Origin of the sequence: Cephaloticoccus capnophilus, from assembly GCF_001580045.1 — a bacterium.
GTDB lineage: Bacteria > Verrucomicrobiota > Verrucomicrobiia > Opitutales > Opitutaceae > Cephaloticoccus > Cephaloticoccus capnophilus.
This window is the reverse complement of record NZ_LSZP01000027.1, coordinates 1-41,305: the sequence shown is the minus strand read 5'-3', so window position 1 is coordinate 41,305 and position 41,305 is coordinate 1. Positions and strand designations below refer to the sequence as shown.

The window sequence follows — 41,305 nt, the reverse complement described above, 5'->3', positions numbered from 1 at the left end:
CGATGCCGAGCGAGAAACCAAACGGCTAGAACGCGAAGCAAAGAAACAAGAGCAAGCAGCCCGCCGCGCCGAGCGTGAGGCAAAACGACAAGAACGCGCCGCACAGAAAGCCGAAAGAGAAAGTAAAAAGAAGTAAGCCAGCCGGTCGGCCCCCCAACTTCCTCCCCCTATCGAGGGAAACCCCGATGCAATCAAACCCGTGTGGCCCCTATACCGCACGGGTTTTTTAGTCCCGCATCACGCCTTCGCCTCCAGGCCTGCAAACAGCCCGCCCAACTATGAAACGATGCGGAAATGCCGTACTAAAAAAAACGGCACTGGAGCTAGGATTTGTTTTTCTCGTTGGGGACTTTCCCTGGCGGCAGGCAAAGGTATTCACCAAAGGCATGATCCGCTATTGATTCTGCCGAAGCCGCAGAGGCAGGAGTGAGCGTGTAGCCCAACTCACGAAGTAGAGCCCCGCCTTGATCGCGCTCGCGAAGGTCATGTACTGCAAAAACGATTACCGGAAGGTGATGCGCTAAGGTCTCGCGCATGCCGCAAAGGGCTGAAAACCCGTGCCCCTCGACGTCGATTTTTATCAAATCAGGTGCCGCGACACGCCCCGCTGCGACCCAATCGTCAAGACGCACTGTTTGGATAGGGACACTAGGCACATGGTCGAGCGTCTCGTCAGGGTAAGGAAGGTGAGAGGTGCTGCTCCCGAGGCGGCCATATTGGTAGATGCGTGCCTCGGTATTCTGGTCGGAGGCGGCGACCGGATGGATGTGCATTTGCGATAGCCGGTTGAGCCGCCGATGCCAGCGCAGCCGAGATTGAGAAACCGGATCAGGCTCGAGTGCTTCTATTCGGGCCCCTGCCTGCGTTGCGCACAGAAATTGCGTCCAGCTCGACCAGTTTCGCACACTTAACAGTTGATCGCCCGAAGGCATCCCGCACAGTCCGCAGCGGCCAGGTGCCATGCATGGGCATAGCGCGTGAACCCCGCCAGGACCGGAAGGTAGCAACGGCAACGACGCTGTCCCAGTGCCGTGGAGTGCCTGGCCATTTTTTTACGCCCGCATTGGCGCGGGGAGGCTAGCTTGCGTGCTGCATTTTGCCGGCGACGCAGCCGCAGCCTGGTTTGTTTTGTGAGTGCGAGTGCCACAGGCACCACCGTTTTTGTTTTGCGCTTGGGCGGCGGGCACTTGGGCTAGGAGCTCATGTCGAGTAGCTCTTACCAAGTGATTGCGCGCAAGTGGCGTCCCCAGACTTTTGACGATGTGGTGGGGCAAGACCATGTGGTGCGTACGCTGCGTAATGCCATCGCCCGGAACCGGATCGCGCACGCCTACTTGCTCGTCGGACCGCGCGGCACGGGCAAAACCTCGACCGCCCGTATCTTTGCCAAAGCCCTTAACTGCACTGGCGGCCCCCTCGCCGACTTCGACGTAAATGACCCGGTCGTCCGCGCGATAACCGATGGCTCTTCGCTCGACGTCATCGAAATCGACGGTGCCTCCAACAACTCTGTCGACCAAATCCGCGACCTGCGCGACGACGTCCGCTACGCGCCCAGCCAGGGCAAGTATAAGGTCTACATCATCGACGAGGTGCACATGCTGTCGAACCAGGCATTTAACGCGCTGCTCAAGACTCTCGAAGAACCGCCCGAGCATGTGAAATTCGTCTTCGCGACGACCGATGTGCAGAAGGTTCTGCCGACCATCCTCTCGCGCTGCCAACGCTTCGACCTAAAGCCGATTCCGGCCGAGCTGATCATCGCGCGGCTCCAAAAAATCGCCGACGACGAGCAGATTCGGATCACGCCCGAGGCACTCGCCTGTATCGCGCGGATGGCCGATGGCGGGTTGCGCGACGCGCAATCCATCCTCGATCAAATGATTTCGTTTTGCGGCAGCGAGATTGCCGAAGCGGATGTGCTCGATGTTTACGGGCTCGTCTCTGCCGAGAAAGTGGCCGCGCTGGCTGCCGCGCTCGCTGCGGGCGACCACCGTCAACTCATCGCGCTTGTCGATGAGTGCGACGCTACGGGTCGCGACCTCGTTCGCCTGCTCAGTGACCTGCAAGTGCAGTTGCGCAAAGCGTTGCTCGACGCGATTGCGCAGGGCGGCACGACGCGGCTGCTGGGCAACGTGCCGATGACCACCGAGCAGGTGACGCGGCTCCTCGACGCGCTGCGCGAGGGCGAGGGCGGCGTGAAACTCGGGCTTTCCGAAAAAATCAATTTCGAGGTCGCCTTGCTCAAGGCGGTCGAGGCGAGCCGCGCCCGCGCGATAGACTCGCTGATAAAGGAATTGAGTGCGCTCGCAGAAGAGTCTTCGGCTCATTCACCTGGCGCGGCCTCGTCGGGCCGCGTCGATTCCATGAGTGGTCGCGAGGAGGCTGAAAAAAAAAAGACTTAGTTGAGCGGCTCGAGGCGCGGCTGGCCGCTGCGCTTAGTCCTGAGGGACTTACACAACGCACAGCGCCACTTGCCGCAGTTTCATGGGTTGAGCCGGGCGAAAAAAATGAGGAGCGAACTGCGTCAGTTTTGCCGGTAAACGAGCCGACTCGCCCAAGCGGAATTTCCGCGCTGGCGACGACGAGCGGTGCACGAGTGCGGGCGGCGACTAGTGGCGCAGCGCAGTCGGACGCCGTGCGAGACGAGTTTGCGGCTGCGGACGCTCGCGCGATAGTACGGGCGAATGACCGCCTCCAAGGCATCGCACCGGAGGCTTACGGCGACGACGATGGCGCACCCATCGGGCCGAGCGAGGAGGAGGAAGCCGCCTTCCTTGCCGAAGACTCTTCGAGTCACTTTTCTGGCGGGACCTCGGAGTCTTCGACTCGTTCTTTGGGCACGCGCTTGTCGGCGCGTGTCGAGGCAGAGGTTATTTCCGGCCCCTTGCCGAGTTTGGATGAATTACGCGAGCGGATTTCCCCAGAAATCTTGGGGCTGATGGATGAGCTTTTCCGCGCTAAGCTTACGCGCGTCGTGCGAGTGAGTGAGCGAGACTTAAAGAAGTGAAAGCTTCTCACTGAGTCGGCGCGCGGTTCTCTTGCCCTCCTCTTCTGGCTCTCGCGGCTCGTCCTCCGTTCTTAGCGCTCGCTTCGTTTCCGGCGCAAACCGCTGCCCACTGCTGCAGGGCTGCCCTGCTATTGCCCGCGACTCTGGTTAATGAGAATCTGCGTTATCTTCTCATTTAGCCGGTCGAACCTATCGTTCGTCTCCGCGCTTAGCTTGTCGATTTTCGCGTGAACGTCCTTTATCTCTGTGCGCAAATCGGTCGCCACCCGCTCGATCTTGGCGTCCAAAGTGTCTATTCGTCCGTTCAAAGTGCCTAGGCCCCGCTCAATCTTGGTGTCCAAAGAGTCTATGCGCCCGCTCAAGTGAGTGAAGGCTCCAAATGCCATCGTGAACAGTGCAATGCCCACGCCAAGCACTGCCAGCGTGTTGCCATCAATGCTGATTTTTTGCACCCTCTCGCGCGAGGGGTTTGCCGCCACGGGCTCCGCTCGCGCCTGAGTCTCTACGTGCTCTGGTGTGGTTGCGGTTGCCATGATGAGCGTAAGTTTGTCCTACGTGTTCGTCCTCTCAAGGTTAATGTGGCGAGCCTTCCGCAGTCGTTATCGCCAAGGCTTTTCGCACTTTTGCCGCCGCCGCCCTGCCCAGAGCCCGAGCCCCATAGCTCCAGGGGCTGGGACTCAGTGATCGCAATCCGGCGTCTCAATGACGATGGCGGTGAGGTTGTCGCGGCCAGAGCGGTCGAGGGCTTCGGCGATTAAGTGTTCTGCAACGGGCTTGTTTTCGCCGCCTATTGGGCCGCGTGCGAATTCGTCGAGGTGGTGATCCCAGAGCCCGTCGGTGAGTCCGTCGGAGCAGATGAGGAAGCGGTCGCCGGGCTCGGTGACGACTGCGCCGGCTTGCGGCTCGATGTGTTGGCGGCCTGCACCGAGCACTTGGTTGAGCATGTGCCGCATCGGGTGTTGGCGTGCTTCGCGTTCGTTGATTTTTCCTGCGCGGCGCAACCAGCCGGGGTGGGTGTGGTCGTGCGAGAGTTGGCGCAGCGGGCCGCGCAGCGGTAGGTGGTAGATGCGGCTGTCGCCGATGTGGCAGAAGAAGACCTTGTGCGGGGTCACCCAGCAGAGGCTGAGCGTCGCGCCCATGTCGCGGCACTCTTCGTAGCTGCGGCCAAGCTGGATGAGCTCGGCGTGGATGGCGTGGAAGACTTCCACTAAAACTTCGGTGCGGTCGAGCGCGACGCCGCTGGCAGCGAGCTTAAAGCTTCGCGGGAGCCAGTGGGAGAGTTTGTCGATGGCGATGCGGCTGGCGAACTCGCCGGCTTGTGCGCCGCCCATGCCGTCACTCACGGCAAAAACGAAGTCGAGGGTGTCGGTCGGGGCTTCGCCAGTTTTGCCGAGGTAGTGCAGTTCGTGCCCGTCGAAACACAGGCCGATGAAGGCGTCTTCGTTATTCGTGCGGACTTTGCCGCGATGGGTGAGGGCCGACCAGCGAAGGCGGTCGCACGGTGACGTAGTTGCCGCCCCTTTTATCGCTGTGGGCTTCTCTTTGGCGGCTTCGTCGGCGTTCGTTTCGCTAGGCGTCATAGGGCGCGAGTGGAGGTTTCGTGAGCACTCGCCGCTTCGTCGAGGAGCGTGGCGAGTTCGAAGTCGATTAGACAAAATCGGCCATCGGTGATGCGGTAGGTGACGTTGCGCGGGTAGGGGTCGTCGTGGCGCACGCCATAGGTTTCGAGTTCGGCGAAGAGGGTTTTGAGTTTCTCGTCGCTGATGTGCTCGACGCGGCGGCCGCAGTTGGTCGTCACAATTTTTAGGGCGGCTTCGTCTGCGCTGATGAGGCGCGGGACGAAGTCGCAGCGGCGCGCTTCGAGGTGGCGAAGGATGCGGCATTCGTTGGCGAAGCGCTCGGGGGCGTCGCTGCCGCGAAAGGTCTTGTGCACGGTGCCGTCGAAGCCGATGCGCACGAGTGCACGGTTGGTGTCTTTGCGGTCTTCAGGCATGGAGTCGGGGGGCGCGCAGACTCTTTTTATCGGGCGTGCGCCTGTTGGCGCACGTCGCTGAGAGGCGGTTGAGAGTTGGCGAGGGGAAGCGGCGGCATAGGGCTTATCGTTCTGTGGCGGCGATGGGCGGCGGGCTAATAACAGGGCATCCCAAAACAAGTTCTTAATTTTACAACTCGCATTGGGGCCGGGGGGCTGTCGATTCTGCGGACGGAGTTTTTCAAAAAAGCTCCCCACAAATTCGCTACCCGAAGTTCGTTCACGCTCTTCCGCCACACATGCCTAAATACAAACTCGAGTATATCTGGTTAGACGGCTACTCGCCGTTGGCCAACCTGCGCAGCAAGACCCAAATCAAGGAGTTCGCGGCTTTCCCGACACTCGCCGATTTGCCCCAGTGGAATTTTGACGGGAGCTCGACCAAGCAGGCAGAGGGTTCGAGCGCGGATTGTTTGCTGAAGCCGGTGGGCGTCTACCCCGACTCGACGCGCAAGAACGGCGTGCTCGTGATGTGCGAAGTGCTACTGCCCGACGGCTCGCCGCATCCGTCGAATACGCGGGCGACCATCCCCGACGACGAGGGGGCCTGGTTTGGCTTTGAGCAGGAGTTTTTCTTTTACAAAGACGGTGCGCCGCTCGGCTTCCCGCCCGGCGGTTATCCGGCCCCGCAAGGGCTCTACTACACGGGCGTCGGCTTTGAGAGCATCGGTGCGCTGGCGCGCGACCTCGTCGAGCAGCACATGGATATCTGCCTCGACGCCGGGCTAAACTACGAGGGCACGAATGCCGAAGTGGCGAAAGGCCAGTGGGAGTTTCAAATTTTTGGCAAAGGCTCGAAGAAGGCCGCCGACGAGATTTGGGTCGCGCGTTACCTGCTCACGCGGCTTACCGAGCGTTACGGCATCGACATTGAGTGGGAGTGTAAGCCGATTCGCGGACGCTTCGGCACGCCGCTCGACTGGAACGGCTCGGGCATGCACGCCAACTTCTCGACCAAGCACATGCGCGAAGTCGGCGGTAAGGATTATTTCGAGAAGCTCATGGGCGCCTTCAGCAAGTACATGGACGAGCACATCGCCGTTTACGGGCCTGATAACCATATGCGGCTCACAGGGCTGCACGAGACGCAGTCCATCGACAAATTCACCTATGGCGTGGCTGACCGCGGTTCGTCGATTCGCATCCCGCACGTCTTTGTGAACAATGGCTATCGCGGCTACCTCGAAGATCGCCGCCCGAACTCTGCCGCTGACCCGTATCTCGTCGCCGGCCGCATCCTAAAAACCGTGCAGAGCGTGCCGACTGCTTAGCGCGTAATCGCTGGTCGCTTTTTTTCCGCTACGCGCGGGGCGGTGGCCAGTGGCCACTGCCATATCGTTTTTGTGTGGTCGCGTAGCGACCACACAAAAACGAAAGAGGAAGAAGTCATGCCCCACTTGGTAATCCCACGTGGGAAACCCTATGTCGCACAAGTCCGAGGAAATCTTACTGGAGCGTTATCGTGCGGCGCAAAGCACTGTACGATATCGCTCCAGTGAATGCCACCTGCGAGCCGCCGGAGCCCCCGCGCGCAGCGGAAAAAGCCCGCTGCGCTTGGCTCAGCGGGCTTTCGGGCTCAGCTCACTTGAGCAGCATTTCTTTTACAGATTTCCCGGCGGGGATCATGGGTAGGACGTGCTCCGTGTAGGGGACGATAACGTCGAGCAGGTAGGGGCCGTCGTGGTCGAGCATCTCTTGGATGGCCTCGCGCAGTTCGCTTTTTTTGAGGACGCGGCGGGCTTTCACGCCGTAGCCTTCGGCGATTTTTGCAAAGTCGGGGTAGAGTGCGTCGGGGTTGTCGGGGCTGCCGACGTTGGACCTGTCGCCGAGGACGGTATTGCCGCGCACGCTGCCATAAAAACGGTCTTCCCACTGGACGACCATGCCGAGGTGCTGGTTGTTGAGGATCATGGCCTTGGCGGCGATCTTCTCGATTTTGGCGGTCGCGAGCTCTTGGATGTTCATCGCGAAGGAGCCGTCGCCGTCGATGTCGATCACTTGCTTGTCGGGGCAAGCGACCTTGGCCCCGAGGGCGGCAGGGTAGCCGAAGCCCATCGCGCCGAGACCGAGTGAGCTGATGTAGCGGCGCGGTTTGTCGAAGCGGTAAAACTGGGCGGCCCACATTTGGTGCTGGCCGACGCCGGTCGTAATAATCGCGTCGCCACCGGTCAGCTCGTAGAGCACCTCGATCGCTTCTTGCGGCTGGATATGTTTGCCGGGCGTGTAGGTGAAGGGATGCTCGGCTTTCCACTTGGACACTTGGGCGTGCCAAGCGGCGGTGTCGGGCGCGGTGAACTTGGCGGCAGCAGCGAGCGCGTTCATCCGGCGCAGCGCGTGCTTGATTTCGCTTACGATGGCGAGGCGCACGGATTTGTTTTTGCCGAGTTCAGAGTCGTCGATGTCGATGTGAACGATCTTGGCCTTGGGCGCAAAGGTGTCGGTGTTGCCGGTGACACGGTCGTCGAAGCGTGCGCCGAGGCACAGCAGCAGGTCGCACTCATCGACCGCCCAGTTTCCGTAGGCCGCGCCGTGCATGCCAAACCAGTGCATGGAGAGCGGGTGGGTTTCGGGGAAGGCACCGACGCCCATGAGTGTGGTGGCGACCATGATGTTAGTCGTCTCGGCAAAGGTCTTTAGCTCTTCGGAGGCGTCGGCGGAGATGATGCCGCCGCCCGCGTAAATCATGGGTCGCTCGGCGGAGGCGATGAGCGCGAGGACTTGTTTGAGCTGGTCGTCAGTCGCCTCGTGCGTGCCGCCGACGTAGGGGTTGTTGAACTGGACACTTTGCGGGTAAACGGGCCGGAAGCGTGCCTGTTGCACATCCTTGGGGATGTCGATAACGACGGGGCCGGGCCGCCCGCTGCGCGCGAGGTGGAAGGCTTCCTTAAACACGCGGGGCAGCTCGTGCACGTCCGTGATGAGGTAGGAGTGCTTTACGATGGGCAGTGTCATCCCGTAAAAATCGGTCTCCTGGAACGCCATCTTGCCGATGTATTTGCTGTAAACTTGGCCCGTAATGGCGACCAGCGGGATGGAATCCATGAACGCGTCGGCGATGGCCGAGACGAGGTTGGTCGCGCCCGGGCCGCTCGTGGCCATGCACACGCCGACGCGCCCGCTAGCGCGCGCGTAAGCCTCGGCGGCGAAGGCGCCGCCTTGTTCGTGGCGGGGAAGGATGACGCGGATTTTGTCAGTGCGCGCGAGGGCTTGGTGCAGCTCTTGGGAGGCACCGCCCGGGTAGGGGAAAATCGTGTCCACGCCCTCGCGCACCAAACATTCGACGACGGCTTCGGCCCCCTTCATTTCGGGGCCGCGTTCGGCGTGAGTGGAGGCGATGGGGGAGCTGGTGTTATTCATAGCAAGCGGGAGAAAAATGCGGGCGAGCAAAGTAAGTCGTAGCGCGCCCCGCAAGGTCTTAGCGGAGGGCCCTTTTCTTTTGCGGCGGTACTTGCGGGGCCGCGTTGGGCGGCTCCAGCATTCTCGCCAACACACACACATGCTAAAACTTTTGTTCATCGGAGACATCGTGGGGCGGCCCGGGCGCGACATCGTCAACGCGCAGCTCGCTGCGCTGCGCCAGCGCCACGCACTCGATTTCGTCGTGGCCAATGCGGAGAACTCAGCGGCGGGCGCGGGCATCACGGGCAAGATCGCGCAATCGCTGCTCGGCGCGGGCGTCGATGCGATCACGCTCGGCGACCACGTCTGGGATCAACGCGAGTGGGCGAGCGAGATAGGGCAGCTCGATCGCGTGTGCCGCCCTGCGAATCTTCCTGCGAGCTGCCCCGGCTGGGATCACCTCGTTATCGAAGCGCGCGGGTTTCGGCTCGGTCTGTTTACTGTGCTCGGGCGGCATTTTCTCGGGATGAAGGCCGAGTGCCCGTTTCTCTGCGCGGACCGAATGATTGAAAAACTGCGTGGGCAAGTGGATGCGATTCTCGTCGAAGTGCACGCGGAAGCGACTTCGGAGAAGCAGGCGCTCGGTTGGTATCTCGACGGGCGCGTGACGGCCGTCCTCGGCACGCACACGCATGTGCCGACTGCCGATGCGCGTGTGTTGCCCAAGGGCACCGCCTTTATGTGCGACGTGGGGATGACCGGTCCGTATGCCTCGGTGTTGGGGCGCGAGATCGAGCCGGTCGTGGGCAAGTTTTTAGATGGCATGCCGCGCCGCTTTGGCGTGGCGACAGACGACGTGCGGCTCTCTGCCGCGCTCGTGGAGATCTCCGCCCGCAATACCCACGCTCAAAAAATCGAACTGCTAACGGTGCACGCGTAACGCGGTGGGCACTCCCAATCACCGTAGTTCAAAAAAGCCCTCTCCCTCTCTCATCTGGTCGGGCTGGTGAGATTCGAACTCACGACCTCTTGCACCCCATGCAAGCGCGCTACCAGGCTACGCTACAGCCCGAACAAGATGAGAGAAGCGCAGGACAAAGGCGGCTGCAGCTCGCGCACGCAAGTGCTTTTTATTTTAAGCACCACGCATCGGATACTCCCGCGCTCATTTCCTCACGCGTGGGAAGCAGGCCGCACGCACACCGCGCGAGTGGGGTTTCGCGTGCTACAGCACTTGGAGTTTTTTGCGGTAGAAGGAGACGACCTCGGCTGGGTCGTCGGTGAAGAGCACGTAGTCCGCCATCCATGACGGGGCGCGGCCATCTGTGATCATTTTCTCAATTTGGGCGCGTAGGTCGCCCCAAAAGCCGGCGTTGAAAAACACGTAGGGCACGCGGGGGCGGATACCGAGTTTGAGGTTGCACAGCTCGATGCCGATTTCTTCGAGCGTGCCGACGCCGCCGACATTGAAGATGCAGAAGTCCGCCGCCTCGAACCACTTTTGCCTAAAGTGCCGCGAGGTTTCTTGGAAGGTGTTGAAGAAATCCACGCCGAGTTCGGGCGGTTGGGCCTCGAGTTCGAGGAAGCAGGCACCGGTCATCGCCCCTTTTTCGCGCGCTTGCTCAGTGGCGAGTCGCATGACGCCGCCACCCCCGCCGGTCAGCACACCGAGGTTGCCGCCGAGGAAGCCGGTGAGCGCGTCGACGAGTGCGGAGATGCGGTCGGTGTCGCGTTGGTCGAGCCCGACTGCGGAGCCGTAAAACGCGAGGATGGTGCTTTCCTGAAACTGGCGGGCGCGCTCTTCGCGCACGAAGAAGCCGTGGTCGCGTTTGTAGGTGTGCAGGTAGATGTCGCGCGTGACTTCGTCATACCAGTAGACCTTGATGCCGAGGCCGTGGAAGGTATCGAGTCGGGCGTGTGCGTTACTCGATAGGAAGTAGCCGTGGGTGCGCGAGGCGCGGCGAAAGATGAGCCGCTTGAGCTTTATGTCGCCGAGTCGAGTGATGAGCTCCATGTGCTCCAAGAGGTCGGGGAAGGTGTCCACGACGAGCGTATCCGCATCGGGTGCGGCGGTGGGCGCGTCGAGGGCTTGGATCATCGTCTTGCTGCCGAGCGGGCAGGCTTCGCCTTCGAGTAATTTGCGCAGCTCGGTGTCGTTTGCGCGGATGAAGAGCGAGCGGTTTTCCATCGTGGCACTTTGGCCACGAACGGTGATGCGGGTCTTAGGCGCGGGGGCGTGGGTCTCGCTGGCGGGGAACTCGTCGAGGCACTTAAAAAGCCCTTGGGTGGTGCTAAGGAGGCGTTGGCGGTGGCGCGCGAGCGTCTTTACCTCCGGATCGGCGTAGGGGGGGGCGCGAAAGACTTCGACCGAGAGCATGGGGTTTACGACGGGTTGCGCCCCGGTGTTGTAGACTTCGAGCATGATGTTCGTGCCGAAGGTTTTGAGCGGGTCGAGGAGGACTGCACTGGTGTGCAGTCCGAAGTTGCCCTCGCCGGTCGTAAGCACGACGTAGTGCTCTTTGAGATACATGGAGCAGCTCGTGAGCAGTCCCGCACGGGGTGGGATCGCGAGTGGCGCGGCATCGCGGCGGACTTGCACTTTGTCGATGAAGCTGCGGCCCGCGTAGCCGCTGACGATGTGCTCGAAGTTGAGCCGTTGGAGGCGCGGGTCGAGCGTGTAGCTGACAGCGTGTGGCGTGAAAAATACGCGCCCGCTGGAGTCGATCGAGGTCGTGCTGGGGAGCTTGATTTGGTTGGCCTTGATGGCCTCCCAAATCTCGGTGCTGGAGAGTTTGGCGGGGGCCGGCGCATAGAATAGGCGGCCAACAGGCGTGCCGAGCCGCAGGAGTTTTGTCCAGTAGGGTGCGTTGGGGAAGCTCGTGTCGTAGAGGAAGGCTTCGGCCTCTAGGGTGATGCGGTTGCCGTCGAGCTGCGGCGCGCCTTTCAAGAGCATCTCGATACCGATGCGCGCGAGCGAGCTGCGCTCACTGAAACGCAACTGGCCCAAGTGCTCTTTGAGAAAGGCGAACTCCTGCGGGTTGCGCGGCCAAAACGCGAGGACGAGGCTTAGCCGATTATCGCCGCCGTTTTTCAGGTGCAAAATTTGCCCGTCTTGACTGGTCCAAAATTGATCGGGATGAGCCATGCTGCCTCTGTCATTCACCTTTCGGATACGACGGGCAAGCACGCTCGCAGGCCGTTTTTTATTAGCGGGCTTCCGCGTGCGTTAACTCTGCTGCGGGGCATCTGGCTCGCGGCTCGCCACTCACGTGTGCTGCGCACGCTCGCCGCTCCCCCGCGCGACCTCGCCTGCGGGCAAAGCGCTCCCCCAAGAGTGACCTGTCTGCCGAAGCGCGGGAAAAAATCCTGCGCGTTCCCTTACGCCTTATCAGTGACTTTCATATTAACGAACGTCCCAGTCCTCAAATAAGGGAAACGCTGAAGAAACGAAACTGCTTTAGTGAGCCCTTAACTCATTTGTAACAAAAGACTAAGTGGTTTCACTAAAACGATTTTGACTGATAGGCATTTCCCCTCATCTTCCGCGTCACTTGTTTGCTAGGTGAAGGCCTCCACCCGTGCTTTCTGACCTGCAATGAGTACCGCCCTCTGCGGCCTTTCCAACTCTGAAACCCTCCCCCAATCCCGAATCCCCACCCCAGAAGATTACGCCCCAAAACTCGTCCAAATCTTAACACTTTTCAGAAATACTAACCCTTCATTTGGGAAAACTCCAAAAAATACAAACGTAAAAAAATAGAGGTTTCCGCCTTTAGTTGCTTAGCTATATTAACAAATTAAAAAAAATGAAACTGAAATTTATCATTTCTGCCCTTGTGGGCCTTGTGGCTTTGATGACTGCACAAGGGCAAAACGTACACATCCCAGATCCGAACTTTAAAGCTTATTTAATTGGAAATCCTGATATTAACACCGACGGCGACACCGAAATTTCGGTAGCCGAGGCACAAGCCTTTACTGGAGCTATTTGGTGTCAAAACAAAGAAATTTCCGACCTTACCGGAATTGAAGCCTTTGTGAATATAACAGAATTGTGGTGTTTTGATAATAAACTAAGCGGTCTGGATCTAGGCAATAATACGGCTTTAATAAAGTTGGGCTGTGGTGGTAATAAACTGAGCAGCCTGGATGTGAGCAACAATACGGCTTTAAAAGTATTGCGTTGCTCTGGTAGTCAGCTACGCAGTTTGGATGTAAGTAATAATACGGGCTTAATAGAATTGATGTGTGGGGAAAATCAACTAGTCAGTTTGGATGTGAGCAATAATACGGCTTTGACAGAATTGTGGTGTTCTGAAAATCAACTAATCGGTTTGGATCTCAGCAATAATAAGAATTTAAAAATATTGTGGTGTGGAGAAAATGACCTGCGCAGTGTGAACCTTAAAAACGGATATAATAGAAATATTGTTAATCTTGATCTAACCAAGAATCCCAATCTTCGTTATATTCAGGTGGACAATGTGGCGTATAGTAACGCGAAGTGGTCAGATAAAAAAGACGCTACAGCTTCTTTTGTTAACTAATTGAGCTACGCCAAGTTTCGACTAAAGATGATTTCGTATAGCTCGAAATCGTCTTATCGAAAAAAATGGCCGTATCGCAGCTGGTTTTTATTGGGCAGGCCGTTGCGAGTCGCACGGCCTGCTCACTGGCGGCCCGTCTGGTAGTAATGAGTGGCTGAGGCTGCGTTCGTGGCTCGCTGAATTGAGTGTGACTGGCGCCTCGCCAGATTTTTTAGGAATGGGCTGGCACAAAGTCGGCCAGTGCGTGTTTAAGAGCCTTTCATTCTCACACTTTTTCTTATGAACCTAAACCCCAGCCTCATTAAAACGAGTGCGCTCGCGCTCGCTGTTTCCGCCTCTGTTTCGCTTTTTGCCCAAGAGGTCAACTTCACCATCCCGAGTGGCGATGCGGCCAACACGGCTGCGCCCGCCGCCCAAGCGGCTCCCGCTGCGCCTACCGAGACGTTTAGTAACGAGGTGCTGGCCGAGTCCTTTGGCTGGTTCATGATGGCGCGGCTCGGCGTCGCGGAGCTCCAGTTTACGCCTGCTGAGGCGGCGGCTTTTACGCGGGGCGTTTCGCTCGCTGTTGCGGGCCAAGACATGGCGCACGACCTCGGGGCCGTTGGGCAGCAGATGGACGAGTTTATCGCCGCTCGCCAAAATGCCGCGCTGGAGCGTGCTAAGCAGCGCAACATCGCTGCGGCTGCCGAGTTCTTCGCTGCGCTAAAAACGCGTCCGGGTATCGTCGAGACTGCGACTGGGCTTTGCTACGAGATCGTCGAGCCGGGCGAGGGGCCGAAGCCAAAGGAGAGCGACAAGGTTAAGATCAACTACACCGGCATGCTGCTTAATGGGCAAGTCTTCGACAGTTCTGAGCAACACGGTGAGCCGCTCACCATCGGTGTAAACGAGGCGATCCCCGGCTGGGCGGAGGGCATCCAGCAGATTAATCAGGGCGGGAAAATCCGGCTCTTTATCCCGGCGAAGCTCGCGTATGGCGATGAGAGCCTGGGCGGGATCCCGCCGGCCTCGGCCCTGATTTTTGAAATCGAGCTGCTGGAGATCGTTGCCGGCAGCTAAAGACGCGTCGGGTCTTTTATTTGGCGAGCGGCTTGTTGGCCGCTCGTCGGTCCCCGCTCGGTGTTTCTCGAATGCTCGTGCGAATTTAGCGCACGGGCATTTTTTATCCTGAGGCGGCGGGCGACTAATTTCTCCCAAAGGTGACACACTTACCGTTGGTCTAGGCTTTCGTAGCTCCAATGCTTCGTTACGAATTTCTCACTCAGCCCAAGGAGCCTGCCGCTATGACAGCCACGATGACACTCACAGAGAAAGGGATCGCTGCGGTGACCACGAACCCAAGCGCGCACCTCGCCGTTTACGGCGAGGTCAAGCGAGGTCATCGTCATATGGAGCCGAAGGCTCCCCTAGCTTGTGGAGGAGAAGCTCCGACCGCAGGGTCGGAGTTCTTCACTGCGCAGTAGTTTTTAAAGGAGGCAAAGACTGTGAATCGCGAAGACGTAAATCTCTACTTGGTCGGGTTCATGGGCACGGGGAAGAGCACCGTGGGGTGGGCGGTCGCACCGCGTATTGGCTTTCGCTGCCTCGATAGCGACCAAGAGATTGAGCGGTTGCAGGGCTGCACGGTGCCGGAGATTTTTGAGCGCGAGGGCGAGGGGGCGTTTCGAGCGATGGAGCGCGAGTTTATCGAGCGCGGGCATCCGGCGACGCGCACGGTCGTTTCATGCGGAGGCGGGCTCGTCGCGCAGCCGGGGATGCTGGACGAATTACTCGGACGCGGGGTGGTGGTGTGTTTGCACGCCTCGCTGGAGACGATTCTGGAGCGGACGAGTCGGCGGCAGAACCGGCCGCTGCTTGAGGCTGAGGATCGCTTTGCCCGAATCCGCGAGCTCTATGCGGCGCGGGAGCCCGTGTACCGCCGTGCGGGCAGTCTGGTGCTAACGGATGGGCGGTCGTTGCCGGATGTCGTCTCGCATGTCATTCGCGTGTGGCGGCGCGAGGCCGCCGAGTTTGCGCGGGGGCGCGTGTGAGTCAGCTTCGTGGGCCGATGACTGAGCTGGCCGCAGCCCCTATCGCGACAGTTGAGCAACAAGAGCGGCTGCGTGCGCGGCTCGGTGAGTTGGGCTTCGACGACGTGCGTTTTGCCGCGTTGCACAAACTGCACGGCAAGCCACTTCGCGAGTGGTTGGAGGCGGGGATGCATGGCGAGATGGCGTGGATGGAGCGCAGCGTCGATAAGCGGCTCGACCCGAGCCAAGTGCTCTCGGGCGCGCGCTCGATTATCATGCTCGGCGTCAACTATTGGCCGGGGCGCGAGTTGCGGCAGCCGGGCCCGCAGTGGGCGCGTTATGCGCTTTGGGAGGATTATCACGACACGATTAAGGCGGCACTCGTCGAGGCGGGCCGCGCGATTGAGGAAGTCTTCGGCGTGGGCGGCGGGGACTACCGTTATTATGTGGATACGGGGCCGGTGATTGAGCGCGGCTGGGCGGCGAAGGCGGGGCTCGGTTTCGTGGGGAAAAACGCGATGCTGATTTCGCGAACGCATGGGAACTGGCTGTTCCTGGCGTCGGTTTTGACGCGAGTCGCGCTGCGCCCTGATCCGCCCGTGCGCAAACAAGCGAGCAACTTTGCCGATGTGGGGCTCTTGTGCGGGAAGTGCACGCGCTGCCTAGATGCGTGTCCGACCGCTGCCTTTGCCGCGCCGGGCGTGGTGGATGCGCGCCGCTGCATTTCCTACCAGACGATTGAGAACAAGGGCATCATCCCGCGCGAACTGCGGGCGGGCATTGGGAGTCGGGTTTACGGCTGCGATACTTGCCTCGAAGTTTGCCCGTGGAATCGCTTCGCCGAGCGAGGGCGGCAACTGCTGCTCGCGGCGCGGCACGACTTGCCGGAGCTGGGGCTGGGCGAGCTTTTGGCAATGACGCCAGAGCGGTTTTCGCAAGTGTTTCGGCGCACACCGATTAAGCGGCTCAAGTTGCGCGGGCTTTTGCGAAACGCGTGCGTCGTGGCGGGAAACCAGTCGCAGGCTGGTCTCTCTGGCGAGCGCCTGCTGGTTGCGCGTCAGGAAAACGAGCGGGTCGTCGCTCATTTACTCCGGCTTGCCCAACACGAGTTAGCGATGATTCGCGTGCATGCGGTGTGGGCGCTGTATCGACTCTTGGGCGTGGAGGCGGCGAGTGCTGCACTGGCCGAAATCCGCTCTGCCGAAACCGACGCGGCCGTTTTAGAAGAATACGCGTGGTGGGCGGCGGCGAGTGCTGCGGGCTGAAGGGGGGAATGGCGCGGGCGCGTCTGTGCTAAGCGCCAAAGGCCGCGTTCATCTTTTCGACAAAGAGCGCTGGGGGGCGGGTGGGGCGGCCTTCTTTGTCGATAAACGCGTGGATGCTTCGCGCTGTCGCCAGCAGTTCGCCTTTTGCGTTCTCTTGAGCGCTGTTGTCGCTCGTGCCGCCGAGCTGCGCGCCTTCGCTGCCCGCACTTGCGGGCCCATCCTCCGCCGCGCTGAGTCGCCGCACTTCGTAGTCGAGCACGAGCCGTAAGATCGGCTTTTCGCGCATCGTCGTAAAAATCGTCACCGTGTCATCGTAGACGGCGGGTCGCAGGTATTTGGCGGAGATTTCGAGAACGGGCAGCCGGTAGCCCATTTCTTCGAGCATGCGGTAGGGCAGCCCGTGCTCGCGCAAGAGTGTCGTGCGCCCGATTTCCAGCCAAGGCAGATAGCTGGCGTGGTAGACGACGCCCATCATGTCGGTCTCGGCATAGCGGACGGTGACTTGCACTTGGGAAGTAAGCATGGGCTTAGGAGAACTGTTGGGAGGAGTCGGGCGAGTCTGCAAAAACGCCAATGAGAGCCGCTGCCGAGTCGCGCCAAGTCTGCCGTCGTGCCCAAGCAGGCCCCGCTGCGCCCAGGCGCGCCCGCAACTCCGCATCCTCAATGAGTCGCGCAAAGGCATCGCGCAGCGCGTCGGGTTTTTCGGGCGAAACGAGTAGTCCGGTGTGCCCATCACTCACTGCCTCGGCGACGCCGCCGATATCGTGTGCGACAATCGGCAGCCCGTGCGCCGAAGCTTCCAGATAGACGAGCCCGAAGCCCTCGATGCTCGTGCCATGCACGACGCTCGTGAGCGCAAAGATATCGGCCTGCGCGTAGATCGCCCCGAGCGCTTCGTCCGGCACATCGCCCAAAAAACGAACTACGAGCCCCGACTCCTCGCGTGTCTCCTTGCAGGGCAAGGGCTGTGCGCCAGCGCCCTTGGTCGCGTGGCTTCGCTCCTGCGTTTCTGCGCTCTCCCGCGCTCGCGGGTGGACCCCTTTGGGAGGGCGACTTCCCGCGTCCGCGTCGCTGCAGCAGGCACTGCCTGCGCGTTCGCGCAATCGTTGTGCGTAGCGTTTTCCGGCTCCCCGTGTTGCCTCACTCCCGACTAGCCAGTACTCAATTCTTTGCTGAAGCTCGGGAGGCAGCGCGGCGAGGGCATTGAGCGTGTGAAGCTGGCCCTTGCGCGGATGAAGCCGCCCGACCGTCAGGACGACTAGCCGGCGCGGACTCTCGCTCTCGCCGCCCTTAGCGCCGCCGGACGCGCCGCCAACGTCGCCGACAAGTGCGCCCGCCTTGCCGGCTCGCCATAAAAACGGGTCTGCGCCCCCGTCGCCTCGGTCGCGCCTACTGTCCGCGACCGCGCCGGGCGTCAGCACGAAGCGTGATCGCGCCTCTGGGAAACGCTCAAAGAGTAAGTCGCGCGTGTAATGGGTGAGTGTGCTCACTCGCGTCGCGCGGGCGATTAACCGGCGCGTGAGCACACGCCGCAGCGGGCAGCGGTGGAGCTTTAGAATCTCCGACCCGTGAAACGTGAGGCACAGCTCACGCGGCCGCAGTGTTTTGAAAAATTGCAGCCACAAAAACGCCAGTATCGGCCCGGGCTCGAGCAGATAAATGCTCGTCTCGCGCAGCCGCGCCCGCTCCGCGAAAAGCGCCCGCACCAGCGCGAATACGCACCTCAAATCGTGGGTGCCGTGCAGCGGTAAGCGCCGCACGCGAAACGGAAAGTCCTTTTCAGCAACCCTAGGCGGCAAACGCTGCGCCCAAACCTCGACTCCGCTCGCTTGTGTGGCCCTTAACTCATTTGAGCGCGCGCCCGTTGTGTCCTTCCGGTCTGGCGAATTTTTGGAAGTTACGACCGCTGTCTTCGGCTCTGCTTTCCCTGAAGCGTTTACCTTTTCGCTGCCTCGCGCATCCGGTGAGTTACGTAGGGCACTGCAAGTGTCGCGACAGCGTGAGTGGCCGCGGACAGCGTCCGCCGCGTCCGCGTCAATGGAGCAGGCACTGGCTGCGATCTCCTCGACAAAGGTCGCGATGCCGCCGCGCTTCGGATAAAACTCGTGCGTAATAAAAAGGTGGCGGCGGGAGAGGGGGCGATTCGACTGCGGCATCGGCGTGTTTGCGGGGGAATTGTGGCGTGGAGCTTAGCGGGAGCAAGCGGCGCAATTTCCTGCGTTCGATTCCTTTAACAGCCCCCAAAAAAAATTCCCAACCCCAACCCCAACCCCAACCCCCTAGGCAGTTCTGGGAAGAAGAACGTATGTGCTACGCGCTACAGCCTATAAAAAATGCGTTTACATACTAATGACCTAGGCACTGGCTGGCAGACGTAATGCCAGATGCCGCGCAATCCACGTCCCAAACTGTTTCCTCAGGTACTCCTGCCGCACCCAAAGATTTGAGTGCGGAGAAAGAGGCGGAGCTGCGCGAATCGCTCAAACGCTGCTCTGCGGCCACGCTCGAGGCCGCCCTTAAGTTTTTAAAAACCGGTGACGTGGAGCAGCTCCCGACGGTCGTTATCGGCGTTATCGAGCGCTTCGTCGACCCCGATCAGCGTGCTAAGCTTCAGGAGAAGGACGACGAGCTGCGGCTGATTGAAGACCTAGGCATCGATTCGCTGACGATGATGGAGATCGTCATCCTCGTCGAAGAGGCCCTCCAGATGACGATTAACAATGACGAGCTGCGCAACCTCCGCACGGTTGGCGACATTAAGGTCTTCATCGACTGTAAGGCGCGCGGGCTTCCCCCGCCCCAGCCCGCGAAGTTCCTGCCCGTTGAGCAAATCGTCGCGCTGATGCCCATCCAGCCGCCTTTCCTTTTCTTGGGCGAGGCCTCCGTAAGCTCCGCAAACGCGAGCGCGAAATACAAAATCACCGGCCAAGAGTTTTTCCTCCAAGGCCATTTTAAGAATAACCCCGTGCTGCCTGCCTCCATCATGCTCGAGGCATTGGGACAGCTTGCGGTTCTCTACTTACTCGAAGGCTACGAGCCGACCGAGGCGGGCAAGGTTGTTAACGCCGATCAAATCTTCTTTACCGGCTGCGAAGGCGTGCGTGTCCACCGCGTGTGCCGTCCGGGCGATGTGCTTTCGCTGTCCATCCGCCCGAAGCGTATGAAGATGCCGCTCGCCACTTTCGAAGGCACGATTCGCGTCGGCCAAGAAAAGGCGGCAATCGCCGAAGAGATTACACTGACCTTTGGGCTCAAGGACGCAGCCACTGCGGTGGTGGCGCCTTCTGCAGCGGATGCGCCCTCGCTCTCTAGCTTGCCTACTGATACGCCGCAGGCATAAGGTCCGCGCAACATGGGCCAGCGAGTTTTCATTACTGGGCTCGGGCTGATTACGAGCATCGGGAACGACGTGCCGGGCGTGATCGCCTCACTGCGGGACTTGCGGCACGGTATACAGCTTTATCCGCCTTTTGAGCCGGAGAGTGTGCCGGTAAAAGTCGCTGCACCTGTCCGTGATTTCGACACTGCGTCCAATGACCCCGAGGACTGGACTTATCCGGCGGCCTACAAAATTCGCCGCGAAGTCATTCGCGGGATGGCGCCTCACGGCGTTTACGCCTGGTGCGCGATGCAGCAAGCGATTGCCGACGCCGCGCTCGCAGAAAGCGACGTCGGCGATAACGCCGACACGGGCCTCTACGCTGCTAGCGGTGGCTCGCCTCAACTCATGGGCCACATGCTGGGGCGCATGCACAAGCTCGGCGTCATGCGCTGCTCACCGCTCGGCATCGTCGCGGCGATTTCAGGCACGCTAAATTTTAATCTCGTCGCGCATTTCAAAATCAAAGGCCCGTCCTGCGGCTTTTCCTCGGCCTGTGCGTCCTCGACTCACGCGCTCGGCTACGCCTACGACGACCTCGTGTTGGGCCGCGCAAAGCGGATGTTTGTCGTCGGCGCGGAGGACGGGAATCTCGACAGCATCCTGCCCTTTGCCGGAATGCGTGCGCTCTCGCTTTCGCGCGATCCGGCGACTGCCTCGCGGCCTTTCGACGCGGCGCGCGACGGCTTCGTGGGCACCGGCGGCGCGGCGGTGCTCGTCCTCGAAACCGAGGCTGAGGTCGAGCGGCGCAAAAGTGCGGGCGCGGCGGTGAGCCTTTACGGCGAAGTCGCGGGCTGGGGCCAAGCGTCCGACGGGCATAACGTCGCTATCTCGCATCCCGAAGGTGAGGGGCTCGCACTCGCGATGCGCCGCGCACTCGCAGCGGCACAGCTTGAGCCAAGCGCTGTCGACTACATCAACGCGCACGCGACTTCGACGCCTATTGGCGACCTGTCGGAAATTCGCGCGATTAAGGCCGTATTTGGTGAAGGGGGCGCTGGCCCGAAAGTAAGTAGCACGAAGGCACTGACCGGCCACGGGCTCTCGCTCGCCGGAGCGATGGAGTCGGCGTTTTGCGCGCTCGCGCTGCGCGAGGGCTTCATCCCCGGCTCCGCTCACATCACCCAACTCGATCCCGAATGCGCCGGGGTCAATATCCCTAGGCAAACACTCGACGAAGCTCCGGCGGTCGCCCTCAACAACAGCAGCGGTTTCGGCGGGGCCAATGTCAGCGTCGTCCTCAAACGTGCATCGAGCTGAGCGGGAGATACGGCAAGCAAGGAACTTTACCCGTTTTCGCGTTTTTAAAGAAACACTGTATTTGCTGTGACCGACTCTGCTTCCCGCTCCAACCGTCGCTGTGCGCGGCGGCATCCGAAGCGGCTCTCCGAAGTTTACCGCACTGCGTTTGTGACCGGTGCGAGCACAGGGCTGGGGGCGGCCTTCGCGCAAATGCTCCTCGACGAGGGCCTGCGCGTTTTCGGGACGGCCAGGGACATTTCGCGGCTAGAGTCATTGACCGCCGCAAACCGGAGCTTCACTCCGGTCGTCCTCGACCTCGCCGATGGCGCGGCGGCGGAGCGGGTGTTTAGCGAAGCGTCGGAGAGCGCCGGAGGCTTCGATATCGTGATTAACAACGCCGGCTACAGCGTGTTTGGGGATTTTGCGCAGACGGATTTCGCATACTGGCAGGCGCAGATCGAAGTCATGCTCGTGAATACTGCGCGGCTTGCGCATGCGGCTCTGAGCACGTGGCAAAAGGCGGGCGACGGCGAGCGGCCCAAAGCGTTAGTGAACGTCTCCTCACTCGCCGCGGAGTTTCCGCTTCCTTTTCAGTCGGGCTACAATGTCGTCAAAGCAGGGCTAAGTGCGCTCAACGAGAGCCTCATCGTTGAGACTGCGGGCACGAGCGTGCGGGTAATCGACCTACGCCCTGGCGATTATCGAACCGACTTTGGGAGCTCGGTGATGCGGCCTAATCACTGCAGTGATGCGGCCTCAACACAGGCGGTTTGGGAGCGCTTTGCGGCGATGATGAGGAGCGGGCCGCCTCCTGCGCATGCGGCGCAGTGCTTGCGCCGTGCATTACTTCGGCGACACAGCGGGACGCTGCGCTGCGGGCGATTCTTCCAAGTGGTGCTTGCCCCTTTCCTCGTGCGTTTCGCCTCGCTCGGCCTCAAACGCCGCGTGCAAGCACTCTACTTTGGCCTCTAGGCGGCGGGCGTATTATAAACCCGACTACACGATACAGACGAGAGCCCACAACCCATGTCGAAACTGCGAATCCTTGTCCTGACCTCGAGCACCGGTGCGGGGCACGATGCGCGCGCGGAGGCTTTTGCCGAGTGGTGCTTCGAGCTCTATCGCCACCAAGTCGATGTGCAGATCGAGCAAATGCTCGAGAAATCGAGCTGGGTGGCGCGCGCGGGCGTCAACCTCTATAACTGGATCCAGAAAAAGTCGCCGTGGATGCACAAGGTCTTCTACGCGGTGGTCGAGGGGCTGAGTTTGCTCAATAGCCGCACGGTGACGCTGGGCCGCCGCTACTACCTCGACGTGTTGCGCGAGTATCGCCCGCACCTCGTCCTCAGTGTGCACGACTGCCTTAACCGCGGTTACTTCCAGCTTGCGCGCGCGGTGCTGGGCCAGGACGCCGTGCGCACGGCGACCTATTGCGGCGAGTTTTCCGGCGGCTGGGGCTACTCGGTTAACTGGATAGAGCCGAGCGCCGACCGGTATTTCTCCAGAACCGAAACGGCTAACGACTACGCGGTAAAAAAAGGGATGCCGCGCGAGCGAACGCGCGTGCGAGGCCGCTTGATGCGTCCGCGCGAGCATCTCGAAGTTTTGGGCGAGGCCGAGCGTCGCCGCTTTCTCACGCAGCAACTTGGGCTGCGCTCGGGGCTTTTTACCGTGTTTCTTGCGACGGGGGGAAATGGCGCGAACAACCACTTCGCGCTCTTGCCCGCGCTGCTGCGTCACGCCGATAAGGTGCAGGTCATCCTCATCTGCGGGCGAAACCGCGAGGCGTATAACGCGCTCATTCACTGGCGCGCTAATCACCCCGAGCTGCGTTGCCACATCGAGGGCTATACGGAAGTCATGCACCTGTTGATGCAGGTGAGCGACTGCATCGTGACGCGCGGCGGGACGACCACTTGCGCGCAGGCCCTCTTCTTTCGTTGCCCGATTATCTTTAATGCCTTTGGGGGAGTCATGCCGCAGGAGGAGTTGACGTGGAAATTTTTCCGTGAAGGCGCGGCCTCACCAAAAATCGAAACTACCGATGAATTCGCTGCGCTGATTGATACGTGGATGGCTGACCGGGCGAGTTACTCCGCAGTGCGCGAGCGCTTCCACGCGCTGCGGCACGACGACGATCCCACCGTGCTGATCGACGAATTGGTGCAGCTCGCCAACGAGGCCGCCCGCAGCACCGACCTCATCCGTCACCAGTGGCCACCGAGCCCGGAGTCGGCGGCGGAGGAGTGATTCGAGCGAATCTGGTAACTCGCCTAACGGATTCCTGCCATTTTTTGAGACGTTTCGATTCCTCAAACTACCCCCTTCTTTAGGGGGGTGGTTTTATGACATTTTGCCCCTAAAATAGACCCCCACCTAGAGGGGGCTGGTTTTGATTAGCTCAAACAGCGTTCGCGCAACGTCAGATTAGTCTGGGTAAAAATCGCGTAAAACCGGGGCGAAACTGCGAGTTTGGGATTGTTAGGCGGGGGCAAAATGGGCGCGCTGTGGGGCTGCCATTGAAAAACTTAAATTCATTCCTCGAACAAATCCGTCAGCGCGATCCTTCGCAGCCTGAGTTCCACCAGGCGGTCGAAGAGGTTCTCATGAGCCTTTGGCCGTTTGTAGAAAAAAATCCGCGCTATGCATCGGCTGGCCTCTTAGAGCGCATCGTCGAGCCGGAGCGCGTTATCATGTTCCGAGTGCCCTGGGTGGACGATAAGGGAGACGTCCAAGTAAACCGCGGCTATCGCGTGCAGATGAGCAGCGCAATCGGCCCCTACAAAGGGGGGCTGCGTTTCCATAAATCGGTTAACCTCGGTATCCTCAAATTCCTCGCCTTTGAGCAGGTCTTTAAGAACTCGCTCACGACGCTCCCGATGGGCGGCGGTAAGGGTGGCTCCGACTTCGACCCGCACGGCCGCAGCGACGGCGAAGTGATGCGCTTTTGCCAGTCGTTCATGACCGAGCTGTATCGCCACATCGGGGCCTCGCTTGACGTGCCGGCAGGTGACATCGGCGTGGGCGGTCGCGAGATCGGCTTCCTCTTTGGGCAATACAAGCGGCTCGCCAACGAGTTCTCCTCTGTCCTCACCGGCAAGGGCCTGGCCTACGGAGGCAGCCTCATTCGCCCGGAGGCGACTGGCTACGGCTGCGTCTACTTCGCCCAAGAGATGCTCAAGAAGCGCAAGCTCAGTTTCGAAGGCCGCCGCGTGGCGATTTCCGGCTCGGGCAACGTCTCGCAATACTCTGCGGAAAAAGCCATCGAGCTCGGGGCCAAGGTCGTCTCGCTCTCCGACTCGGGGGGCACGGTGCACATCCCCGACGGACTCACGACCGAGCAGCTTGCTTGGGTCATGGATCTTAAGAACAACCGCCGTGGCCGCATCTCCGAGTTCGCGCAGCATTACAAGCTGGAGTTCCTCGAAGGCAAAACGCCTTGGTCGCTGCCCTGTGACATCGCGCTGCCCTCAGCGACGCAAAACGAGATCAACAAGGCCGATGCCGAGACGCTCGTTAAGAACGGCTGCGTGTGTGTCGCCGAAGGGGCGAACATGCCCTCCGATCTCGGTGCGGTGGAAGTCTTCCTCAAGGCCAAGATCCTCTATGGCCCGGGTAAGGCGGCCAACGCGGGCGGTGTCGCGACCAGTGGTCTCGAAATGAGCCAAAACGCGATGCGGCTCTCGTGGAACCGTGGCGAGGTGGATAACCGCCTGCACGCCATCATGAAGAGCATCCACCACTCCTGCTTGGAATACGGCACGCAGAAGGACGGCTTCGTAAACTACGTGGACGGTGCGAACATCGCCGGCTTCGTAAAAGTGGCCGACGCTATGCTCCAACAAGGCATCGTCTGATGCCTTTTAAGGCCGGGCCGCCAACACTTGACGACGGCCCGGCGACTAAAGTCGTCCTGTGCACGTCGTCAGGCGGCTCGCGCAAAACAGTCTGCGATTAGCGGCGCACTCTTCCGGTGCGCCGCTTTTTTGTGCCTACCTTTGTAGTGGCGGCAGAGTGCGGGGGAGACTGGTGGGCGGCAGAATGCGACGGGCGCCGATTCAAGTCCGCCCAAGTTTTTGGCGGAGGTAGGGTGCTGTTGGGGACTTGGGTGTGGCGCTCGGGTTGTCGAGGAGTCCGCAGAGTGGGCCTTGGTAGAGGATTTGGCCGCCGTGTGGGCCGCCGCCGGGGCCGAGCTCTACGAGGTAGTCCGCCTCCGCCAAGAGGTCGAGATGGTGCTCGATGACGACGACGCTGTGGCCTTGGTCGACGAGTTTTTGCAAAACGCCGATGAGGCGTTCGCAGTCGCTGAGGTGTAGGCCGATGGAGGGCTCTTCGAGCAGGTAGAGATTTTGCGGGCGCAGCCCTTTGCTCTTCTCCTTAAAGGAGCTAAGGCCGCGCGCGAGCTCGGTCACGAGTTTGAGGCGTTGGGCTTCGCCGCCGGAGAGCGTGGGTGAGCTTTGGCCCAGGGAGAGGTAGCCGAGTCCGCAATCGACCATGAGTTGGCAGACTTCCGATAGGCGGCTGTGGAAGTCGAAAAATGCGGCGGCTTCCTCGAAGCTCATTTGGAGGACTTCGCTGATGGATTTGCCCTTCCACTTTATCTCGCTGAGTTCGCGCGCGTAGCGGCTCCCGCCGCAGTCTTCACAGGGCAGGTAGGTGGTGGGCATGAAGGCCATCTCGAGTTTGATCCGGCCTGCGCCCGCGCAGGTTTCGCAGCGGCCTCCGGCGGTGTTGAAGGAGAAGCGGCTGGCAGTGTAGCCGCGCAGTTTGGCTTCGGGCAGTGAGGCGAAAAATTGGCGGATGAGGTCGAAGATTCCGAGGTAGGTCGCGGGCGTGGAGCGCGGGGTTTTGCCGATGGGAGATTGGTCGACCTCGATGACGGATTTGAAGACATGGCCGTTGACGAGTTCGCCGAAGCTAGGCGGCGCCGTGTTTTTCCCGCTGCGGCGGCGCGGGGCGAGTTTCGCTTTTTGGGTCTTAATCGCTTCGGAGACGGCGGGGTGGAGGATGTCGCGAAAGAGGGTGGATTTGCCCGCGCCGCTGGGGCCAGCGACCATGATGAGCCGACCGAGCGGGAGGCGCAGATCGACGTCGCGCAGGTTCCGTAGGGTCGCGCCTCGCAATTCTAGCCAGGGTCGCGCCTCCGTTTTTTTCGTGCGCGGGGTGGGTGCTGGCGGCAGCTCTCGGTAGCTGCCGCGTGTGGGGTGCGGGATGCCGTTTTTGAGAAAGAGGCCGGTGAGCGATTTTGCGCTGCGTTTGATTTGGGCGGGCGTGCCGCTGGCGAGAAGCTCGCCGCCGTGAAGCCCTGCGCCGGGGCCGAGGTCTATGATGTGGTCGGCGTGCTCCATGAGGGCGTCGTCGTGTTCGACGACGAGGAGCGTGTTGTTCTTGGCGCGGAGGCGTTGGAGCGTGGCAATGAGGGCGTCGTTGTCGCGGGCGTGTAGGCCGATGGAGGGCTCGTCGAGGACGTAGAGGACGCCGGAGAGGTTGGAGCCGAGCTGGGCGGCGAGCCGGATGCGCTGGGCTTCGCCGCCGGAGAGCGTTTCGGTGGGGCGGTCGAGGCTGAGGTAGCCTAGGCCCACTTCGTCCAAGAACTTTAGGCGTTCCTCGATTTGCGGAATGATGTCTTGGGCGATGAGTTGGCCGCGCGAATCGAGGTCGAGGTCGCGCAGGGCAGCGAGGAGTTCGGCGGAGCTGAGCCGGAGCAATGCGGGCAGAGAGAGCGGGGGCGCAGACTCTTTTATTTTACGGTGGGGCGTCGCCCCGCCGTCACCGAGAATGGGTTGAGGCTGCGGCCCGGTATGCGGCGAGTCAGTGCGCTCTGGGTTACGCGCTTTAAAATGCAGCTTCACGGCGCGCGGGATGCGTGCGAGCCGCTCGCCGTGGCAATCGGGGCAGGGCTGGCCGTCGTCCGAGAGGTCTTCGCCCGACTCGATGCCGAAGCTGCGGAGTCGGGCGAGCGGGTCGTCTGCATCTTCCCCGTCCGATTTTTCGAGCATCCAAGGGTAGACGACGCCGTGGCCGCGACAGGTCGGGCACCAGCCGCGCGGCGAGTTAAAGGAGAAGTGTTTGGGGTCGAGCTCGGGGAAGGATTCGCCAGTGGCGGCGTCCGTCCGAGTTGCGGAGAGGTAAGCCAAGACTGTCTCTTTTGCGCTGCGGGTGCTCCCGGTTGAGACGATGAAGCAGGTGCCTTTGCCGAGTTGCAGGGCCTTGTCCAAGGCGGCATGGGCTTCGCTTTCGGTCACCGTTTTCAGGTCGGCGATGACGACCTCAATGTCGTGCTCGCGGTAGCGGTCGAGTTTTTCAAAGGACTCGGTCGCGAGCACACGGCCATCGACGCGCATGAGTGGGTAGCCTTGTTTGGCGATCCAGGTGGCGATGGGCTGGTGGTGGCCTTTGCGCCCGCGAATGAGCGGCGCACACAGGTAGAGGTGTTTGGCGCGCTGGGTTTCGGGCGCGGCGAGTTGGCGGCTGAGGAGTGCGCGGAGTTCGTCGGGCCGCAGCGGCGTAACGGGGCGGTCGGTCTCGGGGTGATGCTGGACGCCGAGGCGGGCGTAGAGGAGCCGGAGGTATTGGGCGACTTCGGTGATGGTGGCGACGGTGGACTTGCGCGAGCCGCGTGTGACGCGTTGCTCGATGGCGACGGTGGGTGGGATGCCGCTGAGCGAGTCGATGGCGGGTTTGGGGAGCTGCTCGACGAATTGTCGCGCGTAGGGCGACATCGACTCCATGAAGCGGCGTTGGCCTTCGGCAAAGAGGATGTCGAAGGCGAGCGTGGACTTGCCCGAGCCGGAGACTCCGGTGACGACCGAGAGCGTGCGGTGCGGCAGGGTGAGCGAGAGGTTTTTGAGGTTGTTCTCGCGCGCACCTGTTAGCGTGGTTTCTCCCGTTTTCGAGTGAGTGGCTTGCGCTGTGGTGGCGTGGAGCATCTTGGGCTTTGCTTTCTTCGGCGAGAGGGCTTGGCGCAAAAACGGCGAGGTCGCGGTGTCGCCTGTGGCGAGTTGCTCGGGCGTGCCTGTGGCGACGATTTGGCCCCCTGCGCTTCCGGCTTCGGGGCCGATTTCAATTAGCCAGTCGGCGGATTTGAGGACGTCGAGGTTGTGCTCAATGACGACGATAGAGTGGCCTTGGGCGACGAGGGTTTGGAGGACGTCGAGGAGTCGCTTAATGTCGTGCGGATGCAGGCCGGTGGTCGGCTCATCCAACAATAGAAGTGCGCCGGCGGCGTGTGGTGCGGACTCGTTTATGCCGACATGAGCGGAGAGGTACTTGAGCAGTTTGAGCCGTTGGGCTTCGCCGCCGGAGAGGGTGTTGAGGGGTTGACCGAGTGTGAGGTAGCCGAGGCCAACGGATTCGAGCCCGCGGAGTTTTTCGGCGATTTTGGGGTGATCGGTAAAGAGCGGGAGCGCAGCGTTAATGCTGAGGTCGAGCAGGTCGGCGACGGACTTTTCGCGCCAACGGATTTTGAGAATTTCGGGTTTGAAGCGGCGGCCTTCGCAGACGGGACAAGGCACGAAGACATCGGAGAGGAACTGCATCTCGACTTTTTCGTAGCCGCGCCCTTGGCAGTGATCGCAGCGTCCGTCGCCGCTATTGAAGGAGAAGCTGGAGGCAGTAAGCCCTGCCGCTTGAGCCGTGGGCGTGGCGGCGTAGAGGCTGCGAATGTCGTCCCACGCTTCGCAATACAGGGCCGGATTGGAGCGCGGCGTGCGGGTGAGCGGCGACTGGTCGACGAGGACGATTTCGCCGAGTGGCAGGTCGGAGCGGCAGACTCCTTTTATTGGCGCGTCGCTGCGGGCTGCAGGGGCGTTTGTTGGCGATGCGTCGGAGAGGGACGTAAGAGGCGTAGCCGGATATTGGCCGCGCTGATCGAGGAGCCCTTGGTAGAGGACGTGGTTTAGCAGTGTGGATTTTCCCGAGCCGGAGACGCCGCTTAGCGCGACGAAGCGGCGCAGCGGGATCGTGAGCGAGAGGTCGCGCAGGTTGTGCTTGGTGGCGCCTGTGATGTGGAGCGCGGGTGTCTCAGCGGTGACGGGTCGTCTGGCTGTCGGTGTTTCGATTTTTTTGCGTCCGGAAAAATACGCGCCGGTGAGGCTTTGGGGTGCGGCGAGGAGTTGCGCGACGCTGCCTTGGAAAACGAGGTGGCCGCCTGCGCTGCCTGCTTCGGGCCCGATCTCAACGACATAGTCGGCGGCGCGAATCATGGCTTCGTCGTGCTCGACGACGACCACGGTGTTTCCTGCGTTGGTCAGCGTGCGGATGATGCCGATCAAGCGGTCGATGTCGCGCGGGTGCAGGCCTACAGAGGGTTCGTCGAGGACGAAGAGCGTATCGATAAGCGAGGCGCCGAGGCAGCTGGTGAGGGTGACGCGTTGGGCCTCGCCGCCCGAGAGCGTGCGCGAGCTGCGGTCGAGGGTGAGGTAGCCTAGGCCCACTTGTTCGAGGTAGCGCAGCCGGGTAAGTATGCTGGCTAGCACATCGGACTGACTCGAAGTCGCTGGGGCAGACTGATCGAGCAGTGCGAGCAGTTCGCAGACGGGCAGTTGGTAAAGCTGGGGAAGTGTCTTGCCCTGCCAACGCCAGCAGAGCGCTTCGGGTTGGAGCCGTGCGCCGTGACACTCGGGGCAGGTGTTGTAAGAGCGATAGCGCGAGAGGAAGACGCGCACATGCATTTTGTAGGCGTTCTTCTCTAGCCAGTCGAAGAAGCCTTTGAGCCCATACCAATAGTCCGGCCAAGTGCGACCTGCCGCGTCATCGTAGTCGGGCTCCCCGTTAATGACGAGGTCGCGCTGTTCGGGCGTGAGTTGGGAGAAGGGGATGCGGGTCGGGATTTTTAGGCGGCGGGCGACGCGGAGGAGGTCTTTCTTTGACTCGCCGTAGATGTCGCTTTCCCAGCACTTGATGGCGCCCGCTTCGATTGAGAGCGAGTGATCGGGGACGGCGAGTCGGTAATCGATTTCGATGACGCGGCCAAAGCCCCGACAGCGCGGGCAAGCGCCGAGCGGCGAGTTGAAGGAAAAGAGCGCGGGCGTGGCGGCGCGGAACTGGCGGCCCGTAGTCGGCGAGTGAAGCCCTCTCGAGTAGGTCGCAACGGGTGCGAAAGTCTGCTCTGCGTGGCCCGGCTGCGAATGCTCAAAGAGCTGGAGTTGGCCTTGGCCGAAATGGAGTGCCGTCTCGGCGGCTTCGAGGAAGCGGGCGCGCCCGTCGGCGCGCATTTTTAGCCGGTCTTGGACAACCTGTATTGAGGCGGGCGAGTCTGCGGGGAGCTGTCGCGCAAGCGCTTCAGGCGGGAGGGCGAGTAAGTCGTCGATTTTAAAAATTTGCGGTACGGGTTCGCTGACGAGAATGCGCAGGTAGCCTTGAGTTTTGAGGTTTTGTAAAATTTCGGCCCAAGTGAGTTGAGGCGGGCGAGTAACGGCAAAGCAGAGGAGCAGGGTGTGGCCTTCGGCGGCGGTGAGCGTTTTGCGCCAGATGGTGTCGGGCGTGTCGTCTTCGATTTCCTCGTCTGTGTCGGGGTCGTAGCAGCGGGCATTTTGGGCAAACCAGACTTTTAGGTAGTCGCACAGTTCGGTCATCGTGCCGACGGTCGAGCGGCTGGTCTTTACGGTATTGGTCTGCTCGATGGCGATTGAGGGGCGGATGTTGTCGATCGCATCGACTTTGGGCGCGGGCAGCAGCTCGAGGAACTGGCGAGTGTAGGCGCTGAAGGTTTCGACGTAACGGCGTTGGCCTTCGGCGTGGAGGGTGTCGAAGACGAGTGAGGACTTGCCCGAGCCGCTCAGTCCGGTGACGGCGATGTAGCTGCCGAGAGGGAGGTCGAGGTCGAAGCCTTTGAGGTTGTTTTGCCGCACACCTCTTAAACGGATCGCGTCAGGCCTATTGTTTGGGCTGCTGGGTTTTCTTGAGGCGGGCATGTGCGGTCAGTGTCCGGTGAGGAGTTTTTGAAAGAGGGCGAGATACGCGGCGGCGGGGTCTGCTGTTTGCGTTGTTGGGGTTTTACGAAAACCCGCTTGGGCGAAATGGAGGATGGCGCGGCGGAAGCCGTCGCGGTCGCCGTGCTCAATGACGAGGCCGGTTTCGCCGGGGCGTGTAAGGCACTCTTCGATACCTTGGGCACGGGCGGCGATTGAGGGGAGGCCGGCGGCTTGGGCTTCGAGAAGGAAGTTGCACAGCGACTCGCTTTTGGAGGCGTGCACGGCGAGGTCGGCGGCGGCGTAGAGCGGGCGCGGGTCGGCGACGAAGCCGAGGAAGTGGACGCGGTCGGCTAGCCCAAGCTGGGTGGCGCGTGCGCGGCAGTCGGCGAGTGCAGGGCCATCGCCCGCAAGCCAGAGTTGCCAGTGGAGGGTGGCGGGGAGCTGCGCGGCGATTTCGATGAGTTCGCGTTGGTTTTTTTCGGGCCGAAACATGGCGCAGTCGAGGAGCACGGTCGTGGTGTCGTCGGCGCCATGTTCGCTGCGGAGTGCGGCGCGTGCGGGGGCGGCTTCGGCGTGCGGGAGCGGCGGGAAGACGAGGGCGTTGGGGATGACGCTGATGCGCTCGGGCGGGACTGAGTAGCGGGTTTGGAGCGTGGTGCGTGCGGCTTCGCTGTTGGCGATGATGTGGGTGACGCGCCCGAGCGCGCGGCGAGCGAGCAGCGGGAGGGGCTTGCCTGTGCGCATCGTTCCTAGGCTCGCAGGAGTCGTGGGCTCTTTTATCTCTGCGGCGCACTCGTTGGCGCGCTGTCTGAGGTGTAGGCGTGAGAGGGTGTTAGCGATTTGCTCTCCATGACAATTGGCCATGCGTCCCATGCATAGGACGATGTCGGGCGAAGCGCGGCGAACTGCGCGGCGTAGGCCCGGGGCGAACCAGTCGAGTCGCGTGTCAAAGGGCTGCAGGGCGCGATGTGTGACGGCAGGCGAGAGGGTGTGCGCGAGTGGGCCACCGGGCCGAAAGGTGAGGAGTGAGGTGGGGTGTCCGGCGGCGGCGAAGGCGTTGGCGAGCAGGATCGTTTGCCGCTCGGTGCCGCCGCTGCGTAGGAAGTCTTGGACGAGGAGTATTTTCATTGCGGGCGGGTGCGGCGGGCGAAAGCTGCGCGAGGAAAAATGAACACTGGCTTCCCGCAACTCATCATTCGTTGGCTCGTGCTCGCTGTGGGGGTGACGGTCGCCACGCACTTAATCCCGGGTATCGCCTGCGAGACGCGCACCGCACTGTTCGTAGTCGTGCTGCTGCTGAGTTTTTTAAATGCGATTCTGAGGCCGATTTTAGTGTTTTTCACGCTGCCGTTTATCGTGGCGACTTTGGGCTTCGGGATGGTGGTAATCAATGCGCTGCTGTTCCTGTTGGTGGGCCGTTTGGTAGAGGGGTTTTACGTGAGTGGATTTTGGGCGGCAGTGGGGGGCTCGCTCATCGTGAGTGCGACCAACTATCTACTCGGGAGCCTCTTGCGCGGTTCGGCTGCGAGGCAGCCGCGTTCGCGTTTGGGGCCGCCGAATCCGCCGAGTGGCGGGAGTGGCGGGAGCGGGGCTGCGGATGGCCGCAGGCCCTCGCGAAAACTCGATAGCGACGTGATCGATATTTGAGCGGTCGCAGGCCGTTTTATTGTGCGGGCGGCGGGTTGGGCCGCGCGTGCTGAGGCAGGCCGTCGCGCGAGCGCGGTGGCCTGCCAGTCGCAGGCCCGCTCGGGTAGAACTACGCGTTTGGCTGGGAATGCTACGCAAGGCTTGCCGTTTGTGCGCAGAGTTCGGGGGCGGGTTAGTCGGGGGGCTTATGAAATTTTCTCACTTCATTGCGTTGTTTTGCGCGGTGCTCATGTCGGTTCTGTCCGCTGCGGCGATGGAGCGTGTAGAGACGCGGCGCGTGCCTTTGCCCGATGGCGGGCGTGTAAAGATCTCGACCGGAAGCGGCGACATCAAGGTGGTGCCCGGGGACGTGGAGCGACTGGAGTTGCAGTTGCGCTGCGTTAGCCATGAGCAGAAGTCGCAAAAGGCACGCTCTGTCCTCAATCGCGTGCAACTGGTGATGCGGCGCAGCGACGACACAGTTTCCATCGATGTGCTCGATCGGGCTAGCGGCGGCACGCGGCTAATGAGTGCGAAGCGGCTCAAGATGCAGTTCGAGGTGGTGGTGCCGCAGAATTGTAGTCTCGATGTTTATACGCAGGAGGGCTCTGTCCAGGTGGGGAATTTGACGGGGCACATGCATGTAGTGACGGAGCGGGGGAAGATTTTCTTGGGGCAAATCGATGGGCATATTTACGCGGCGACGAAGCGCGGTGATGTGTCGGTCTCGCGTAGCACCGGTGCCGCCGAGCTTAAAACTGATGAGGGTAACGTGCATATCGGGACGGTGAGCGGGCATGCGGACTTGGAGACGAAGAAGGGCAACATCGTCGTGCAGGCCGCCTACAACACCGTGTCGGCTCGCACGACGCAGGGCGACGTCATCGCCACGCTGGCGCGGGTGCGTGGGCCCAACCAACTGCGCAGCGATATGGGTAACGTGCGCACGACGATTAATCCGAGTGAGAACTGTTTCATCGCGGCGAAGGGCAGGAAGGTGACGAGCGAAATTCGGCTTGTGCTCGCCCAAGGTGGCCGCGACTCGGGGAAGCATATCGGCGACTACCTCGGGGGTGGGCCGCGCGTGGAAATCTCGGCGGGTGGCGGTAAGGTGCAGATCGTCAAGGGCGAGCCGCTTTTCCAAGAGAGGCGCCGCTGAGGCCTTGAGGGAGGGGCCTCTAAAAATGGCTCAGGGCGTGCTTCTGTATTGGCGGTGGGCGGGCAGTGGGAAAGCTCGCGCTCCATTATGAGTTCTCCCACCGCTAAGGGCGATATGGTCTCGCCCCACTCTTCGAGTCCCGCCCCGACGCCCTACGCTCAGCTGCTCTCGCACTTGGGCCGTATCCACAAACTGGAGACAATTGCCCAATTACTCGGCTGGGATGAGCAGGTGAATTTACCTAAGGGCAGTGCCGACTTGCGGGCGGAGCAGCACGCGGTGCTGGCCGAGACGATTCATGCGGCGGCGAGCGACCCTGAGCTGGGGGCGTTGATTGCGAGGCTTGCCGAAGGCAAAGGCGCAGCGGGCGACGCACTCAGCGCGGAGGAGCGCTTGGTCGTGCGTGAGGCGCAGCGCGATTACGAGCGGGCCACGAAGCTGCCGGTTGCGTTTGTGCGGGCAAAGGCCGCGCAATCGAGCGTGGGCTTTCATGCTTGGGCAAAGGCGCGAGCGGAGGATGATTTTGCGAGTTATGCGCCAGTCTTGGAGCGCAACTTAGAACTCGCGCGCGAGGAGGCGGCTTATCTGGGCTGGGGCGGCGACCCGTGCACAAGCGCGAGCGGCGAGGGCGGGAGCCGGGCCTACGACTACATGATTGATAAACATGACCCGGGGCTGTCGGCGGCGGTGATTGAGGGGCTGTTTGGCGAGTTGCGCGCGGGGCTCGTGCCGCTTGCTAGGGAAATCTCCGAAAACGATGATGGTCGCGCGAAGGCTGCGCGGGCGCGGCTGCGTGGGTTTTCGATAAACGCTCAGCGGGAGTTTTTGGATGAGGTCACGCGGCGGCTGGGCTTCGATTACGAGCACGGGCGGATTGATGTTTCGCTGCATCCGTTTTGCGCTGGGACGGGAGCGGATATTCGGATGACGACCCGGTTTAATGAGGACGAGCCGCTGGACTCGCTCTTTAGCGCGATTCACGAAACGGGCCACGGGCTTTATGAGCAGGGGCTGCCGCTCGCGCATCATGCGACTGCGCTGGGTAAGGCGGCGGGGATGGGTGTGCACGAATCGCAGAGCCGCCTCTGGGAAAACCAGGTCGGGCGCAGTCGCGCGTTTTGGGCATTTTTCGAGCCACGGTTTCGCGAGAAGTTTTCGGGGCCCTTGCGCGGTGTCTCCTCGGAGGAGCTTTACTTGGCGGTCAATGCGGTCGAGCCGACCTTGATCCGTGTGGATGCCGACGAGGTGACGTACAACCTGCACATCATCCTGCGCTTCGAGATTGAGCGGCAGCTTTTCAGCGGTGCGCTTAAGGTAGGCGACTTACCCGAGGCGTGGGCTGCACTTTCGCGCGAGTTGCTGGGGCTGGAGCCGAAGAACGACCGCGAGGGCGTCTTGCAGGATGTGCATTGGAGCGATGGGGCCTTTGGTTACTTCCCCAGCTACTGCCTGGGGAACATGATTGCCGCGCAGCTTTGGGAGGCGGTGCGGGCAGAGGAGCCGGAGATCGAGGCGGATTTCGCGCACGGGGACTTTGGGCGGCTGTTGGCGTGGTTGCGCAAAAACGTGCATGCCGCGGGTAAGCGTCACGATGCGCTGGACTTGACGCAGCGAGTCACGGGCAAGCCGTTGTCGCCTGCGCCGCTCTTGCGCTACTTGCGCGAAAGATACCTGCCTTTGTACTCTTAAAATCTCCTGAGTTTTTGTATGAATTTAATCGATACGCACACCCACTTGGATTCGTTTGTGCAGCGTGGAGAGCTTGACGCGGTGCTTGAGCGCGCGACGGCAGCAGGCGTCGGGGCCTTGGTCACGGTGGGCACAGGCAGCGACGATTGGCCGCTGTATCGAGAAATCGCGACGACCCATTCTGGCGGCGGCTGTGCGGTGTATTACACGGTCGGGCTGCACCCCTGCTCAGTGGGGGCGGATTGGGAGAGTGAGGTGGCGCAGATCGAAGCGTACTTCTCGGATGCTGTTGGCGTCGGGCTAGGACGCGCAGACAGCGCCGACGCGCAAAATAAAAAGGGGGCGCGCCCTCCGGTGGCCTTGGGTGAGTGCGGGCTAGATCGGTTTCACTTGCCCAAGGACGATCCGGCGCAGGCCGAGCAGGTGTTTGCGTGGCAGCGGGCGGCGTTTTCAGCGCAACTCGCGATTGCGCGGCGGCTAGGCTGTCCGGTCGAGGTGCATTCGCGCGGGGCCTTTGCCGAGTCGGTCGCCCTGATTGATGAAAGTGGCGTCGATTGGGGAAAGGTCGTTTTCCACTGTTTCAGCGAAGGCCCAGCGGAGATGAGTGAGCTCGTCGCGCGTGGCGGTCGCGGCTCGTTTACGGGAATCCTTACTTACAAAAATGCGCAGAGCGTCCGTGAGGCGGCGCAGGTGCAGGGCTTGAAGCGGCTGATGTTGGAGACCGATGCGCCGTATTTGACGCCTATGCCGCATCGCGGAAAGCGGCCCAACGAGCCCGCCTTTTTGCGACACACGGCAGACTACGCAGCCGAGTTTTTCGGCGTGAGCGTCGAGACGCTTGCCGAAATCACGACGCGTAATGCGCGCGAGTTTTTCGGGATATGAGCTGAGTGGTTGCTGGGCTGCCCGAATTGTGTGGCAGCCCTTTTACCAAAACAACGGCGAGGACTTGGCCCTCGCCCCACTCGGCGATTTTGCGGGAGCGGGTTACGCCCTCGCTTCGCCTTCGAGTGCGGCGCGGATTTTATCGATGAGTTCGACTTTCCCAGTGCTGGCTTTGGGGAGGATGTATTTGGCGCGGGTGAGGAGTGTGTCGCGCTCGGCCATGCTCAGGTCCATCGCTGTTAGCACGATGACGGGGATGCCGCGCCACTCGTCGCGTTCGCGCAGTCGGGTGAGGAACTCGAAGCCGTCCATAGTGGGCATCAGCAAGTCGAGGAGGATGACGGCGGGCAGGGGTTGCGCGTGTTCGAGGTGTTCGAGTGCGGCACGGCCGTCCTCGGCGGTGTCGATGGTGAAGGGCTCTTTCTCCAAGAGTCGCTGCACCATTTCGCGCGTGGTTTTGTCGTCCTCGACGAGGAGTAAGGGGCGTGCATCGCCGGGGTCGTCGAGGTGGCGGCGGATCGCGGTGACGAGCCGGTCTTTATCGACGGGTTTGATGAGGTAGTCGTGTGCGCCAAGGGCGAAGCCGACTTCCTTCTCGTCGAGTTGGCTGGCGAGGATGACGGGGATGGGGCGCAGCTCGGGGTCTTTTTTGAGCGCGGAGAGGACGGCCCATCCGTCCATGCCGGGCATGAGGATGTCGAGGACGATGGCCGCAGGTTTCTCGGCGCGAGCAATGGCGAGTCCCTTGGGGCCGTCGCTGGCGAGGAGGACGTGGTAGCCTTCGCGGGTGAGATTGCGCGAGGTGATGTCGCGCATGACCGGGTCATCGTCGATGACGAGAATGGTCGCCCCATCGGGGGCGGTGGCCTGTGCCGCATCGGCCAGCGAGGAGCCTTTAGTCACGGAGACTGCGCCCGAGTCGGTCGCGTCGTCGTTTTCCGACCCGCTTTCGCTCGCGTCGTCGTCGTCGCCTGTGTCGCCCCCGAGTGACTGGGTGTTGGCGGTTTTGCGGCTGACTTTGGCGGGGAGGACGATGGTGAAGGTGCTGCCTTTACCGTATTCGCTTTCGACGAGGAGGTCGCCGCCCATGAGCAGGCAGAAGTTGCGGCTGATGGGCAGTCCCAGGCCGGTGCCGCCGTATTTGCGGGTGGTGGAGCTGTCGGCCTGCATGAAGGCTTCGAAGATGCGGCTGAGCTGGTCGGGGGTCATGCCGATGCCGGTGTCGTGGACGACGAATACGAGGCGCTCGCTGAGCGAGCCGCTTTGGCCGTCGGGGGCGGTATCACTGTCGGCAGGCACGACTTCGCGGCGGGCCTCGAAGGTGACGGTGCCTTTTTCGGTAAACTTGGTGGCGTTACCGAGGAGGTTGAAGAGGGTTTGGCGGACTTTGGTGACGTCGGCCTTCATGGTGCCGAGGTCGTCGGCGAAGTGCAGGTCGAGGGTGTTTTGGTTTTTCTCAATGAGGGGGCTGATGGTGGTGACGACTTCGTTGAGCATTTCCCGCACGTCGAATTGCTCGATATAGAGGGGCATTTTCCCCGCTTCGACTTTGGAGAGGTCGAGGATGTCGTTGATGAGGTCGAGGAGGTGTTTACCGGCGTTGCGGATCTTTTGGAGGTCGGCGACGACGTGGGGCTTTTTCGCCGCTTCGGCTTCCTCGATGAGCATTTCGGAGTAGCCGATGATGGCGTTCATGGGGGTGCGCAGCTCGTGGCTCATGTTCGCCAGAAACTCGCTCTTAGTCTGGTTGGCTTGCTCGGCGTGGGCGCGGGCGTTTTGGGCGTCGGTGACGGCTTGGGCGAGTTGGGCGGTGCGCGACTGGATGGTTTGCTCAAGGTTCTCCGCCAGCTCGGCGAGGCTTTGTTCGCGCTGGGTGATGGTGCGCGCCATGTTTTGGAAACTGTGCGCGAGCTCGCCGAGCTCGTCGGTGCGGGCGGCGATGGGGTCGAGAGAGTCGGGGGAGAACTCGCCGTGTTCGAGCGCGTGCGCGGCAGATTTTAGCCAGGTGATCGGGGCGGTCATGCGACGGGCGATGTAGGAGACGACGATAAAAGTGAGGAGGAGTGCAGCGGCCACGATGAGGATGTCGCGGAGCGCGAGCCGATCGATGGGGCTGCGGATTTTCTCTTCAGAGACATCGAGGACGATTTTCCAGCCTGAGTGTGGGGCTTGAATCCAGTAGAGTAGTCGTGGTTCACCTTCGACCTCGATGCGGGCGTGGCCTCTGGGCGCGGAGCTGACGTAGGGGCCGGCGACTAGGTCGGCGATGTTGCTGGGGGAAACGCCGTCGTCACCCAGCATGAGTGTCTCGTCGGGATGGGCGATGATGTTGCCATCTTGGCTGACGATATAGGTGTATTCGGAATCGTCGTTTGTGTGGCTCTGCCCACCTTCGAAACCGCGGCTGCGCACGGTGGGGAGGAGGCTAGTTAGCGGGATGGAGGCAGCGGCGGCACCGATAAAGCGACCGTCTTCGCTACGGATGGGGGCACTGACGTTGACCATGCGGGTCGTGTGCCCATCGGAGTTTTGCCGAGGCTCGGTGATGTGAAGACGACCGGTGCGGCGGGGGCCGTGATACCATTCGTAAAGGGGGGAGTGGTAGTCGTAATTGAGCGCGACTATTTCGGGGTAAGTTTTGCGGTTTATTCTTAAGCTGGAGCGAGGCGCACTCGCCGGGAGTGACTCGAAGGCGAGGTAAACACCGTAGACTTGGTCGGCAGGCGTGTCGCGTATGAGGGCGCGCAGAAAACCGTCGATCGCCGGGTCGGAAGTGCTGCCGAGTGTTTCTTGAAAGGCGGCGATTGAGCGGGGGAGGTTGCCGACTGCGCTGATCACTCCGTCGAGCTCTTTGGCGATACTTTCGATGTGGCCGAAGGCCGTGCTCTGGGTCTGCGCTTGGATGAGGCGGTTACTGGAGAGGTAGTCGAAGGTCCCAGCGACAAGGAGCACTGCGGCGATGACTAGGCCGATGGCCCATTGGATTTTTTGAGCAAAGCTGCGGGGGCGGAGCGATTTGAAGAGGGCAATCACAGGGGCGCGGTGGGCTAAAGGGCTTCGGGTAGTGGGCGGCGCATCGGTCTCAGGGGACGACACTGTGCGCCGCGCACAGAGGTTCTGCGTAGTTATGCGGAGACTTCGAGCCTTTTTGGCCGGTGGCGCTGAGACGCGTGTCGCTTCGGCCAGCACGTCCTTTTTTCCACTGCGCGTGGAGCGCAGCCGCAGGCTGTCTTATTTGGCGGCGGGCCTGACGGCGTGCACAGGACGACTTTAGTCGCCGAGCCGTCGTCAAGTGTTGGCGACCAGTGCGTAAGCGCGGGCGGCGACAAGTGCACTAGCCTTGGCGGCCCGCCGTCCATCGCCACTGCCATTCAATTTGGGGCTTCGCCGTCGCGCTATCGCTCACGAACGAAATCCCAAATTTGAAGGAATCCCCGCTCCCTGTTGCGTTGCGACAGGCGCGGAAAGCTTATTCAAAATCGCGCGCTTTTGATGGCAGTGGTACTCCTTGGGCGCTGCCATTTTGCGAAGTGCGCAGAACACCTGAGCCCCTCGCCTTCGCAAAACAGCGGCGCGTCTGCCAAACGCGATTACTCCAAGCGGCCCCTGCCGGAGGCGGGGAGGATAGTGCTGCGTGCTTCGCTTGTCCGCGAGGTGAGTGCGCGGGGCGACACGCCCCTCGCCGCTAGGCTTCGTCAAACTTGCGGGTGAAGAGTTCCTCGAGCTCGCTGAGGATTTGGGCGGCGTCGGGCCCATTGGCGAGGAACTTGACTCGTGAGCCTTTCGCGGCGGCGAGCATCATCAGACCCATGATGCTTTTGCCATTTACCTGCTCGGAATCCTTCTCGACGAAGACGTCCGACTTATAGCGATTGGTGATGCGCACGATCATCGCTGCCGGCCGCGCATGGATGCCCATCTTGTTCTGCACGACGAGTTCCTTCGTCAGTTGCAGGTTGGGGGCGGCTGCGCCGGGGTGACTTGAATCCTCGCTGTTCTCGGTCGCTGTCATTTTTTAAAGGCGCGGACGGTTTTCGAGGCACTAGTGGCTTGCAACTTAAAAACGGGAATCGCCTCGGCGCCTACCCCTTGGCTTAACTGCGCCGAAATCTGCGCTTATATGACTGAGGCTCCTGCTTTTTCGCTCCCATCAGGTGACGCCGGCTCGGCGGCGACGAGTGCGCCAGCCTTGGCGGCTAAGGCCGTCCGGCGCCCGTCGCCGTCCTCGCCTGAACTCGCGATAATCGTTCCCTGCCGTCTCGAATCGACGCGCTTCCCGCGCAAGCTCCTGCATCCGATTAAGGGCAAGCCGCTCCTGCTTTGGGTCGCCGAGCGGATCTCTGCACAAGTGCCTGCGTTGCCGCTGTGGTTTGCGGTCGATGACGAGCGGCTGCGCGACTGCGTGGAGGCGGCTGGCTTTCGCGCGGTGATGACTGCGGTCACCCACGCGAGCGGGACCGACCGGCTCGCCGAGGCCAATGCTCGAATCGGCGCGGCGCGTGTTATCAATGTGCAGGCGGACGAGCCGCTCGTGAGCGCGGGCCAGATTCAGGCCTTGGTCGGGCTGCTAGAGAGGGGCGCGCAAATGACGACACTGGCGACGCCGTTTCGGCGTGTTTCGGATTTTCACGACCCAAACCAAGTCAAAGTCGTGCTGCGCCGCGATGGCCGCGCGCTGTATTTTTCTCGTGCTCCGATTCCGTTTACGCGCGATGCCCCGCCGCAAGAGGACGAGGCGGCAACGCCACCGCGCCAAATAAAAGGGGCTGCGACCCCCTACCGTCATCTCGGGCTTTACGGCTACACGGCGGATTTGCTTGCGAAGCTGGGCTCACTCCCGCGCGGGTGCTACGAAGACCTAGAAAAACTGGAGCAACTGCGTGTCCTCGAAGCCGGCTATGACATTCATTGCGCGCTCACCGAAGAGCCGAGCATCGGTATCGACACCCCAGAAGACGCCGCCGCCTTCGAGGCGCTCAGTGCCGAGCGGAGATAGTCTGTTTTCAATTGGCCTTTACCGGGAGCTGAGCTTCCCGAAAAGGCTAGTGTTGTTAGCTTGGCTTGCGCGCGTGGAGATACTCAACGGGCTTTTACCGGATGTATTAAGTACCCAGTCGGGAAAATCATAAGGATTAGGCTATTTCTCGAGCCCGATATTTATTTAAGGTGGCTTGAGTGCTTATCCAGTGTCTGTTCCTATGTCGTGCCG

31 protein-coding genes, 1 tRNA gene and 1 other RNA gene are annotated in these 41,305 nt (G+C 61.4%); 20 read left to right on the top strand and 13 right to left on the bottom strand.

Annotated features, from left to right (window positions below; translation table 11 throughout):
- Positions 1-323: 323 nt before the first annotated feature.
- Positions 324-962: an FkbM family methyltransferase gene (locus AXK12_RS02905; protein WP_082782601.1), complete on the bottom strand. Its 639-nt coding sequence runs from the start codon at positions 960-962 to the stop codon at positions 324-326.
- Between AXK12_RS02905 and ffs the strand changes: the two genes are divergently transcribed.
- The 3 genes from ffs (at position 950) to AXK12_RS02890 (ending at position 3,010) form a co-directional block, all read left to right on the top strand.
- Positions 950-1,049, top strand: an RNA gene (gene ffs, locus AXK12_RS02900) — signal recognition particle sRNA small type. The genes AXK12_RS02905 and ffs overlap by 13 nt on opposite strands.
- A gap of 153 nt (positions 1,050-1,202) precedes the next feature.
- The gene (gene dnaX, locus AXK12_RS02895) at positions 1,203-2,405 is read left to right on the top strand and encodes a DNA polymerase III subunit gamma/tau (RefSeq protein ID WP_068711280.1); all 1,203 of its coding nucleotides are present in this window, start codon (positions 1,203-1,205) and stop codon (positions 2,403-2,405) included.
- Between the two features lie 128 nt (positions 2,406-2,533).
- Positions 2,534-3,010 (top strand): hypothetical protein, encoded by a 477-nt coding sequence (locus AXK12_RS02890; RefSeq protein WP_068711279.1) that lies wholly within the window; start codon positions 2,534-2,536, stop codon positions 3,008-3,010.
- Positions 3,011-3,138: 128 nt separating this feature from the next.
- Here AXK12_RS02890 and AXK12_RS02885 read toward each other — a convergent pair whose 3' ends face one another.
- From AXK12_RS02885 to AXK12_RS02875, 3 genes are all read right to left on the bottom strand, one after another.
- Positions 3,139-3,543, bottom strand: coding sequence for a hypothetical protein (locus AXK12_RS02885; protein ID WP_068711277.1), 405 nt, complete (start codon positions 3,541-3,543; stop codon positions 3,139-3,141).
- A 144-nt stretch (positions 3,544-3,687) separates the two neighbouring features.
- A complete protein-coding gene (locus AXK12_RS02880; RefSeq protein WP_082782600.1) occupies positions 3,688-4,590 on the bottom strand; it encodes a PP2C family protein-serine/threonine phosphatase in 903 nt (300 codons plus the stop codon).
- The gene (locus AXK12_RS02875; protein ID WP_068711275.1) at positions 4,587-5,003 is read right to left on the bottom strand and encodes a BUD32 family EKC/KEOPS complex subunit; all 417 of its coding nucleotides are present in this window, start codon (positions 5,001-5,003) and stop codon (positions 4,587-4,589) included. The genes AXK12_RS02880 and AXK12_RS02875 overlap by 4 nt, the downstream gene beginning before the upstream one ends.
- A 278-nt stretch (positions 5,004-5,281) precedes the next feature.
- On the opposite strand from AXK12_RS02875, the gene AXK12_RS02870 reads away from it, so the two are divergent.
- A complete protein-coding gene (locus tag AXK12_RS02870; RefSeq protein ID WP_068711273.1) occupies positions 5,282-6,313 on the top strand; it encodes a glutamine synthetase beta-grasp domain-containing protein in 1,032 nt (343 codons plus the stop codon).
- 310 nt (positions 6,314-6,623) lie between these two features.
- Here AXK12_RS02870 and ilvB read toward each other — a convergent pair whose 3' ends face one another.
- Positions 6,624-8,399, bottom strand: coding sequence for a biosynthetic-type acetolactate synthase large subunit (ilvB, locus tag AXK12_RS02865; protein WP_068711290.1), 1,776 nt, complete (start codon positions 8,397-8,399; stop codon positions 6,624-6,626).
- Positions 8,400-8,538: 139 nt separating this feature from the next.
- Between ilvB and AXK12_RS02860 the strand changes: the two genes are divergently transcribed.
- Entirely contained in the window at positions 8,539-9,321 is a 783-nt protein-coding gene (locus tag AXK12_RS02860) for a TIGR00282 family metallophosphoesterase (RefSeq protein WP_068711270.1), read from the top strand.
- Positions 9,322-9,376: 55 nt separating this feature from the next.
- Here AXK12_RS02860 and AXK12_RS02855 read toward each other — a convergent pair.
- Together AXK12_RS02855 and AXK12_RS02850 are read right to left on the bottom strand one after the other, a co-directional pair.
- Positions 9,377-9,453, bottom strand: a tRNA-Pro gene (locus AXK12_RS02855).
- A gap of 153 nt (positions 9,454-9,606) precedes the next feature.
- The gene (locus tag AXK12_RS02850; RefSeq protein WP_068711268.1) at positions 9,607-11,526 is read right to left on the bottom strand and encodes an LOG family protein; all 1,920 of its coding nucleotides are present in this window, start codon (positions 11,524-11,526) and stop codon (positions 9,607-9,609) included.
- Positions 11,527-12,187: 661 nt separating this feature from the next.
- Here AXK12_RS02850 and AXK12_RS08855 point away from each other — a divergent pair.
- From AXK12_RS08855 to queG, 5 genes are all read left to right on the top strand, one after another.
- Positions 12,188-12,928, top strand: coding sequence for a leucine-rich repeat domain-containing protein (locus AXK12_RS08855; RefSeq protein WP_156468813.1), 741 nt, complete (start codon positions 12,188-12,190; stop codon positions 12,926-12,928).
- A gap of 279 nt (positions 12,929-13,207) precedes the next feature.
- A complete protein-coding gene (locus AXK12_RS02845) occupies positions 13,208-13,987 on the top strand; it encodes an FKBP-type peptidyl-prolyl cis-trans isomerase (protein ID WP_082782599.1) in 780 nt (259 codons plus the stop codon).
- Between the two features lie 179 nt (positions 13,988-14,166).
- Positions 14,167-14,391 carry a hypothetical protein gene (locus AXK12_RS02840; protein ID WP_068711267.1) on the top strand — a complete coding sequence of 75 codons (225 nt, stop codon included), beginning with the start codon at positions 14,167-14,169 and terminating at the stop codon, positions 14,389-14,391.
- A 21-nt stretch (positions 14,392-14,412) separates the two neighbouring features.
- The gene (locus AXK12_RS02835) at positions 14,413-14,958 is read left to right on the top strand and encodes a shikimate kinase (RefSeq protein WP_068711265.1); all 546 of its coding nucleotides are present in this window, start codon (positions 14,413-14,415) and stop codon (positions 14,956-14,958) included.
- Entirely contained in the window at positions 14,955-16,202 is a 1,248-nt protein-coding gene (gene queG, locus AXK12_RS02830; protein ID WP_231863504.1) for a tRNA epoxyqueuosine(34) reductase QueG, read from the top strand. Before AXK12_RS02835 ends, queG begins: the two co-directional genes overlap by 4 nt.
- Before the next feature lie 28 nt (positions 16,203-16,230).
- Here the strand turns inward: queG and AXK12_RS02825 are convergent, their stop codons facing one another.
- Together AXK12_RS02825 and AXK12_RS02820 are read right to left on the bottom strand one after the other, a co-directional pair.
- On the bottom strand, positions 16,231-16,725 hold the full coding sequence (locus AXK12_RS02825) for an acyl-CoA thioesterase (RefSeq protein ID WP_068711261.1): 495 nt from the start codon (positions 16,723-16,725) through the stop codon (positions 16,231-16,233).
- 4 nt (positions 16,726-16,729) lie between these two features.
- Positions 16,730-18,358, bottom strand: a complete 1,629-nt coding sequence (locus AXK12_RS02820) for a glycosyltransferase family 4 protein (protein ID WP_068711258.1) — start codon at positions 18,356-18,358, stop codon at positions 16,730-16,732.
- Between the two features lie 287 nt (positions 18,359-18,645).
- Here AXK12_RS02820 and AXK12_RS02815 point away from each other — a divergent pair, with 287 nt between their 5' ends.
- The 5 genes from AXK12_RS02815 to gdhA all read left to right on the top strand — a co-directional run bounded on the left by AXK12_RS02815 (position 18,646) and on the right by gdhA (position 24,680).
- Positions 18,646-19,542 (top strand): ApeI family dehydratase, encoded by an 897-nt coding sequence (locus AXK12_RS02815; RefSeq protein ID WP_068711257.1) that lies wholly within the window; start codon positions 18,646-18,648, stop codon positions 19,540-19,542.
- Between the two features lie 12 nt (positions 19,543-19,554).
- Entirely contained in the window at positions 19,555-20,841 is a 1,287-nt protein-coding gene (locus AXK12_RS02810; protein WP_068711256.1) for a beta-ketoacyl-[acyl-carrier-protein] synthase family protein, read from the top strand.
- A gap of 66 nt (positions 20,842-20,907) precedes the next feature.
- Positions 20,908-21,795 (top strand): SDR family NAD(P)-dependent oxidoreductase, encoded by an 888-nt coding sequence (locus AXK12_RS02805; protein ID WP_068711255.1) that lies wholly within the window; start codon positions 20,908-20,910, stop codon positions 21,793-21,795.
- A gap of 54 nt (positions 21,796-21,849) precedes the next feature.
- The gene (locus tag AXK12_RS02800) at positions 21,850-23,073 is read left to right on the top strand and encodes a glycosyltransferase (protein ID WP_068711254.1); all 1,224 of its coding nucleotides are present in this window, start codon (positions 21,850-21,852) and stop codon (positions 23,071-23,073) included.
- Positions 23,074-23,342: 269 nt separating this feature from the next.
- A complete protein-coding gene (gene gdhA / locus AXK12_RS02795; protein WP_068711253.1) occupies positions 23,343-24,680 on the top strand; it encodes an NADP-specific glutamate dehydrogenase in 1,338 nt (445 codons plus the stop codon).
- A 201-nt stretch (positions 24,681-24,881) separates the two neighbouring features.
- Here the strand turns inward: gdhA and uvrA are convergent, their stop codons facing one another.
- Positions 24,882-30,737 carry an excinuclease ABC subunit UvrA gene (gene uvrA, locus AXK12_RS02790; protein ID WP_068711252.1) on the bottom strand — a complete coding sequence of 1,952 codons (5,856 nt, stop codon included), beginning with the start codon at positions 30,735-30,737 and terminating at the stop codon, positions 24,882-24,884.
- A gap of 6 nt (positions 30,738-30,743) precedes the next feature.
- Positions 30,744-31,865, bottom strand: a complete 1,122-nt coding sequence (locus tag AXK12_RS02785) for a glycosyltransferase (RefSeq protein ID WP_068711251.1) — start codon at positions 31,863-31,865, stop codon at positions 30,744-30,746.
- 39 nt (positions 31,866-31,904) lie between these two features.
- Here AXK12_RS02785 and AXK12_RS02780 point away from each other — a divergent pair, with 39 nt between their 5' ends.
- The 4 genes from AXK12_RS02780 (at position 31,905) to AXK12_RS02765 (ending at position 36,096) form a co-directional block, all read left to right on the top strand.
- Positions 31,905-32,384 (top strand): phage holin family protein, encoded by a 480-nt coding sequence (locus AXK12_RS02780; protein ID WP_068711250.1) that lies wholly within the window; start codon positions 31,905-31,907, stop codon positions 32,382-32,384.
- A 187-nt stretch (positions 32,385-32,571) separates the two neighbouring features.
- Entirely contained in the window at positions 32,572-33,522 is a 951-nt protein-coding gene (locus AXK12_RS02775; RefSeq protein ID WP_068711249.1) for a DUF4097 family beta strand repeat-containing protein, read from the top strand.
- Positions 33,523-33,609: 87 nt separating this feature from the next.
- Positions 33,610-35,211 carry a carboxypeptidase M32 gene (locus AXK12_RS02770; RefSeq protein WP_231863502.1) on the top strand — a complete coding sequence of 534 codons (1,602 nt, stop codon included), beginning with the start codon at positions 33,610-33,612 and terminating at the stop codon, positions 35,209-35,211.
- An 18-nt stretch (positions 35,212-35,229) separates the two neighbouring features.
- Positions 35,230-36,096: a TatD family hydrolase gene (locus AXK12_RS02765; protein ID WP_068711248.1), complete on the top strand. Its 867-nt coding sequence runs from the start codon at positions 35,230-35,232 to the stop codon at positions 36,094-36,096.
- Positions 36,097-36,198: 102 nt separating this feature from the next.
- Here the strand turns inward: AXK12_RS02765 and AXK12_RS02760 are convergent, their stop codons facing one another.
- Together AXK12_RS02760 and AXK12_RS02755 are read right to left on the bottom strand one after the other, a co-directional pair.
- Positions 36,199-39,192, bottom strand: coding sequence for a hybrid sensor histidine kinase/response regulator (locus AXK12_RS02760; protein ID WP_231863501.1), 2,994 nt, complete (start codon positions 39,190-39,192; stop codon positions 36,199-36,201).
- Positions 39,193-39,781: 589 nt separating this feature from the next.
- On the bottom strand, positions 39,782-40,108 hold the full coding sequence (locus AXK12_RS02755; RefSeq protein ID WP_068711246.1) for an HPr family phosphocarrier protein: 327 nt from the start codon (positions 40,106-40,108) through the stop codon (positions 39,782-39,784).
- Between the two features lie 108 nt (positions 40,109-40,216).
- On the opposite strand from AXK12_RS02755, the gene kdsB reads away from it, so the two are divergent.
- Positions 40,217-41,092 (top strand): 3-deoxy-manno-octulosonate cytidylyltransferase, encoded by an 876-nt coding sequence (kdsB, locus tag AXK12_RS02750; protein WP_082782596.1) that lies wholly within the window; start codon positions 40,217-40,219, stop codon positions 41,090-41,092.
- The last annotated feature ends 213 nt before the right edge of the window (positions 41,093-41,305 follow it).

Excerpts from the sequence above, each read along its gene's own strand:
- AXK12_RS02905 (WP_082782601.1), bottom strand. The coding sequence starts at position 962 with ATGGCACCTGGCCGCTGCGGACTGTGCGGGATGCCTTCGGGCGATCAA.
- dnaX (WP_068711280.1), top strand. The coding sequence starts at position 1,203 with ATGTCGAGTAGCTCTTACCAAGTGATTGCGCGCAAGTGGCGTCCCCAG.
- AXK12_RS02885 (WP_068711277.1), bottom strand. The coding sequence starts at position 3,543 with ATGGCAACCGCAACCACACCAGAGCACGTAGAGACTCAGGCGCGAGCG.
- AXK12_RS02880 (WP_082782600.1), bottom strand. The coding sequence starts at position 4,590 with ATGACGCCTAGCGAAACGAACGCCGACGAAGCCGCCAAAGAGAAGCCC.
- AXK12_RS02875 (WP_068711275.1), bottom strand. The coding sequence starts at position 5,003 with ATGCCTGAAGACCGCAAAGACACCAACCGTGCACTCGTGCGCATCGGC.
- AXK12_RS02870 (WP_068711273.1), top strand. The coding sequence starts at position 5,282 with ATGCCTAAATACAAACTCGAGTATATCTGGTTAGACGGCTACTCGCCG.
- ilvB (WP_068711290.1), bottom strand. The coding sequence starts at position 8,399 with ATGAATAACACCAGCTCCCCCATCGCCTCCACTCACGCCGAACGCGGC.
- AXK12_RS02860 (WP_068711270.1), top strand. The coding sequence starts at position 8,539 with ATGCTAAAACTTTTGTTCATCGGAGACATCGTGGGGCGGCCCGGGCGC.
- AXK12_RS02850 (WP_068711268.1), bottom strand. The coding sequence starts at position 11,526 with ATGGCTCATCCCGATCAATTTTGGACCAGTCAAGACGGGCAAATTTTG.
- AXK12_RS08855 (WP_156468813.1), top strand. The coding sequence starts at position 12,188 with ATGAAACTGAAATTTATCATTTCTGCCCTTGTGGGCCTTGTGGCTTTG.
- AXK12_RS02845 (WP_082782599.1), top strand. The coding sequence starts at position 13,208 with ATGAACCTAAACCCCAGCCTCATTAAAACGAGTGCGCTCGCGCTCGCT.
- AXK12_RS02840 (WP_068711267.1), top strand. The coding sequence starts at position 14,167 with ATGCTTCGTTACGAATTTCTCACTCAGCCCAAGGAGCCTGCCGCTATG.
- AXK12_RS02825 (WP_068711261.1), bottom strand. The coding sequence starts at position 16,725 with ATGCTTACTTCCCAAGTGCAAGTCACCGTCCGCTATGCCGAGACCGAC.
- AXK12_RS02820 (WP_068711258.1), bottom strand. The coding sequence starts at position 18,358 with ATGCCGCAGTCGAATCGCCCCCTCTCCCGCCGCCACCTTTTTATTACG.
- AXK12_RS02810 (WP_068711256.1), top strand. The coding sequence starts at position 19,555 with ATGGGCCAGCGAGTTTTCATTACTGGGCTCGGGCTGATTACGAGCATC.
- AXK12_RS02800 (WP_068711254.1), top strand. The coding sequence starts at position 21,850 with ATGTCGAAACTGCGAATCCTTGTCCTGACCTCGAGCACCGGTGCGGGG.
- uvrA (WP_068711252.1), bottom strand. The coding sequence starts at position 30,737 with ATGCCCGCCTCAAGAAAACCCAGCAGCCCAAACAATAGGCCTGACGCG.
- AXK12_RS02785 (WP_068711251.1), bottom strand. The coding sequence starts at position 31,865 with ATGAAAATACTCCTCGTCCAAGACTTCCTACGCAGCGGCGGCACCGAG.
- AXK12_RS02780 (WP_068711250.1), top strand. The coding sequence starts at position 31,905 with ATGAACACTGGCTTCCCGCAACTCATCATTCGTTGGCTCGTGCTCGCT.
- AXK12_RS02775 (WP_068711249.1), top strand. The coding sequence starts at position 32,572 with ATGAAATTTTCTCACTTCATTGCGTTGTTTTGCGCGGTGCTCATGTCG.
- AXK12_RS02770 (WP_231863502.1), top strand. The coding sequence starts at position 33,610 with ATGAGTTCTCCCACCGCTAAGGGCGATATGGTCTCGCCCCACTCTTCG.
- AXK12_RS02765 (WP_068711248.1), top strand. The coding sequence starts at position 35,230 with ATGAATTTAATCGATACGCACACCCACTTGGATTCGTTTGTGCAGCGT.
- AXK12_RS02755 (WP_068711246.1), bottom strand. The coding sequence starts at position 40,108 with ATGACAGCGACCGAGAACAGCGAGGATTCAAGTCACCCCGGCGCAGCC.
- kdsB (WP_082782596.1), top strand. The coding sequence starts at position 40,217 with ATGACTGAGGCTCCTGCTTTTTCGCTCCCATCAGGTGACGCCGGCTCG.